This window comes from Ruegeria sp. BB10 (assembly GCF_056535725.1).
Genome location: NZ_JBQFIW010000002.1, coordinates 113601 through 171271, shown reverse-complemented (window position 1 = coordinate 171271; position 57671 = coordinate 113601). Strand labels below are relative to the sequence as shown.

General features: G+C 58.1%; 39 protein-coding genes and 2 pseudogenes (2 of these 41 cut by a window edge). 15 read left to right on the top strand and 26 right to left on the bottom strand.

The window, feature by feature from the left end; all coding sequences use genetic code 11:
* Window positions 1-537, top strand: partial view of an aminotransferase class I/II-fold pyridoxal phosphate-dependent enzyme gene (locus ACR3EP_RS19790; protein ID WP_480639151.1) — the final stretch only. The gene continues 771 nt to the left of window position 1, outside the view; the window shows 537 of its 1308 coding nt (coding positions 772-1308); its start codon lies beyond the left edge, outside the window; its stop codon occupies window positions 535-537.
* A 339-nt stretch (window positions 538-876) separates the two neighbouring features.
* Here ACR3EP_RS19790 and pcaF read toward each other — a convergent pair whose 3' ends face one another.
* Window positions 877-2079 (bottom strand): 3-oxoadipyl-CoA thiolase, encoded by a 1203-nt coding sequence (pcaF, locus tag ACR3EP_RS19785; RefSeq protein WP_480639150.1) that lies wholly within the window; start codon window positions 2077-2079, stop codon window positions 877-879.
* A 377-nt stretch (window positions 2080-2456) separates the two neighbouring features.
* Window positions 2457-3245, bottom strand: a complete 789-nt coding sequence (locus ACR3EP_RS19780; RefSeq protein WP_480639149.1) for a phage head spike fiber domain-containing protein — start codon at window positions 3243-3245, stop codon at window positions 2457-2459.
* A gap of 1181 nt (window positions 3246-4426) precedes the next feature.
* Between ACR3EP_RS19780 and ACR3EP_RS19775 the strand changes: the two genes are divergently transcribed.
* Window positions 4427-6562: a GumC family protein gene (locus ACR3EP_RS19775; RefSeq protein WP_480639148.1), complete on the top strand. Its 2136-nt coding sequence runs from the start codon at window positions 4427-4429 to the stop codon at window positions 6560-6562.
* A gap of 174 nt (window positions 6563-6736) precedes the next feature.
* Window positions 6737-7498, top strand: a complete 762-nt coding sequence (locus tag ACR3EP_RS19770; protein ID WP_170362751.1) for a glycosyltransferase family 2 protein — start codon at window positions 6737-6739, stop codon at window positions 7496-7498.
* Window positions 7499-7698: 200 nt separating this feature from the next.
* Here the strand turns inward: ACR3EP_RS19770 and ACR3EP_RS19765 are convergent, their stop codons facing one another.
* The 6 genes from ACR3EP_RS19765 to ACR3EP_RS19740 form a co-directional block, all read right to left on the bottom strand.
* Window positions 7699-9525: a BCCT family transporter gene (locus ACR3EP_RS19765; RefSeq protein WP_170362750.1), complete on the bottom strand. Its 1827-nt coding sequence runs from the start codon at window positions 9523-9525 to the stop codon at window positions 7699-7701.
* A 120-nt stretch (window positions 9526-9645) separates the two neighbouring features.
* Window positions 9646-10653: an Ldh family oxidoreductase gene (locus tag ACR3EP_RS19760; RefSeq protein ID WP_480639147.1), complete on the bottom strand. Its 1008-nt coding sequence runs from the start codon at window positions 10651-10653 to the stop codon at window positions 9646-9648.
* Window positions 10654-10704: 51 nt separating this feature from the next.
* Window positions 10705-11355, bottom strand: a complete 651-nt coding sequence (locus ACR3EP_RS19755) for a DUF3726 domain-containing protein (RefSeq protein ID WP_480639146.1) — start codon at window positions 11353-11355, stop codon at window positions 10705-10707.
* Window positions 11352-13043, bottom strand: coding sequence for a hypothetical protein (locus tag ACR3EP_RS19750; protein WP_480639145.1), 1692 nt, complete (start codon window positions 13041-13043; stop codon window positions 11352-11354). Before ACR3EP_RS19750 ends, ACR3EP_RS19755 begins: the two co-directional genes overlap by 4 nt.
* A gap of 14 nt (window positions 13044-13057) precedes the next feature.
* Window positions 13058-14035: a membrane dipeptidase gene (locus ACR3EP_RS19745; protein ID WP_480639144.1), complete on the bottom strand. Its 978-nt coding sequence runs from the start codon at window positions 14033-14035 to the stop codon at window positions 13058-13060.
* Complete coding sequence (locus tag ACR3EP_RS19740) at window positions 14035-15486, bottom strand: aldehyde dehydrogenase family protein (protein WP_480639143.1); 1452 nt, start codon at window positions 15484-15486, stop codon at window positions 14035-14037. The genes ACR3EP_RS19745 and ACR3EP_RS19740 overlap by 1 nt, the downstream gene beginning before the upstream one ends.
* Window positions 15487-15593: 107 nt before the next feature.
* On the opposite strand from ACR3EP_RS19740, the gene ACR3EP_RS19735 reads away from it, so the two are divergent.
* Both ACR3EP_RS19735 and ACR3EP_RS19730 read left to right on the top strand, forming a co-directional pair.
* Entirely contained in the window at window positions 15594-16496 is a 903-nt protein-coding gene (locus tag ACR3EP_RS19735; RefSeq protein ID WP_480639142.1) for a LysR family transcriptional regulator, read from the top strand.
* 55 nt (window positions 16497-16551) lie between these two features.
* Window positions 16552-16689 (top strand): hypothetical protein, encoded by a 138-nt coding sequence (locus tag ACR3EP_RS19730; RefSeq protein ID WP_480639141.1) that lies wholly within the window; start codon window positions 16552-16554, stop codon window positions 16687-16689.
* Between the two features lie 91 nt (window positions 16690-16780).
* On the opposite strand, the gene ACR3EP_RS19725 is transcribed toward ACR3EP_RS19730, so the two are convergent.
* From ACR3EP_RS19725 to ACR3EP_RS19685, 9 genes are all read right to left on the bottom strand, one after another.
* Window positions 16781-17773 (bottom strand): MBL fold metallo-hydrolase, encoded by a 993-nt coding sequence (locus ACR3EP_RS19725; RefSeq protein ID WP_170507851.1) that lies wholly within the window; start codon window positions 17771-17773, stop codon window positions 16781-16783.
* A gap of 121 nt (window positions 17774-17894) precedes the next feature.
* A complete protein-coding gene (locus ACR3EP_RS19720; protein ID WP_254428645.1) occupies window positions 17895-18848 on the bottom strand; it encodes a LuxR C-terminal-related transcriptional regulator in 954 nt (317 codons plus the stop codon).
* Between the two features lie 136 nt (window positions 18849-18984).
* Window positions 18985-20478, bottom strand: coding sequence for a mannitol dehydrogenase family protein (locus tag ACR3EP_RS19715; protein ID WP_480639140.1), 1494 nt, complete (start codon window positions 20476-20478; stop codon window positions 18985-18987).
* Entirely contained in the window at window positions 20478-21251 is a 774-nt protein-coding gene (locus tag ACR3EP_RS19710) for an L-iditol 2-dehydrogenase (RefSeq protein WP_480639139.1), read from the bottom strand. Before ACR3EP_RS19710 ends, ACR3EP_RS19715 begins: the two co-directional genes overlap by 1 nt.
* Window positions 21248-22252: an ABC transporter ATP-binding protein gene (locus ACR3EP_RS19705; protein ID WP_480639138.1), complete on the bottom strand. Its 1005-nt coding sequence runs from the start codon at window positions 22250-22252 to the stop codon at window positions 21248-21250. The genes ACR3EP_RS19710 and ACR3EP_RS19705 overlap by 4 nt, the downstream gene beginning before the upstream one ends.
* Before the next feature lie 12 nt (window positions 22253-22264).
* Window positions 22265-23095: a carbohydrate ABC transporter permease gene (locus ACR3EP_RS19700; RefSeq protein ID WP_170351960.1), complete on the bottom strand. Its 831-nt coding sequence runs from the start codon at window positions 23093-23095 to the stop codon at window positions 22265-22267.
* Window positions 23096-23108: 13 nt separating this feature from the next.
* Entirely contained in the window at window positions 23109-23975 is an 867-nt protein-coding gene (locus tag ACR3EP_RS19695) for a carbohydrate ABC transporter permease (protein ID WP_170351959.1), read from the bottom strand.
* Between the two features lie 106 nt (window positions 23976-24081).
* Window positions 24082-25386, bottom strand: a complete 1305-nt coding sequence (locus ACR3EP_RS19690; protein WP_170351958.1) for an ABC transporter substrate-binding protein — start codon at window positions 25384-25386, stop codon at window positions 24082-24084.
* Between the two features lie 94 nt (window positions 25387-25480).
* Window positions 25481-26506: a LacI family DNA-binding transcriptional regulator gene (locus ACR3EP_RS19685; protein ID WP_480639137.1), complete on the bottom strand. Its 1026-nt coding sequence runs from the start codon at window positions 26504-26506 to the stop codon at window positions 25481-25483.
* A gap of 122 nt (window positions 26507-26628) precedes the next feature.
* Here ACR3EP_RS19685 and xylB point away from each other — a divergent pair, with 122 nt between their 5' ends.
* A complete protein-coding gene (xylB, locus tag ACR3EP_RS19680) occupies window positions 26629-28065 on the top strand; it encodes a xylulokinase (protein WP_170400080.1) in 1437 nt (478 codons plus the stop codon).
* Here the strand turns inward: xylB and ACR3EP_RS19675 are convergent.
* A complete protein-coding gene (locus ACR3EP_RS19675; protein ID WP_170400082.1) occupies window positions 28062-29657 on the bottom strand; it encodes a GMC family oxidoreductase in 1596 nt (531 codons plus the stop codon). The genes xylB and ACR3EP_RS19675 overlap by 4 nt on opposite strands.
* Window positions 29658-29765: 108 nt before the next feature.
* On the opposite strand from ACR3EP_RS19675, the gene ACR3EP_RS19670 reads away from it, so the two are divergent.
* From ACR3EP_RS19670 to ACR3EP_RS19655, 4 genes are all read left to right on the top strand, one after another.
* A complete protein-coding gene (locus tag ACR3EP_RS19670; RefSeq protein WP_170400084.1) occupies window positions 29766-31004 on the top strand; it encodes a TRAP transporter substrate-binding protein in 1239 nt (412 codons plus the stop codon).
* Window positions 31005-31072: 68 nt separating this feature from the next.
* On the top strand, window positions 31073-31738 hold the full coding sequence (locus ACR3EP_RS19665) for a TRAP transporter small permease (RefSeq protein ID WP_170351953.1): 666 nt from the start codon (window positions 31073-31075) through the stop codon (window positions 31736-31738).
* Complete coding sequence (locus ACR3EP_RS19660) at window positions 31738-33096, top strand: TRAP transporter large permease (RefSeq protein WP_170351952.1); 1359 nt, start codon at window positions 31738-31740, stop codon at window positions 33094-33096. The genes ACR3EP_RS19665 and ACR3EP_RS19660 overlap by 1 nt, the downstream gene beginning before the upstream one ends.
* An 11-nt stretch (window positions 33097-33107) precedes the next feature.
* Window positions 33108-33887 (top strand): IclR family transcriptional regulator, encoded by a 780-nt coding sequence (locus ACR3EP_RS19655; protein WP_480639136.1) that lies wholly within the window; start codon window positions 33108-33110, stop codon window positions 33885-33887.
* 88 nt (window positions 33888-33975) lie between these two features.
* On the opposite strand, the gene ACR3EP_RS19650 is transcribed toward ACR3EP_RS19655, so the two are convergent.
* From ACR3EP_RS19650 to ACR3EP_RS19620, 7 genes and pseudogenes are all read right to left on the bottom strand, one after another.
* Entirely contained in the window at window positions 33976-34953 is a 978-nt protein-coding gene (locus ACR3EP_RS19650; RefSeq protein WP_480639135.1) for an HpcH/HpaI aldolase/citrate lyase family protein, read from the bottom strand.
* Window positions 34954-34971: 18 nt separating this feature from the next.
* Entirely contained in the window at window positions 34972-36267 is a 1296-nt protein-coding gene (gene glyA, locus ACR3EP_RS19645) for a serine hydroxymethyltransferase (RefSeq protein WP_480639134.1), read from the bottom strand.
* 79 nt (window positions 36268-36346) lie between these two features.
* Window positions 36347-36894: pseudogene (locus ACR3EP_RS19640) on the bottom strand (2-hydroxyacid dehydrogenase).
* Window positions 36798-37316: a Rossmann-fold NAD(P)-binding domain-containing protein gene (locus ACR3EP_RS19635; protein ID WP_480639133.1), complete on the bottom strand. Its 519-nt coding sequence runs from the start codon at window positions 37314-37316 to the stop codon at window positions 36798-36800. The pseudogene ACR3EP_RS19640 and the gene ACR3EP_RS19635 overlap by 97 nt, the downstream one beginning before the upstream one ends.
* Window positions 37316-38203, bottom strand: coding sequence for a succinate--CoA ligase subunit alpha (gene sucD, locus ACR3EP_RS19630; RefSeq protein WP_170352143.1), 888 nt, complete (start codon window positions 38201-38203; stop codon window positions 37316-37318). Before sucD ends, ACR3EP_RS19635 begins: the two co-directional genes overlap by 1 nt.
* Window positions 38203-39399, bottom strand: a complete 1197-nt coding sequence (locus ACR3EP_RS19625) for a malate--CoA ligase subunit beta (protein WP_170352142.1) — start codon at window positions 39397-39399, stop codon at window positions 38203-38205. The genes sucD and ACR3EP_RS19625 overlap by 1 nt, the downstream gene beginning before the upstream one ends.
* Window positions 39400-39427: 28 nt before the next feature.
* A pseudogene (locus ACR3EP_RS19620) lies at window positions 39428-40668 on the bottom strand (pyridoxal-phosphate-dependent aminotransferase family protein).
* A 220-nt stretch (window positions 40669-40888) separates the two neighbouring features.
* On the opposite strand from ACR3EP_RS19620, the gene ACR3EP_RS19615 reads away from it, so the two are divergent.
* The 5 genes from ACR3EP_RS19615 to ACR3EP_RS19595 all read left to right on the top strand — a co-directional run bounded on the left by ACR3EP_RS19615 (window position 40889) and on the right by ACR3EP_RS19595 (window position 56231).
* On the top strand, window positions 40889-41056 hold the full coding sequence (locus ACR3EP_RS19615; RefSeq protein WP_480639132.1) for a hypothetical protein: 168 nt from the start codon (window positions 40889-40891) through the stop codon (window positions 41054-41056).
* A 27-nt stretch (window positions 41057-41083) separates the two neighbouring features.
* On the top strand, window positions 41084-41461 hold the full coding sequence (locus tag ACR3EP_RS19610) for a response regulator transcription factor (RefSeq protein WP_480639131.1): 378 nt from the start codon (window positions 41084-41086) through the stop codon (window positions 41459-41461).
* Between the two features lie 179 nt (window positions 41462-41640).
* Window positions 41641-42174 (top strand): RNA 2',3'-cyclic phosphodiesterase, encoded by a 534-nt coding sequence (gene thpR / locus ACR3EP_RS19605; RefSeq protein WP_480639130.1) that lies wholly within the window; start codon window positions 41641-41643, stop codon window positions 42172-42174.
* Between the two features lie 239 nt (window positions 42175-42413).
* Window positions 42414-55733: a hypothetical protein gene (locus ACR3EP_RS19600; RefSeq protein WP_480639129.1), complete on the top strand. Its 13320-nt coding sequence runs from the start codon at window positions 42414-42416 to the stop codon at window positions 55731-55733.
* Window positions 55734-55751: 18 nt separating this feature from the next.
* Window positions 55752-56231, top strand: a complete 480-nt coding sequence (locus ACR3EP_RS19595) for an invasion associated locus B family protein (protein ID WP_170352065.1) — start codon at window positions 55752-55754, stop codon at window positions 56229-56231.
* Window positions 56232-56292: 61 nt separating this feature from the next.
* Here ACR3EP_RS19595 and thiC read toward each other — a convergent pair whose 3' ends face one another.
* A protein-coding gene (gene thiC, locus ACR3EP_RS19590; RefSeq protein ID WP_480639128.1) for a phosphomethylpyrimidine synthase ThiC crosses the window boundary here: on the bottom strand, window positions 56293-57671 show its 3' portion. It continues 412 nt past the right edge of the window; the window shows 1379 of its 1791 coding nt (coding positions 413-1791); its start codon lies off the right edge, out of view; its stop codon occupies window positions 56293-56295.

Genomic DNA, 57671 nt, shown 5'->3' with positions numbered 1-57671 from the left:
CCGGCCGGGGGACTGATCGTCACCAACGATGCCGAGATCGCAAAGGCGCTGGATGCCATCGCGTTCCCCGGGATGACTGCCAACTTCGATGCTGCGAAGACGGCCGCTCTTGCGGTGACCATGCTGGATTGGAGGGACTTTGGGAAAGCCTATGCCAGGGGGATGATCGCAATGTCGCAAGCATTGGCGACCGCATTGGACACAGAGGGCGTTCCGGTCTTTGCTGGGGCCGAAGGCTTTACGAACTCCCACCAGTTCGCCGTATTGGCCGAACCCTTTGGAGGCGGTCAGGCGGCGTCGAAAAAGCTGCGCCCGAATGGGTTTCTAGCTTGCGGCATCGGACTGCCATTGGCCGTGGTTGACGGCGATATGAACGGATTGCGCATTGGCACGCCAGAACTGGTCCGTTGGGGCATTACGACGGCCGATGCAGGTCAGCTTGCCGCGCTAATTAAACGCGGTCTCAACGGCGAAAATGTTGGAGAAGAGGTGGCGTCTTGGAGGCGAAACTTTGACACTCTCTGCTTTGTTCACTGAGACAGAAAGCGGACATTTGTGCATTCTTGGCGAACGTCAAGAAAGTTCGCGTCTCGTTGGTCCGATCGGCTTGCGGCGAATGCTTTTGGTTACATTCCTTCCGGAATTGTCACTGTTCCTCCCGAAGATGCTTATGGGCATCCAATAGTGACGCAATAATCTGGAAGCTGGTTGCGCCGGAGTCGAAAGGCTCCGGCGCTATTCTATTTTGAAACATCTATTTAGTGTTGGATCGCCCCAAGGTTGAGGCAAAGGAGTTACGCACCGGACACCTGCATTGAAATCTCTATCGGCCAGTTTTTTCTGCGTCCTCAGCTCTACCGAGCTTTCGTAAATCGATCAGACGGCTTCCAGCGCGATGGCGATACCCTGACCAACACCAACGCACATGGTGGCCAGCGCGCGTTTGTGGCCACCCAACGACAGCTCCAGTGCCGCCGTTCCAGCGATCCGGGCCCCGGTCATGCCCAGCGGGTGCCCCAGAGCAATGGCCCCGCCATTTGGATTCACATGCGCGCTATCCTCGGCCAGACCTAGGCCGCGCAGAACTGCGATACCTTGCGCGGCAAAAGCCTCATTCAGTTCAACCACGTCGAAGTCTTCGGGTTTCAGGCCCAAACGGGCGCACAGCTTTTGCGTGGCCGGGATCGGACCGATACCCATAATCCGAGGTGCCACACCCGCCGACGCCCCGCTAACAATGCGGGCCATCGGGGTCAGTCCGTATGTCCTGGCGGCATCAGCCGAGGCGATGATCAGCGCGGCAGCCCCGTCATTGACGCCCGAGGCATTGCCAGCCGTGACTGTTCCGCCATTACGGAAAGGCGCGGGCAGGTTGGTCAATTTTTCCAGCGTCGTGCTGCGGGGATGCTCATCGGTTGCAAACAGAACTGGATCGCCTTTTCGCTGCGGCAGTTCGACCGGAGTAATTTCCTGTGCCAGCCGACCCGACGCGATAGCTTTGGCCGCGCGCTCTTGACTGCGAAGCGCGAATGCGTCCTGCGCGTCACGCGTCACATTGAAATCCTCGGCGACGTTCTCAGCAGTTTCCGGCATGGAGTCGACACCGTACTGTGACTTGATCACCGGGTTGATAAAGCGCCAGCCAATGGTGGTGTCATAAACAGCATTCGCTCGTGAAAAGGCGCTTTCGGCCTTGGGCATAACAAAGGGTGCGCGCGACATGCTCTCAACCCCGCCAGCGACCACCAGGTCGGCATCACCACAGCGGATCGCCCGCGCGGCGTTGATCACAGCATCCATACCGGACCCACACAGGCGGTTAATGGTCGTACCGGGGACAGCCACAGGCATGCCCGCAAGCAGCAATGACATGCGCGCCACGTTGCGATTGTCTTCACCGGCCTGGTTGGCGCAACCGAATATCACGTCATCGACAGCATCCCAGTCAACGCGTGGATTGCGCGCCATCAAGGCACGTATAGGAACCGCGCCCAAATCGTCAGGGCGTACCGGGGCCAGAGTACCACCAAAACGGCCGATCGGCGTTCGTATGTAATCGCAGATATAGGCTTCAGTCATTGAGTTCACTTTCCTGCATGAGCCGTGGCGACATGGGAAAAGGGTCGTTCGAAACGTAGGCTCGAGAGTATTTAAAAACAGTTTGAAAAAAATGGGAAATCCGAAATTTAACTTGTCCAGAATTTTGGACTGGTCATTCGATTACATAGACCGTTGGCGCGGCCGTCTGACATTCGGCTGCACTTGTCTTGTTTCGGCCGGCAAACAAGAGCGCTGACCGATCCCAGACCTGGCCAATCAGCGGACAGCAATTCGCCCAACCATGGCCCGAGCTTAAACCCGCGCATTGGTTTCGGTTTGGCGGAATACCTCCTGCGGTCAACCGCAAGAGGCGATTTCTTAGCAAAACCACTCATCGAAGAGTACCAGTTTGGGCTTTAACTCCTGACCGCCGCCCTCAGCTCAAGAAATTTCCGCAATTGCTCGGTTTCCGGTCCTGACAACGCGCGCCCAATTGCGCCATAGGCATAAAGAGACGCACCACCCGGCACCACCCTGTTACCCGCCCCGATAAGCTGGCCGCCACGGATCGTGACCCCGTTCTCATCTGCCCAAAATTCAGTGACGTCCGATCCCAGGTCAGGGAACTCAACGACAAGTTCGTCGTCAATTTGATCATTCGAAAGATACCAGAAAGCGCGCTGTCCAGATTCAGTGACGTCATACTGATTGATACGGTTCTGGTACGGTGTCGGTGCGGACCCGATTTCAAGCTGAGCCTGTGCAAGCAGAATGCCCTTCACACCATTCCCCAGAACATCGACCCCCATTTCCTCTCGGGGTCGAAGATAAAGGTTTTTATTGCCCGTGCCGCTGTAGTCCAATTGTGTGGATACCCGGAAAAGGCCGCTGCCAAGGCGTTCAACATAAGCTGAACCGGACAGGATTGCGCCCGTCGTCAAATCGACTTCGAAGGCCCCGCGCGACGCAGCAAACCCGTCGCCACCGGTAAAGTGCAGGATTGGATATTCCGCCGCCGTGGCGACAACAGAGAATGTAACAGTCTGTGTGGCTAGGAGAGCCGAAGGCAGGGCAACAAATGTCAGACCACTTTGGCCGACCCTCGCCGCCAGTTTCACCATCTCTATTTCTGGCGTTCCCAGTGCAGTCGCAGTAAGAGATCCAGCACTATCGTTCCACCCTGCAAAACTCGCAGAGTTGTCCATCAAGTTCCTGATCCCACTCATCGGGTGCCGGGCAAGAAAAGGGCGCCGGTCGTCATTAAATTTCTGCGCGGCGTGGTATCCGGGAATGCTACGGGCCGCTATATCAGTAATGGTTATATCCGTCGGTCCCGATCGCCGTTTGATGCTAAGGTATTCTACCTTAGATTGTATAATAACGCTGTGCCGACCTATTGTGGTAGGCAAGGGCGGGTTTCCCGTCACACCGCTGATAGACAGGCCTCCAAAGCCATATGCGGTCACTGTATATTCTAGTCGGTACCATTCTCCGACCGTTAAAATATTAGTCTGCACGACGTTTGAATACGACCCATCGGGTGAGTGGATGCGTACTTGTCCGTTTGAAGTGGTTGCATCACCGTTCGTATTCCAATGAGCCTCACCATCGTTTAACCCCCCGTCCGTGACAGCGTCAGTGCCAGGTCTAAGATCGTTCGATTTATCCAGCATCAACCCCACCGGTTGACCCGGACCCAGTATGGGCATCGTCCCTGCCCAGTTCTGAAACAGTGAGCGCATATCGGCGGGGTCGAGCCAAAGCGACGGGTTCAAGTTTTTAATACCGCCAGGACCATTGCGCGTCGCCAATGATGTGATGGAAAGGCCAAGATTAATCATTATTAACAACCCCTTTCACTTCATCGGTTGTTTGATGCCTGGGTTGATTGACAAAGGCTGGTTCAGCCTTGCTGGCAATTACTGCGCGGGACATTCTGTTGATCTCCAACTTATTGGATTGGTGCGACTTCATTGGATGAGATGCCAATTTGCCCTCAGATTTCCGTAGCTGCGTGTTCAGAAACCCGGGCTTTGCGGGTACTCATTCTCACTTGGGCATGACGTTAGCATTCAGTCATGGGTTGAGATTTGATCGTTCTTCACCCGGAATAATTTTCTAAGATTATTGATTTTTAATTAGGCGACCGTACGGGTTGATCGGAAGTCATGCGCCCATAGTCAGATAAGGGGGAAGTGGCTGGAAGCCTGGTTTGAACCGACCCAAACAGCAGTCATGAAATGCAGGGGCAAGGTGGTTTTCACCGCGGCTTTTTGAACCGGCAGTTTGGCATACGGGCGGGCCTTTATTTATGCCCTGGAACCTTGTAGAGAGCGGCTTCAAACGCGTTTCGCGTGTATCCGGCATTTGGGATAAATTATTTGATATGAAGCAATCTCCAATACACGAAGCACAGTTCAATTCGAGCCGCTCACCAGTGGGTGACGCGCCAGAAGATGACGTGGTCGATTTAGGAGTTTTGATTGGCACATTATGGCGTGGAAAGTGGATCATTGCCCTGGCCACCGCCATAGCCATTTTGATCGGAGGGTATTACGCCTATGTCGTCGCCGTGCCACTATACAGGTCGACTGCGGTGGTCATGCTGGAAACCGATCAAGCCAGCGTGGTTGACCTTCAAAGCGTAGTGGGCGGTCTGGCCGGAGACACCGCTGAAGTCAATTCCGAATTGGAAGTGCTGCAGTCCCGCGGCCTGATGGGCAAGGTCGTGGACAAGCTGGACCTCGTTTCTGATCCCGAGTTCAATTCCGATCTTCTGCCGGACTCGGCATTCGATGGAGTCAAACAGTTTGTCAAATCAGTGTTTGGCGCCGGAAGCGACCCCGAGCAGGTGGCCGACGAATTGACCCAGCAGAAATCCCGGGACAGCGTGATTACGGCCCTGCTCAAGAAGCTCTCGGTCAAAATCGTGCCGCAAAGCTTGGTGTTCGAAATTACGGTCGAGACGGAATCGGCACGCAAGTCAGCTCTGATAGCCGACACGATCGTCGAACTATACGTACTGAACCAGATCGAGGTAAAGTTTGAGGCCACCGAACAGGCGACGGCGTGGCTGACCGACCGTGTGGCCGAGCTGCAAGTCGAATTGGAAACGGCTGAGGCAAAAGTCAGCGACTTCAATGGGACGACTGCGCTGATCTCACCCGAAGCTCTACAGTTGCAGGAAGTGCAATTGAAAGATCTTCGTGAACGTCGTGTATCTGCCGAGGCAACCCGTGTCACGGCACAGTCCCGGTTTGACGCACTGTCTTCCGCAGACAACCGCGCGGCTCAGGCTGAAGCCAGCCAGGACCCGCAGTTGCAACGCCTTTTAACGCAAATCGAGGATTCCGGTACGGGGGAGACAGTCTTTGACACCGCTTTTCAACGTCTTCTCGCGCGCACAGCGCTTGAGGTGCGACGGTCGACGCAGCAGGTTCAGGCCCTGACACAATCGGCAGAAGACCTTGGGCAAAAGATCGCGCAGCAGAATGCGGACCTGATTACGTTGCAGCAATTGGTGCGTGAGGCCGAAGCGGTTCGGCTGCTTTATGAATATTTCCTGGCGCGGCTGAAAGAGACATCGGCGCAGGAAGGGATTCAAAAGGCGGACAGTCGGCAATTGTCACGCGCCGTTATTCCCAGCATCCCGACTTCGCCCCGAAAATCCCGAATTCTAATGCTCTCGGCCATACTGGGCCTCATGCTGGGCGGCGGGTTCGTCTTGTTGTCTGAAGCCCGACGCAAAGGCTATCGCTCTGCGCAGGATTTGGAACGCAAGACCGGCTACAGCGTTTTGGGTCAGATCCCGATCTTTCCTGTACGCGGGCGCCGCAAGGTTTTGGAATATCTGGCCGACAAGCCGTCCTCTGCCACGGCCGAGGCGGTGCGCAATCTGAGAACTTCGCTGATGCTGTCCAACGTGGACCGCCCACCACAAGTTGTGGTTATGACCTCATCGCTGCCGGGCGAGGGGAAGACGACAAATTCACTGGCGTTGGCCCAGAACTTTGTCGGTATCGGTAAGAAGGTCTTGCTGGTCGAAGGCGATATCCGACGCCTGACCATGACAACGCAGCTCAAGGGCGCACCCAAAAAAGGGATCGTGTCGGTTCTGTCCGGGGACGCCACGCCACAAGAGGTCATCTTTCAGGACCCGTTGCTGAACTGCGATATTCTGGCTGGTGAAGAGACCTCGGTGAATGCGGCGGACCTATTTGCATCAGAACGGTTCAAGGTTTTTCTGGACGACATGCGCAAGCTCTATGACGTCATACTGATCGACACGCCGCCAACATTGCTGGTATCCGACGCACGCCTGATTGCACGCAATGCGGATGCGGTGCTGTTGACCATCAAGTGGAATGACACATCCGCGCAAGACATCACCGAGGCAATGCGCCTGTTCCACACCGATAATCAGCGCTTAACCGGTCTTATTCTGGGTCAGATCAATGTCCAAAGCGCCAAGCATTACGGATATTCCTACGGAAGATATGCGTCCAAATATTACAGCGATTAAGGCTGTCAAAACGTCTTGGTTTAACGTGCGATTGACGTTTCAGTCGTTGCTGGCAGGACGGATCATTGCGGGGATACAAAAAGGTAAACAGCCTCGCTTTCTGGTCGAGCCTCAGCAAGGCTAAGAACGTTGTAAAAGATTGATATTCACGTTTGTTTTTCTTTGGAACTATGCATGAAATTTTCTATCCTTACAGCAGTTTGGAACCGTGCTGCCACCCTTCCAGATGCCTTGCAAAGCCTAGATGCACAAACCTACGACGACTACGAACACGTGGTTCAGGACGGAGGCTCTAGTGATGGCACGCTAGAGCTGCTTAATGCCCGAAACGATCCCCGCATGCGGCTGGTCAGTGAAACAGATCGGGGGCTCTATGACGCACTGAACCGCGCCACTGATCGAGCAACCGGTGATGTGGTCGGGTTGCTGCATTCTGATGACTTTTTTGCACATGCTGAGGTTTTGACTCGTGTTGCACAGGTCTTTGAGGAAACCGGCGCAGACGCGGTCTATGGTGATCTGGAATATGTGTCCGCGCGGGATACCAACAAGGTGGTGCGCCATTGGGTTTCTGGACCCTATGGCCCGCACAATCTGAAACGTGGATGGATGCCACCACATCCGAGCTTATTTATCAAACGCGATGTCATCACGCGGTGGGGTGGCTATGATGACAGCTTCCAGATCTCAGCAGATTATGACAGCATACTGCGTTATTTCGGCCAGGGCTGCATTTCAGCAGCCTATCTTCCGGAAGTTTTGGCCAAGATGCGCCTTGGCGGGGCCAGCAACGGCAGCGTCCGTCGAATTCTCAGGAAATCGACGGAAGATTATAAGGCAATCCGGCGCAATCAGGTTGGCGGTGCGCCCACTCTGATCATGAAAAACGCGCGGAAGGTGCCGCAGCTGTTTATGAATAAGCTGAGATCAAACTAGGCTTGCACAGCTCATGCTTCGGGGCGGGCAAAGTGATTTGGTTGACCACGTCTAGGTCCACGCGGGCGACCTACGCAGCCCTGTCGATACTGAACCCACCGCAAATTTACGATAGTTTCCAGACCCATAATAAGAGCTGGACAGACGCAAAAAAACGCCGCCCTAGGGGGCGGCGCTGCTGATTGGATTATTGGCTTAGGTTATTCAGCTGCCTGTGTTCCGGCGTCTTCGTGCCTGTCCCGCTGCCCGTCGCGATAAAGCGCCTTGGCCAGAGAAACACACATCAAACCCATCACCATAGTGAACGGCAGCGCACCGATGATCATCGCATTGCGCAATGCGTCCATCGGGTTGTTCTCACCCGCTGCCAAGATCAGCGCACCGATTACGGCGGTCAGAATCACACCCCAAATGATGCGATGTTTGACGCCGGTCTCCTGACTGCCACCCGACATGATTGTGTTCATCACCAAAATCCCGGAGTCCGCAGAGGTAACCAGGAAGGTCATGATCAGGATCACGCACATGACGTTCAGCATTGACAACAACCCACCGTCGATCATGTAGGACAAAGTCACGAACAGCTTGTTGGTGTTCGACGCCCCAATGATCGCGCCCTCGGCCGCGCCTGCCAGTTCCAGATCGATCGCGGTGCCGCCCAGGACTGTCATCCAGGCAAAGCACACCAATGCCGGTGCGAACACGCAACCCAGGATGAACTCACGCACGGTACGACCCTTTGAGATGCGTGCTAGGAACAAGCCAACGAACGGCGAGAACGCGATCCACCAAGCCCAATAGAACGTGGTCCAGCCCGACTGCCAACCAAACTGACGGCCCTGTTCACCGGCGGCATAAGCTGCGGCCAGAGTTGCTTCGTCCAGTTCAGCTGCTGCACCTTCCAGACCGCTCTTGAAGCCGTCAAAGCTGCCCCAGGCGTTGGTAGCACCCCCCATCAGGTCTGCCGCATGGGCCTGTGCTTCTGCGGGCAGTGCTGCAGCAAAAGCTTCTGCCGACAGCGGCCCATAGGCGCCAAAGCTCAGCGAGAGGAAGTGGAAGATATAGTCGACCATCGCCGAACCATAGGTGGTCATTGCAAAGACAAACGAGCCGAACACCACAAAAGTTCCTAGCAGGATAATCGACAACACAAGGTTCAGGTTTGATAGATACTTAACCCCGCGGCCGACACCCGAAACCGCCGAAATGATCGAAAGTGCCATGATAACGACCAGACCCGCGATCAAGCCCACCTTGGATGGTGCCGGAACGTCTCCGCTCAGGTCCATTACCCATTGCATACCGGTGATCGCATAGACCCCGTCGATAAACTGGCTGACACCAAAACCAATGGTGACCGAAACACCCAGGATGGTCGCAACCACGCCTAAAACGTCAACCACATGACCAAGAAAACCGTTCATCAGCTTGCCGAACAGCGGCGTCAGCGCCGCGCGGATCGTCAGTGGCATGTTACGCGTATAGGCGTAGTAGGCCAAAGACAGGCCCGTCACCACATAGATCGCCCAGGCGTGAAAACCATAGTGCAGGAACGTATAGCGATAGGCCGATTGGATCGCCTCGGGTTCATTGCCCGGAACATCCCCGGCAACCACAACGGGGTTTGAACCCCACAACCCCAACGGCTCGGCCGTTGCAAACACCATCAGGCCCACGCCAAGACCGGCCCCGAACATCATCGAGAACCACGAAAAGTTCGAAAACTCGGGCTTTTCTCCGGGTGTGCCCATGACACGCTTACCGGTGCCCGGAAGGATGGCCACCACCGCCAGAAACAAAAAGAAAAAGCCCACGATGATGACGTAGAAGCCGTTGAAGCTCTCCAGCAATTTGCCGTTCCAGCTGCCTAGGGTGCCGTTGGCATTGGCCGGAAAGACCAAAGCCCAAAGCACCAGAGCAACCATGATCGCCTTGCTTATCAGCGCAATCGGGACGCTGTAGTTCTCATAAAAACCATCATCCGCGGTCTTTATTTCTAAGTCCGTAAACGGTTCCTTTATCGACATCTCTGTTCTCCCTTGTCGGTAAATGGCCTTTTTATTTTTTGAAGTGCGCCATTCCCGCCAAATCTATAGGGGGTGCGCATATCAGTTTGTTATTCTCCGTCCGTTTATTGCCCTTTCGCGTCACAAAAGCGCACGGATCTTTTCAAGAAGGGCAGCGTTCACTGCGACACCTTCCTTTGCAGCCCCTTCTCTGTATGTCTTGCGACCGTCGCCTGGCAGGCGGGCACCGTCTTGCGAGCGGACCGACTCGATAAGAGCGGCCAGCTTGTCCTGAAACAGCCCGCCCGAAGTCGCCTGCGGGTCAATGGCAATAAAGAATTGACCGGTTTTCGGCGGGCCACCAGCCGTACCCGAGAATGGGCTGGCCACGGAACCCAGTGTCGCTCCCGCCATCGCAGCGGCCATCAATTCGACGGTCAGTGCAATACCGACGCCCTTGTAGCCACCCGAGGGAACCATCGAGCCCTTAAGTCCGGCCTCGGGATCGGTGGTGGGTTGGCCGTCGGCGTCCAGCACCCAGCCTTCGGGTACGGATTTACCTTCACGGGCGTGTTTCATCACCTCGCTTTTGGCAATTGTGCTGGCGGATTGATCGATCAGCAGCGCCGCATTGCCATCGGCATCGGGGGCGGAAATCGAGAACGGATTGGTGCCAACGACTGGCTTTGCACCACCAGAGGGGGCAATCGACGCAGGGGCGTTTGTAAATCCGATCCCCAGCAGCCCGGCCTGTGCCAGACGTTGCGTATGCACGCCAAGAACTCCGCAATTATACGAGTTGTTGACAGCCAGAACCGCCACGCCCTGTTCGCGCGCCAGCGGGATCAGTTTTTCAAATCCCAAATCAATCGCGCTGTGGGCAAAGCCGGTTGCGGCGTCCACCGTCACGACGGCCGGTCGAGGCTGCGCCAACACTGGTTTCGCAGTGCCGTCCACTTTTCCGCATTCCACGTGCTGGGCGTAGATTGGAATATAAGCCAGCCCGTGTGAAGCCACCCCATCCGCTTCGGTCATTGCAGTGGCGACCGCCAGAGGGCGCGCGTTTTCTTCGGATGTTCCGACTTTGACGAGCGCGCGAAAGGCCAGATCTTCGATCTCGGACAGTGACAGGGTTTCAGTGGCGATCATTGTGTATTCCCGTTCGTATGTGTTGCGCGCCCTTCACGGCAGGGGCGCGTTTCAGTCATTGTCGCTTAGCCCGGCACCGGCACCGCGCAGGCGGCTTTCTTCGGTCGCCGGTGCGAAGGTACGGTGGGCAAAGGCGCTGAGCCTTTTCCAGTTTTGCTCGGACACATCGGCGCGCAGCACCGGTTCCAGGCGCCCGGTCATCTCGGCGGGTGCAGAAAAGATCAGCCTGTCCGCGTGGCGCGTTTCAAGCGCTTCAGGCGTAGCTTGAACGCAAACCTGCCGCCCGTCGGTTGCCAAGCGCGCGCCCGGCCATTCGGCCGCAACCGGCACGCCCAGACGCAACGCGGCGCCGCCCATGAACGGCACCGCCAATAGGGGCAAGCTGACGTTTTCCATGGTGATCGAGCCCCGATCCAACAGGCGTATGGCGCAATCACTCAGCGATGCCCCGGCGATCAGCGGGCTCATCCGGCGTGTGGGGGCGTGCCAGACTTCGGCACTAAGAGAGACGGGCGACACATCAATCGACGGGATGCGGTCGTTCATTTCCAGCAGATCGGCCAACATCCCAGCCCCCGAGAACCCGAAAGCCGACAGCCAGCGCGTGCCTTTGGCCGCCTCTTCGGCCAGCCCCCATGACAGGCCGGCACCGCGCGCGGCGCGTTTGCTCATGGCTTCGATTTCATTCAACGAATGGCTCATGCCACGGCCTCTTCAAGTTCGGGGAATACCCAGAAATCGGCGTTTTCAGAAGCCAATTCGTAGGGCAGGGGAGCATTCCCATACATGCAGATCCGAACCCAGCGGTCCGAGCGAGGATCAAACTTGGTCGCGCCAAAGAAGGACAGCTTGCAGCGCAACATATCGATGGGCAGCACCCGATCCGAAATCGTATTGTCCCGGATTTCCGCATAGGGCGCGCGACCAACAATTTGAACGCGGCGCAAGACGTGGCGATGTTCGGGATGGCGTAGCAGAAAATCCGCAACCTGTGCCTCATCCGACCAATGAGCCAGCGCCTGATACAACAGCGCGGCATCCCTTCCGGGGGCCAGAGGTTGTTCATACTCCTCAATAGGTTCCTCAAAGCGTTCGCCCAGACGCGGTTCCAGCTTTTCTTCGGAAACGTACCAGGCGCGGGCCTTGCTGGCCGGGGTCGTCCAGTCCGTCTCGATTGCCCAGCCATAGATATCCTTCAGCAACGCTCGCAGATCGCCAATCTTCATTGCGCCAGCAATTCGAAAGGTCGCGGTGTTGTCGGCTGCCATGCTTTCGGCGAACCCATCCACCAGATCGCCGTAGGGTTCCAGAATAAGCGAAGCAATCCATTCCTGCCCTTCCAGGGTCAGGTTCGTCTCGGCCCAGGTGTAGAGAGTGTCCCAGGGATAGTCTGCATCAAGATTGGCGCTGGTCAGATAGTCGGTGACCTTAGCGACATCCCCACTTAATGCCGCTAGTTTTTCAATCTGGATCGGGTGTTCCGAATGCCAAGTGTCGACAATCTGCGAATTGCGCGCCAGCATTTCCCTGAACAGGGTGATTTCAGCCTCGGTTGCCTTTCGAACCGCGCGCACAGCTTGAATGGCCTGTTCGCGTGCAGCCATCCAGTTGTTGAACAACACCGGGTGGTTCAGCAGGAACGGCGCCATGCCCAAACCCGTCGAATTGCCTATGCCGATTGAGCGGGCAATTCCGGGGTCCAACCGCGCCGCCTGAAAACCGTTCTTTGCCGCGCGAATGTCGGCCATGTATTGCACCAGATCGGTCACAAACCAGCGCGTCAGATAGACCGACAACATCTCAACCTGGAAAGGCGCACGAAACTCGGGGCGGTCGGCGATCATCTCACGATCCGCAGCACCCAGTTTGCCCGAGCCGTAAACAGCTGTCGTGCGCATCAGGTAACCGACGTCCTCGATTTTCGCGACGGACGGCTGGCGTCCGCCAGCCAGTTCGCTGACGACATGCTCCCACAGGCGCACCGACCGGTTCGCGCGCGAGACCGATAGTTCTGTGCCGGTCACGCGCCCGGCTTCCTGAACCGGGATATTATGCGACAGGCGTTCGATGTCATCCGCAGTCGGCACACCATCGAACAATGTAAATGTGGCGTCCCAGGCTTCGGCAATCACCCGATCAGACCGTTTTTCAGGCGGCAGGTCATGGGCATAGGCGATCAACGAATATGACGCATCAGGCCCGTGGGCTGTATAAACAGCATGGCCGACGCCGTTTTCATCAATCTCGAAAGCAGTCTGCTCGAACCGCCAGTTCTCTCGGGCCAGACGCCGTGTCAAAACACGCATGAAGGATAGGCGCGACTGGTGCATCGATCCAAGGCGCGCAAGGCGCATCACCAGCTTAGGGTCGCGTTGGGAAACGTCAGTCATTCGGCCATGCCTCCTCAGTTTTCCGGCGGCCCGAAGTTGTCATTAAAGAAGCGATACCAGTTGCCTCCCATTATTCCGGCGATTTCGTCGGCGTTCAGGCCGGTCTTGCCCAAGCCATTCCTGATATTTCCAAAGTCACGATTGTCCCGGAACCAATCTGGCATGGGCGGGAAACCGGGGGCTGAGGCAGAGCCCTCACCATAGTCAATCTCTTTGGTCCAGCGACCGACGCGCATCCATTCCACGATGCTGTCGGGTTGATCCTGGCACAGGTCGGTGCCGATCCCCAAATGCTGAGCGCCGTATTTGTCCGCAGTCCGCGCGATCATTTCGCAGAAACTCTCAAGCGTGCAGTCGGATTTGTCCTTGAGGTGATGAGGGTAGACCGAAAAGCCCAGCATCCCACCGTTTTCTGTTACGGCCCGAATAACCATGTCCCGCTTGTTGCGAAGGGCAGGCGACCACTCATGCGGATTGGCATGGGTGATGGCGATGGGACGTTCGGAAAACTCAGCCGCCTCGATGGTTGAACGATCTGCCGAATGGCTCATGTCCACCACAAGACCAACGCGGTTCATCTCTTTGATGACCTGCTTGCCCATGCGGGTGATGCCGGTGTCTTCGGCCTCGTAACAGCCCGTCGCCAGCAACGACTGGTTATTATAGGTCAGCTGCATGAACCGCGCGCCCAGATCGTGCAGGATTTCGACCAGACCGATATCGTCCTCGATGGGCGAGGGGTTCTGGAAGCCAAAGAACACCGCCGTCCGCCCCGTTTCGCGGGCCACGTCAATGTCGCTGGCCCAGCGGCCTTTCATGATGAGGTCGGGGTATTTCTCGAACCAACGGTTCCATTTCTCAAAATTCAGAACCGTTTCGCGGAAGTTTTCGTGATAGGCGATGGTGACGTGGATCGCGTCCACGCCCCCTTCGCGCAATTGACGGAATATTTTCTCCGACCAGTTGGCGTATTGCAAGCAATCGATCAGCATCAATCCGGCTTTCCGGCGCTGATATAGGCGGTCTTGACCGTTGTGTAGAACTCAGCCGCGGCTTTGCCTTGTTCGCGCGGGCCGTACGAACTGTCGCCGCGGCCACCGAACGGCACATGATAATCGGTGCCTGCGGTGGGCAGGTTTACCGTGACAACGCCGGTGCGCGCGTTGCGGCGGAAATGCGTGGCCCGAGCCAGCGATTTGGTCACGACGCCCGAGGTCAGGCCGAAATTAGTGTCATTGACGACGCTCAGCGCTTCATCATAGCTGCCAACCTTGATGACGCTGGTCAGTGGCGCGAACATTTCTTCGCGGTTGATGCGCATATCGTTGCGCGTGTTCAGGAACACGCCGGGCGACATGTAAAAGCCGTCATGCGGCATATCCAAACGCTGCCCGCCACAAGCCAGTTCCGCGCCTTCGGATTTGCCCAGATCGACATAGGCCAAATTTTCAGCCAACTGCTGCTGGCTGACGACCGGACCCATCTGAACCCCTTCCTCCAGCGCGTGGCCGACTTTCATCGCCTGCGCACCCGCAACCAGCTTTTCTACAAACGCGTCGTGAATGCCTGCGTGTACCACGAGGCGAGAGGAGGCCGTGCATTTTTGCCCTGTGCCACCGAACGCCCCGCCAAGGGCCAGCGTTACCGCCAGATCCAGATCGGCGTCGTCCATAACGGCCAGAGCGTTTTTCGACCCCATTTCCATCTGAACTTTGGTTAGGTTCTGGATGGCCGCCGTCGCGATACCCTTGCCGACCGGAACCGAGCCGGTGAAAGAAATCGCGTTGACCTTAGGGCTTTCGACAAGACGCTGACCGATTGATCGGCCCGATCCCATCACAAGACTGAACAGACCCTTAGGGATATCCTGACGATTGATGATCTCGGTTAGGGCCACCGCCGAGGCGGGCGTAATGTTGGCAGGTTTCCACACAACGGCGTTGCCATAACACAACGCCGGAGCGATTTTCCACGAAGCGGTTGCCGTGGGGAAGTTCCACGGGCTGATGATGGCGACAATGCCTACGGCCTCGCGACGCACATCAACCTCGATGTCGGGACGTACTGAATCAGCGTTCTCACCAATCTGGCGCAGACATTCAGCAGCGTAATAGGTAAAGAACTGACCGGCGCGATAGACTTCGCCCTTGCCTTCGGCCAGCGGTTTGCCCTCTTCGCGGCTGAGCAGGGTGCCCAGTTCCTCGGCACGTGACATCAGTTCATTGCCTATGGCGTCCAGAACTGCCTGTTTGCGCTCAAGCCCATAAGCCGCCCATTCGGCTTGTGCGACACGCGCCTGATCCAGCGTTGTCTCTAGCTGATCGGCGCTGGCCTGAGCAAACATACCAACCAAGTCGCTCAGATCAGATGGGTTGCGGTTTTCGATTTCGCTTTCACCTGCCAGCCACTCGCCAGCGATCAGGTTCTTTTGGATGTCAGCCATAGCTGTGTCGCCTCATTCAGAAAGTATCGATCAGGTATGGACCTCTTTGGGGTAATCAATCAAACTAAAATTATTGAACATTACTTCAGCTAAGTTGAAATGATCGGATGACACTCAAAATCGAATTGCTTCGTGGCTTTGTCGCCGTCGCGCGTTGCGGCAACCTGACGGACGCGGCTTTGGTCCTGAAACGAACACCTTCTGCGGTGTCGATGATGATGAAACAGCTGGAAACCCATCTTGGGGAACCGCTGTTCGAAACGGACCGGAAAAACAAGCTAACAGCACTAGGAGAATTTGTTCTCGAGCAATCAGAGCAGGAAGTTCAGCATTTCGACAATACTGTACGCGCCATCGAAAATTTCGCTGACGCCAGTTTGGGACATGTTCGAATTGCCACAGTACCGTCAGTGGCTGGCACAATCATTCCGCAGGTTTTTGCCCGTAAAATAGACACATATGACAAAGTCCGGATCGACCTGCGCGATATGGATTCAAAATCGGTTTTGCATGAATTGTCACGCGGTCGAATTGATATCGGTATCGCAACACTGGGCGTCAACGGGTCCAGTCTGCACAGCCAGCTTTTGCTGACCGACCGGTTCGGCGTTCTGGTTGCCCCAGATCATCCGTTGGCCACTGGCACCGGCCCCGTCAACTGGAAAGCGCTGGAAAATGAACGTCTGATCGCCAATAGCTTATCCGACGGCATTCCGGGTCCAGAATCCGAAAAGATACACGCCAGATCGCGTTTATCGGCCCATAACCTGACCTCCATTCTGGGGATGGTCAGGGCTGGTATTGGCGTGACCATCCTGCCCGAAATGGCCGCAATCTCTTCAGGGCCGAGCGACCTTGTGTTCCGTCCACTGGCCGATGAGACCTTAAAGCGCCACATTCATCTGTTGCGCAAAGCGGGATCGGCGCTGTCACCCGCCGCGCGCAAATTGGAGAAGGACATCATTGAAACGGTCGAAGCTCTGACAACAGAGCATCTTTGTTTTCGATAAGAAAACGCCCCTGGACAACGAAATTGGGTTTTCACCGCGCAACGTGTCGGCCCGGTTGCTCAGAAAAGCGACCAGTGCCGAGTCCGAGGAATTGGCGGTGATGCCGGAATTGGCGGATGGTTGGAAAAGGGCGTTCAAGCGGATGGTGGCGGGTGAATACGACGAAGATGTTCAGCGGCGGCTAAACGGCTGAAGGTGAATTCGCCCTGAGGCTACGTCAGCTTTACGTGAGTTTGTGGCAGGGCGGCCCGCGCGAAAGTAACCGCCCTACCGGCCTGCCTAGGTCAGGCTGTGTGTGCGTTGTGCCCAAAATACAGGAACTCGCGATCCATTCCGGCCACATCACCCGATTCGAGAGACAGGCTGGCCGAATCCAGCATCTTGTAGCTTTTCTGCGATTTCACCCATTCATCCGCATTCTGAAGCGTGGTCAGCGTATAGCTTGTGGTCTCGCTCAGGTAATGCGTTGGAATGATGATCTTGGGCTTCAGCTTTTCGACGATGTCGTTGCCTTGTTTATAGTCCAGAATGTGCTGCGACCCGTCGACGGGCAATGTCAGAACATCAACCTGGCCAATCGCATCCCAGAATTCCTGTGGCGGATCGTGCCGGTTGTCGCCCCAGATCAGTGTGCGGATGCCGCCGGTTTCAATCAGATAAACCACCATGTCCATGTGGCTGACATTGTCCGGCGGGCAGGCTTGCACTCCGAACTCGCCCAGTGCGTTGGTCCAGTCGTACCAGCCCGGCGCGCGACACACGTGTTTGTCCGCAAAACCGGTGATCTTGATGTCGGCAAATTCAAAGTTCCCGACCATCCGGTCCAGAACCATGGTCGAAACCGGGCGGTGAATGGCGTCATGGTCGAAATGCGTATGCGTGGACATGCAGATATCGACCGGCGTTTCCGGGAATTCATTCTTGAACCACAGACCCCACGCACCCGAAGGGTCGTCGCGCCAGGGGTCGAACAGAACGGTGGCACCACCGGGTGATGTGATCTTGATGGCGCAGTGACCGTAATAGTCGATCCCGACGGTCCCATCCACGGATTGTCCCGTGGTTTTCTGCAATTCGATCACGCCGTTATTGTTGCCGGGTTGTGTCCAGTCGGTGGATTGCGCCTTGGCAGATGTCGTGGTCAGCAGCGAGGCCGCCCCACCAACACCGGCAGCACCCGCCGCCATAAAAAAGGATCGCCGCGACAGGCCCGGCGTCAACTCATCCTTGTCACCACGCAATACCGTTGGCTTAAGGTCCAGGTCATCTCTTTCCATTTTTGGTGTTCCCTGTTGTCTCTCGTTCCGGTCTTTGCCGGAACAGAAACAGGGTACCAAGCCGGTTTATTAAACAGTGCATCGAAAATTTACGGGGGAAACATGGGGGGATTCCCCATGTTCACTGGATCGACAACAGCAGGCTGCGCAGGTTCTTACCGCTGCGTTTCAATCCAAGCTTTGCGCGTATGTTGTTGCGGTGAAACTCGATCGTGCTGGGTTCGCGTGACAGCGTTCTCGCAATATCCTTGGTCGTCTGCCCCCGCATGATCAACTGTGCGATTTCCTGTTCGGTTGGTGTCAGGGATTCAAAGATCGTGGTCAGTTGCCCACTCATCTCAGAGGTGATGGATTTCAAGCTTTCTTCAGCAAGGTCCAGATAAATCCGACCGGCAGGGTCGCTGTCCATTCGGCCACGCAGCTTTGCCAGATGCGGAACCACCAACCCCTTTATCTGACTTAGAATCTTGGCATCATATTCCTGCCGCGAAGTTTCGACACTGCTCAGCAATACCCGCAACGCGGCATTTGCCTCTTCCAGATCTGCGGTCCGGTTGGCCACGCGCTGTTCCAGTTGATCCAGCGTGGCTTGCAATTCGGCCTCAAGCGCGGTGCGGCGGTCAATCTCAACCAGCAACGAAAGATCGGATTCTATGACCCTCGCGAATTCCTGCAGGCCCTCGCGGAACAGCATTGCGCGTTGGTTACGGCGCGAATCCAAAACGCAAATTGTTCCAAAAATCGTACCGTCGGGCCATTTGAGCGGATAGCCGATATAGAAACTCATCCCGTGTTCTAGGTCGTCATTGTCACACCATTCCGGGTCTTGGGTTGCATTTTCGACCGTCAGTTCGCCATCGCGTTTCAGAACGCCATAGCAATAAAGTTTCTCACTCAGGGTAAAACCGCATCCTACCTCATAGGGGTTGTTGTTACTTCTGCTTGTGACAAAAACAGAATGATGAGGCGCATGTGTCCGCATCACGAGACTTGCAGGGACATCGGCAACCCGGGCAATCAGATCGACGATCCGCTGCCATTTGGCGATGGTTTCCTGCGAAATTGTGGGTTTCAAGCCAACCTCCGAGCGCAACATAGGTTACCCGATGAAACCTATTTGCAGACATTGTCAGTATTTTTGCCCGAATTTGCACGATGTTCAAAATTTATCGCGAATATTTGACCTCGAAAGCCGAAGGCCAGCCACCGGATTACCCGAGGTATTGCGCAATTGCCGCCCGGCTTCCCCGTTGCCAGATGGTCCTGAGCCATAGGGAAAACGCTGTTGCAAAACGTTCTTCCCGGCCGATATCTCCGTAGAACTTGCTTTGTGCGATCCAGATCAAGGGGTCCGCTTTCGCGGCTAGAGCAGCGTCATGCAATTCGGTCCAAAAGGGGTCATTATCCGCGATTTCGCTTCCGTCTTCGCGAAGGCCCGCGCACATCCGGCACCAGAACGCCTCGGCCAGGGCAAGCCCGTTCACTGGCGATCCTGACGCCAGTGCGTCACGCAGCGACGGCAGCAAAAATCCGGGGTGGCGGGACGAGCCGTCAAAGGCAACCCGGCGAGTTGTGTCGTGAATGGCAGTATTCGCAAAACGTCTCGCGACCAGTTCAAGATAGTCAGCAGGTGGTGTTCCAGGCACCGGCGCGACATGAGGTAATATACCCTCAGCCTGAACCTTTTTGGCAAAGGCTGTGATATCGTCATCCTGCATACAGTCGGCAATCGTCGGGACATTCAGTATTTCCCCAACATTCGCAAGCAGTTGATGGCCGCCATTCAGAACACGCAGCTTCATGGCCTCGTACGTATGTACATTGCGGGTCAGTGTCACACCAACCTTTTCAAGCGCGGGACGATCAGCGCAGAAATCATCCTCGATCACCCATTGGCGAAAATTCTCATGCGAAACCGGGGCGCGGTCTTCGATACCCAGGGCGCGGCATTGCGAGATCACCTGATGTGTTGTGGCCGGCACGATGCAATCCACCATCGAATTCGGAAATGCCCCGTTCTGTTCGATCCAGTCGGCCAGATCAGGGTCAGACAACCGCGCCAATCCGACGATACAGTTACGCAGGATCGTTCCGTTGCCTTGCAGATTATCGCAGCTGAGCGCGGTAAATGGTTTCAAGCCATGCGCTCGACGCTGCCCAAGCGCCGCAACGATGGCGCCGAAAGCCGTACTAGGTTGGTCTGGGTTTTGCGCATCGTGGCGGATATCTTGGTGGGTAGTGTCTAACGCCCCGGTATTGGCGTCCAGGAAATACCCCCCTTCGGTGATGGTCAGGGACACGATGCGGATCGCTGGATCGGACATTTGTTGGATCAACGGCGCGTTCCCGGGTTCGATCGGCAGATAGTCAATCATCGGGGCAACGATTTCAGCGGACATGCCGGACGGGTCAAGTTCGATCAGCGTTGTCAGACAATCCTGGCTGACCAGCTTTTCCCGCATTCCGGCATCATAGGCCCGAACCCCTGCGCCGATAATCGCCCAGTCCTTTGCCAGGCCCTGCTGCATCAAACGGTGGATGTACCAGGCCTGATGTGCGCGGTGGAAATTGCCAAGACCGATATGCACGATACCCGGTCGCAATTCAGCGTGGCGATACGATGGCCTTCTGACTGCTGCGGGCAAGTCCGCAAGGGCATCACGACCCAGCGGTACCGGAGGTTTTGCGTTCGCCAGAGGATCCATCAGCTCATCCAGTTTCCGCCATCGACATTATAGGTTTGCGCGACGATGTATTTGGCCTCGTCCGAAGCCAGAAAAACGGCCATTCCGGTCAAATCTTCGGCGCGGCCCATACGGCCATAGGGAACAGCCGCCGCCACTTCGCGCTTTTTCTGCCCGGGGGCTTTGCCTTCGTGTTTGGCAAAGAACGCATCAACACCGTCCCAGTGTTCGCCGTCAACAACGCCCGGTGCGATGGCGTTTACGTTAATCCCGTGTTGGATCAGGTTCAGCCCTGCCGATTGCGTCAGCGAGATAATCGCCGCTTTGCTGGCGCAATAGACCGCAACCAGAGGTTCACCACGCCGTCCGGCCTGAGAAGCCATGTTAATGATGCGGCCTTTGACCCCGTGCGCGATCATGTGTCGTGCAACCGCCTGCATGGTGAACAGGGTTCCGGCGACGTTGATGTCAAAAACGCGGTTGAAATCGGGGCGCTCGATCTCGGTGATCGGGGCGGCAGTGAATATCGCGGCGTTGTTGATCAGAATGTCGATGGGTCCGAAATGCGCGAGTGTTTGCGCGACTGCTTGGTCGATGCTGGACTGATTGGTTACGTCCGTCTCGATGGCTAGCGCAGGATCACCGATTTCGGCTGCGGCCTTTCGCGCACGGGTGATGTCGACATCGGCAATCGCAACACGCGCGCCCTCGGCAACATAGGCTTTGGCAAAGGCTAGGCCGATACCACGCGCGGCCCCCGTAATTAGAGTTGTTTTGCCGGCCAAACGCGTCATTCGATGCGCAATCCCTGTGCGTCAAACCGATGAATGACATCTGCACGTGGGGCCAGATGGACACGATCTCCATGACGGAATCCGACCTCTCCATCCGCGCGCACGGTGATGGTTTCGGCCAACCCGGTTTCGTGGATATGAAAGAAGGTGTCCGACCCCAGATGTTCGGATACGCCAACGACACCAGACCATGGCCCGTCGCTTTCGGATACCGTGATATGTTCAGGGCGCACACCAATGGTGTGGGCCCCGTGTTTCGCGGCCTCTTCACCCTCGATAAAATTCATTTTGGGCGAGCCGATGAAGCCTGCAACAAACAAATTGCGCGGAGTGCGGTACAGCTCTAGTGGGCTGCCGACCTGTTCGATGACACCGGCCTGAAGCACCACGATCTTATCGGCCATGGTCATCGCCTCGACCTGATCATGTGTCACGTAGATCATTGTTGTGGCCAGACGCTCGTGCAACTCGCTGATCTCAAGCCGCATGCCTACCCGTAACGCGGCATCGAGATTGGACAGCGGTTCGTCGAACAGAAACGCCGCAGGTTCGCGCACAATGGCGCGGCCAATGGCAACACGCTGGCGCTGCCCGCCCGACAATTGTCCGGGTCGACGATCCAGATAGTCTGCAAGGTTCAGTACACCTGCAGCGCCTTCGACGCGCTTGTCGATTTCCGCCTGATCCAGTTTGGCCATGAGCAGCGGGAATGCGATATTCTTGCGCACCGTCATATGCGGGTACAGAGCGTAAGATTGGAACACCATCGCCAGGCCACGTTTGGCGGGGGGCACGTCAGTGGCATCTGCCCCGTCAATATCGATAGAGCCCGAGGTGATATCCTCCAACCCCGCGATCAAGCGCAGCAAGGTGGACTTGCCACACCCCGAAGGGCCGACAAAGACCGTGAACTCGCCGTCCTCGATGGTCAGATCCAGAGGCGGAATGACCTGCACGTCGCCGAAGCTTTTGGTCACGGATTTAAGTTGAATACGTCCCATACGTCGTCTTCCTTATTTCACAGCGCCGAAGGTCAGGCCGCGGACAAGTTGTTTCTGGCTGAACCAGCCAAGGATGAGGATTGGTGCGATCGCCATGGTCGAGGCCGCGCTGAGCTTGGCAAAGAACAGGCCCTCGGGGCTGGAGTAGCTGGCAATGAAGGCAGTTAGCGGTGCCGCGTCGACGGCGGTCAGGTTGAGGGTCCAGAACGCTTCGTTCCACGCCAGAATGAAGTTCAGGAGAACTGTCGAGGCGATGCCGGGGATGGCCATGGGCGTCAATACGTAAAGGATTTCTTCTTTCAGTGTCGCCCCGTCCATCCGTGCGGCTTCCAGAATTTCACCGGGGATTTCGCGGAAATATGTGTAGAGCATCCAGACGATGATCGGCAGGTTGATCAGCATCAGCACCACGACCAGTCCACCGCGTGTGTCTAGCAGTCCCAGACGGATGAACAGCAGGTAGATCGGATACAATACGCCAACGGCAGGTAGCATTTTGGTGGAGAGCATCCACAACAGGATGTCCTTTGTGCGCTTGGACGGTACAAAGGCCATCGCCCATGCGGCGGGGACCGCGATGATTACGCCAAGAATGGTCGATCCGCCTGCGATGATGACGGAATTCCACAGGAACCGCATATAATCAGACCGTTCTTGCACGATGGCATAGTTCTCAAGTGTCCAGTCGAAATTCAGGAACAGGGGCGGGCTGGCAATCGCCTGTGCCTCGGTCTTGAAACTGGTCAGAATGGTCCAGAGGATCGGGAAAAAGATCAGCAGTCCAACGGCCCAGGCAAGGGCGGTGTTCAGCGATTTGCGGCGGGGTGTGACGGTGCGGGCCATGGGTCGTATCTCCTCACGCGTCCAGGTTTTTGCCGACGATGCGCATCAGGAAGATGGCAACGATATTGGCAAGGATGATGGCGTAGACACCTCCGGCTGATCCAAGGCCGACGTTTTGGCTTTCCAACACGCGCTGGAAGATCAGGTAGGTGAGTGTGCGGGTGCCGAATGCACCGCCGGTGGTCACGAAGATCTCGGCGAAGATCGACAATAGAAAGATCGTCTGGATCAGGATCACAATCGTGATTGCGCGGCTAAGATGCGGCAAGACGATATGGTAAAAGCGCTTCAGAACTGGCGCGCCGTCCATCTCAGCTGCTTCCAGCTGTTCGCTGTCCAGCGACTGGATGGCCGTCAGCAGGATCAGCGTGGCGAAGGGTAGCCACTGCCACGACACGATCATGATGATAGACGTCATCGAGGCCTCGGACAGCCATGAAATCGGCTCGGCCCCAAAAAAACGCCACAGATGCGCCAGAAGACCGTTCACCGGGTCCATGAACATGTTCTTCCAGACCAGCGCAGAGACCGTAGGCATCACAAAGAAAGGTGCAATCACAAGGATGCGGACAACACCCTGACCCCACATTGGTTGATCCAGTAGAATGGCCAGCAGGATGCCCAAAATCACGGTGATCACCAGTACACCACCAACGATCATCAGCGTCGCCTGCACGGCAGGCCAAAACGAGCTGGAGGACACAAACCGGACGTAGTTGTCAAAGCCGACCCAGCCCAGATCACCACCGCGTAGGGGCAGGTATTTCTTGAAGGAAAAATACAGCGTCATTGTCAGCGGCACGAGCATCCAGCCAAGCAGCAGGACCACGGCGGGTGCCATCATTAGGCGGGCCACTGATCGGGAATGTTGGGTTGCCATGGCGCAAGACCTCTCTGTTCAGGCGCATACCAGCCTGCGAGAAAAACGTGGATTGTGGAAGGGTAGGGCGGGGGGCAGACCTCTGCCCACCCGCAATTAGAAGACGTCAGTAACCTGCGGCTTCCATCTCTTCTGCGGTGAAGGCCTGCGCTTTTTCAAGCGCCTCTTCCACCGATTGCTGTCCGGCGTAAACGGCCGAGAATTCCTGGCTCACTTGCGTAGCAATGCCTGCAAATTCAGGGATCGCAGCAAACTGGATGCCGACATAGGGCACCGGTTTCACCGTCGGATCATTTGGATCAGCCGACAGGATCGAATCCAGTGTCATCTGGGCGAACGGAACCTTCTGATACTCGGGGTTCTCGTACAGTGATGTACGCGCACCCGGCGGGACGTTGGCCCAGCCTTCGTTTTCGGCCACCAGTTCAATGTAGTCTTTCGAGGTTGCCCATTCGATGAACTGCTTGGCAGCATCCGCCTGTTCGGTGCCTGCAGGGATGGCCAGCGCCCATGCCCAGAGCCAGTTGGAGCGCTTGTCAACGCCTTCCGAATTCGGAGCCAACGCGAAGCCGACTTTGTCGGCCACAGTCGAGTCGTCAGGATTGGTTACAAACGATGCCGCGACAGTGGCGTCGATCCACATGCCGCACTTGCCCTGCTGGAACAGCGACAGGTTTTCGTTGAACCCGTTAGTAGCGTAACCCGCGGGGCCGGATTCACTCATCATGTCGACGAAGAAAGTCAGCGCTTCGTTCCATTCCGGCTGATCAAACTGGGGCTTCCAGTCTTCGTCGAACCAGCGGGCACCAAAGGAATTTCCGGTCACGGTAATGAACGCGCCACCTTCACCCCAACCGGCTTTGCCACGCAGGCAAATACCGTTGATGTCGTTGTCTCGATCCGTCATCGCCGCAGCCGCCTCTCGGATGAACTGCCAGGTCGGCGCATCAGGCATTTCCAGACCGGCTTTTTCCATCAGATCAGTGCGATACATGATCATCGAGCTTTCGCCATAGAACGGAGCCGCGAACAGCGTACCCTCATGGCTCAACCCGTTGCGCATCGCGGGCAGGATGTCATCCACATCATATTCAGCGGACATTCCTTCCAGCGGCACCAGCCAACCATTGGCGCCCCAGATCGGGGTTTCGTACATACCGATGGTCATGATGTCGAACTGGCCACCTTTGGTGGTGATGTCGGTGGTCACGCGCTGGCGCAACACGTTTTCTTCTAGCGTCACCCATTCGACATCGATGCCGGTCGCCTCGGTGAACTTGTCGGTATAGCCCTGCATCCGGATCATGTCGCCGTTGTTCACGGTCGCTATGGTGATGGATTGCGCGTGGGCCGCTGCCGTGGCGACGAATGTCAACGCCGTCGCCGCACGAAGTGCGTTTTTCAGATACATCCTTGTCCTCCCTGAGCTTGGATGCTGTGCAGGAAGCCTAGTTCATAAATTGTCGCGGCGTCAATAAAAACTTTACGCGCGTTAAATTTAATGTTCAGGCGGACTCGCGTAAAACAAGCCTTGCGGGAAACAAAGTTTCTGTTCGTTTTTCAAATTTCCCACCGCTTTCAATAAGTTCGAACAGTGTTTCGACACTGCGGGCAGCCACATTGTCATAGTCATGCGCGGCCGTTGTCAGGGACGGGCATGTGAATTTTGCGAAGGGATGATCGTCATTTGAGGCCAATCGTAATGTACAATCTTCCTTGCGCCCAACCCGAATCCCCTGTTCGTAGCAGGCCGCCAGAAATCCGATGGCGAGACGGTCATTGCTGCACAGCACCGAGTCGGTCCGCAGGCTGCGTTCTTCCAGCACTTTTCGCGCACCTTGCCGACCGATCTCTTCAAAGGCCCATCCTGTGCCGTCAATCTTGATGATATGCGGCTCAAACCCCAGACGCTCCATGACATCGACATAGGCTTTGCGCCGCTTATTGGCATTTGGGTTGGCTGGGGTACGCATTTCAAAGAACGATGGTGGTTCTCCGGTGCGAGTCATGTATTCCACGGTTTGAGATACAAAACTGAAATTGTCCGAACCGATGAAAGCAGCCCCCATACCATCAAGGTTACTGTCGAACAGAACCGTTGGAACATCGGCGCAGAATTTTTCAATCGCTGACTGATCCGACGCGCGGCCCAGCGGTGCTAACAGAACACCTGCTGGTTTCAGCGACCGTAAGCTGTCGAGTATCTCACTCTCCAGTTTTTGCTCGCCATGTGAGCTGAACAGAGACGGGCGATACCCCGCCGCGATACAGGATTGCTCCAGGTACCGCGCGATCTCGGCAAAAAAGGGATCAGCCAGATAGGGCACGACGATACCAATATTCTTGGTCAGCTTCCGGTTCTGATTTATGGCGTAAATATTAGGGCGATAGTCAAAACGCTCTAACGCCTCTTCGATGCGCGCCCGCGTTGTGGGCCGCACGCTGTCCGGGTCGTGGAAATATTTCGAAACCGTCGGCCGGGATATCCCGCTGAGGGCCGCGAACTCTTCCATGTTTTTAATCTTGGTCATGCCAATCTACCTGCGGATCTTTGCCGCTTTGATCTTATCATAGCTTTACATATTCTTTGCGCGCGCTAAAAAATCAATAGCCGGACATGTGCCGCACCTCGGACGCAGGGCAAGGGATGTAAATGTATCTCGGGATCGACATCGGCACATCAGCGGTCAAGGTTGTCTGCGCCGGCACGGCGCGGATAATGGCGACGGCATCGGTTGAAATGCAAACCTCTTCGCCACAGCCTGGATGGTCGGAACAGCATCCTGACCTGTGGTGGCGCGCCACCTGCGATGCGCTGCGCAAGCTGGGGGAACAGATCGCGTTGGCGGAAGTTCGGGCCGTCGGTCTGTCGGGTCAAATGCATGGAGCCGTACTGCTTGACCAGGACTTGTACCCAATCCGTCCGGCCATTTTGTGGAATGACAGCCGTTCGGCGCAGGAATGCGGTGAACTTCGCGATGCGTTGCCGCAGATCGGTCAGATCGCGGGCGTTCTGCCCCTGCCGGGATTCACTGCGCCCAAGATTACATGGCTGAAGCGGCATGAGCCTGAAAACTATGACCGCATCGCTCATATCCTGTTGCCGAAGGATTATATCGGGCTGCGCCTGCACGGGGTCCTCGCGACGGATCCCTGTGATGCGGCGGGCACCCTTTGGCTGGATCAAGCCGCGCGGCAGTGGCACAGCGGGATCGCCGAGGCGACCCATGCTGCGACCCACTGGCTGCCGCAAATTTCCGATGGGCACGAAGTTGTGGGCACAATTTCGGCAGATGCGGCCAACCAGACCGGACTGAAGCCCGGCGTACCTGTTGTAGCAGGAGGTGGGGATGCGGCCACCGGCGCAGTGTCGCTGGGAGCAACTGAACCGGGGCGAGGGTTTATTTCGCTGGGCACCTCCGGTCAGTTATTCGTTGCGGATAGCGTATATAAGCCAAACCCTGAACGATATGTGCATGCGTTTGCGCATACACTCCCTGATCGCTGGTTCCAGATGGCGGCAATGCTAAACGGCGCCAGGCCAATCGCGTGGATCGGCGGGCAGCTTGGATTGTCCGCGGCGGAAGTCATCGCAATGGCAGAAACAGCACCGCAAGACCGTGTGCCGATTTTCTTGCCTTATCTGACAGGCGAACGCAGCCCCCACGGCGATCCGCATATACGCGCCTGTTTCTTTGGACTGGAAGACGCGACAACGCGTGCAGAAATTTGTCGCTCGGTGGTTGAGGCCATCGCGTTTTGTTTCGCCGACGCCGCCCAGAGTTTTGGCGACTCGATAGACGGCCTGTCGGATTTGGCCGCTATCGGCGGCGGCAGCCGGTCCGACCTGCTGCTTGGGTTGATTGCAACGGTGACAGGCAAACCCATCCTTCGATCTGAGGGGGCGGATTCCGGGCCCGCCTATGGCGCGGCACGTTTGGCGGCTTGCGGTGACAAAGCGCTGACTATTGAGGACCTTGCCATCCAGCCCGCAGGATCTGTCAGGTTCGATCCTGCGGAAATGGGCGCATTGTCGGACCGGCTTGGCCGGTTTCGCTCGCTTTACAAAGCAGTTCGCGCTGCCGTCTAGGCATCCGCTGCCAACAAATCGCTGGCCTTTTCTCCAATCATGATCGCAGGAGCGTTCGTATTACCGCTGACGATCTCGGGCATAATCGAACAATCCGCCACCCGCAGATTGGCAATTCCGTGGACTCTTAGCTTTGCGTCGACAACCGATGCCTCAGAGTTGCCCATCGCGCAGGTGCCGGTCGGGTGATAGATCGAGGTCGAATTTGACCGGGCCCAATCCAGCGTGCCTTCGTAATCGTCACAGCTCAGATCCGCCGAGGGCCTGAATTCCTCGGATATCTTCGAATGCAACGGGTTCTGCTTAGCAATCCCGCGGGCGATGTTCACGCCGTCGACGATGGTTCGACAATCCGTTTCGGTCGACAGGTAATTCGGGATTATTTTGACGTATTTTGAAGGGTCTGGCCCGTTCAGGCGCAGCTCACCCCGGCTTTCCGGGCGCAGCTGACAGACCGACATGGTAAAGGCCGAAAACGGATGCACACCCTCGCCGGGGCTGTCGGCGGACCATGGTTGGACGTGGAACTGAATGTCCGGAGTTTCAACGTCGGGGCGGGTCTTCATGAACCCCGTCGCCAGGCTGGCCGCCATGGTCATCGGACCGGCACGGAACAGGGCGTACTTCAGAGCGATACGCGCCTGATTGAACAAGCTGCGGACCTCATCGTTCAACGTGGGTTCATTGCATTTGAACACCAGTCTTGCCTGCAAATGGTCCTGCAATCCCTTGCCGACACCGGGAAGGGCGTGCAGCGGTTCGATGCCGTTTTCCTTCAGGTGGTCCGGGTCGCCGATCCCCGACAGCATCAAGATTTGGGGCGAGTTAATCGCACCACCGGACAGGATGATTTCGCGCCGAACTTTCAGGGTTTGCTCGGCGCCCGAACGATCCCGATAGACCAATCCGGTCGCCTTTTTGCCCTCCAGCGTGATCCGTGTCACCAGGGCCTTTGTGATGATGTTTAGGTTCTGTCGATCGCGGATGGGTTTCAGATACGCCACGGCAGCGCTACAGCGGCGGCCATTGCGCGTGGTTAGCTGGAAATACCCCACACCTTCTTGCTCAGCCCCATTGTAGTCTGGATTAAACGGATACCCTGCGGCCTGCGCGGCTGCGACCCAGGCGTCACAGATTGGCCGTTGGATGCGCATGTTTGACACCGACAATGGCCCACCGACGCCGTGGAATTCATCCTCGCCACGCTCCTGATCCTCGCAGCGCTTGAACAAGGGTAGTACGTCGTCCCACCCCCAACCTTCGTTGCCCATCTGACGCCAGCGGTCGTAATCCTCTTTCTGGCCGCGCACGTACAGCAACCCATTCAGCGACGAAGACCCGCCCAGCACCTTGCCACGCGGCCAGTCGATAGAGCGCCCATTCAGCCCTGGATCAGGTTCGGTACGATAACACCAATCGACCGAAGGGTTATGCATGGTTTTGAAATAGCCCACCGGGATGTGAATCCACGGATTGGTGTCGCGACCGCCGGCCTCGAGCAAAGCAACGGTCACGTTGGGGTCAGCGCTCAGGCGATTGGCGATGACACAGCCCGAAGACCCGGCCCCGACAACTGCATAGTCTACTTCCATGATCACCTCCCTGAAACTGGTTTCAAAAAGTTCTAGCCAAACGATGAGAAATATACTAGCCTTTTTTGATACAAAACGTCTCATTATTTGCGATCAGGGAGGTAAGCAATGGAGATCGGACGGAAACTAAGTGGTATTTCACGGCGGGATTTTTTCCGCGTGGCAGGCCGTTACGGTATGAGCTCGACTCTGCTGGCTGCAGGTGGGTTCGGTGGGGCGATGAGCCTTGCGAATCTGGCGCAGGCTGCCGAATCAACCTACGAAAAGCGCTTTTCGAAAGAACCCAAACACACGCTGAAATTCGGAGCTTCGGGCTTTAATACCCGCAACCTGCTGATCGAACGTGCGGGCGCAATCGAATTTGCGCGTGATCTGGAAGAGCGCACCGATGGTGAGATTCGCATCGAGTTCATCGGCGACAACCAGATCTGCGGTCAGTTGAGCTGCGTCGAGAAAACCCAGCAGGGGATCGTCGACATCTATGCCGCCTCGACTCAGAACTCGGCTGGTGGTGCGCCCTATCTGAACGTGCTGGATTATGCCTATATGTTCCCCAGCCGCGCAGCGCAGTACCACTTCTTCTACAGCCCGGCGAGCCAGCGCATTCTGCGCGATCCGCTGGAAAAACGGCACGGTCTGAAATTCCTGTTCACCCATTGTGAACTGCGCGGTCTGCAGATGGGCGCGAACTTTGCCGACAAGCCAACCGTCACAAAGCTGGAAGAACTATTTGGCACCAAGAACCGTGTGACGGGTACGCAACTTGGCCGTATCGCCATGCAACTGCTGAACCTGAATCCGGTACCTGTCGCGTGGGAGGAAACGCTGGACGCGCTGAAAACCGGCCTGATCGACGGCGCCGAAACTTGGGCATCGGCTGTGGCCTACGCCAACATGGCGCCTGTGGTGTCACAATCGGTGAACCTGAAATTCTTCTGCGGTACTGAACATACCTCGATGTCGGCTAAAGTCTTTGATGGTCTGGGCGGTGAGTTGCAGGATGCGGTGATGGAATCGTCCTACTTCACTCAGGCGCTGATCCAAGGCGCGAACGAAGCCGCGCTGTTGAACACCGTTGGTTTCTCGGAACCGCAACTGCCGCACACGATCTTCGCCGAAAACGGCGTACGCCCGGCCTTCCTGGCGGACGACCAAATTAAACTGGCCGAAGAAATGTGTGCCCCCAATTACAACCCCGAGCCTTGGGCACAATGGCGCGAGCGCATTAACAAATGGGCCGGTGGCATCGACACATATCAGGAGATCTACGACATCGCGCGTGAGATTCCCGCTGATACAATTGCGGAAAACGTCGAGCCACGCCGTTGGTGGAGAGGCGAAGCCTAACCTAAGCTTAATACGAACCGGCCCGGGTGGGCCGGTTCCACTAAACACCGACTGGGAGGACGGGGTTCATGTCATTTTGGGCAGATGTCGGCGCGATATTCAGTGCTTTACTCACCTTCGATTCATTCGAGATTCAATCCGCGCTGGAATCCGACGCAACATGGGTCGTAGGCGCAATCGTCTCGGCCTTGGGTGGGCTCCTCATCATGTGGATTTACCAAAAAGTGCCGTTTGTCGAACGCCACTTTGAACGTGCCGTGATGGTTTATTCCTACCTTGCGATTGCCTTCATCATCTTTTGGGGCGTGATTGACCGGTTCGTGTTCAACGATCAGGAGCCTTGGTCAACAACGATCCCGCCACTGCTGTTCATGGTGATGGCGTGGTTCGGCGCGTCTTATAACGTGCGGCTACGCACGCATCTAAGCTTTAGCGAATTTCGCACCTCTATGCCGCGCGGCGGGCAACTGGCTTGCCTGTTCCTAGATGCTGTCCTTTGGTTCATCTTCGCAGTGATCGTCATTGTGACCACCACACGGTTGGTGGCGCTGTCGGCATCGAATTTTCAGATCGTTCTGGGTACTGACAACATCATGCAGTGGTGGTTCCTGTTGGCCGCGCCGCTGTCGTTCTTTTTGATGGTCGGGCGGGTGTTTCAGAACCTCGCCGACGATCTGCACAACTGGAAAACAGGTGAGCCGCTGATCAAGCAGGCCGTGATTGGAGCAGACTGATGACAGACGGAACCATGGTCACACTGATCTCGCTTGGGGTCACCTTTCTGTTCATGCTGGGCGTGCCAGTGCTTCTGGTCATCGGCTACTGGGTTATTGGCTGCTCGTTTGTGCTGGGCCTGACGCTGGACAATATGGGGGCCGAACTGCTGAATGTGTTCAACAAAGGCTTCGCCCTGCTGGCGATGCCGCTGTTCATCCTGACTGGCGACCTGATCAACAAATCCGGCATCGCACGGCGGCTTAGCGATTTTGCATATGCCTGTCTGGGCTGGATACGCGGCGGGCTGGCAATGGCATCGCTGGGGGCTTGCGGGCTTTTCGCAGCGATTTCGGGGTCAAACTCGGCAACAACCGCGACCATCGGGTCGATGCTGCACCCTGAGATGGTCAAGGGCGGTTATGATGAACGCTTCAGCGCCGCAACAGCGGCGGCGGGTGGTACAGTTGGGATCATCATCCCACCGTCGATCATCTTCATCGTTTACGGGTTCCTGATGAACCTGCCGATTTCCGAGCTGTTTGTGGCGGGTATCCTGCCCGGCGCGTTGATGGTGTTTGGCATGCAATTTGCCTGCTGGATCATCTGCCGGATCAACGGCTGGGGATATTTGATCCCGTTGCAACTAAACCGGGTGTTGAAAACCGCGTTTGGTGCATGGCTGGGCTTTTTCGCCATCGGTTTGGTGTTGTGGGGCATCTACACGGGCAAGTTCTCACCGACCGAGGCGGCCGGTGTGACCGTAGGCTTCTGCGTCATCGCAGGGCTGGTCAGCTATCCGATCAACCGTGTCATGGGCGCACGCAATGACATTCCGCCGACCGAAAAAAGCTATGCTGAGATGTTCGTGGTCGAAGGCTTCACGATCCCCGAGATCCCCTCGATCGTGATCCGCTCGGCCCAGATCACTGGTATCCTTGCACCGCTGATCGCAATTTCGGTTGTGATGCAGCAAATCTTGTCGCTGCTCGGCGCGCAAGAGACCATCGGGAATTTCGTAACCTCGATGGGGGGTTATCATGCGGTGCTGTTCACCTCGATGGTGATCGTCTTCTTCTCGGGCATGGTACTGGAAAGCCTTCCGGTCACGATTATTCTCGCCCCGATCTTGGCGCCGATTGCCGCCTCGGTTGGCATTGATCCGATCCACTTCTCGGTGATTTTCCTCGTGGGTGCTTCTATCGGGTTCATCACGCCACCTTACGGGCTGAACCTGTATGTGGCGTCGGGTGTGACGGGCGTGCCTTATTTCCGGCTGCTGCGGTATACGGTGCCTTATCTGGTGGCTCTGTTGTCGGTCTGGATTTTGGTGTCGCTGGTGCCGGATCTGGCCTTGATCCTGCTGCCAAATAACTAGAATGTTGCGGGATGGCCGAGACGGAAACACAAGAAAAAGAAACTCAGATCCCAACGAACCTGCGCCTGTTGCTGATCCTTGAAGAGGTAGCTCGGCGCGGGGTAGCTGTTAAACCGTCAGACCTGATCGATGCATTGGGTCTGGCAAAACCCACCGTTCACCGATTGCTGCAAACGGCCGAGGCCGAGGGGTTTTTGCAACGCGATCTGGACGGTCGATCTTATGGCCCTGGCCGTCGTTTGCGGCTGCTGTCCGTCAACACCATGTCTGCCGAACATTTGCGGACTGCACGCCTGGCCATATTGCGCAGCGTGGCCGAGGAGGTGGGAGAGACCTGCAACCTCGCCATTCCCGACCGCGAGGGGATGATCTATCTGGACCGGGTCGAAACCAAATGGCCCCTGCGCATTCAGTTGCCAGTGGGCACGCAGGTTCCGTTTCACTGTACGGCCAGTGGCAAAATGTACCTGTCCACGCTGCGTCAGAAAATGCTGGACGGGTTTCTTTCGGCCGGAAAATTGCAACCGCAGACCGAGCGTTCGCTGACGGACCCCAATGAAGTAAAGGCCGAAGTCCAACGCATTTCCGACAATCAGTATTCTACCGATGATGAGGAATTCATGACCGGAATGTCCGCACTTGCGGTGCCTGTTCAGGACGGGCAGGGCAGGTTGGTAGGGACGCTATCGGTTCACGCCCCGACCCAACGCCATGATGTCGGCAGCCTGATGTCGTTTCTGGAAACACTGCGACAGGGCGCGGACAAACTTTCAAGTCTTCTCGCTGAGTGACCAGATAAACGCAGCGCCAAACTGTAACAGTGGTCGATCCACAAAACCGTTTGGCGCTGTACTATCTAGGTAGCCTAAGCCCTTCGGGTCAAGCCGCTGCGATCTGGCCTGCTTTTTCGACCAGCACTTCGGCCTGACGGATTGAGGCATAGTCGATCAGACGGCCATCCAGAGACACAGCGCCTTTGCCCGCCGATTCAGCCTCGGCCATGGCGACAAGAATGCGCTGTGCCTTGGTGACTTCGGCCTCGGATGGCGACATGACCTCATTGGCCAGGGCAATCTGGCTGGGGTGGATGGCCCATTTGCCTTCACATCCCAGAACCGCCGCGCGTTTTGCTGCTGCACGGTATCCGTCGGGATCCTGAAAGTCGCCAAATGGCCCATCGATTGGACGCAGTCCGTTGGCGCGTGCCGCAACCACCATGCGCGCCAGCGCATAGTGCCACATGTCACCCCAATGGGTCAGACGGCCACCATCGGCATCTGCGTCGGTCAACACGGAATAATCGGGGTTCACGCCGCCGATGATCGTGGTTCGTGCGCGGGTCGAGGCCGCATAGTCAGCCACTCCGAAATGCAGGCTTTCATTGCGTTTGGAAGCTGCCGCAATCTCGCTGACATTCTGCATCCCAAGCGCGGTTTCAATGATGTGTTCGAACCCGAGCCGTTTCTTGTAGCCTTTGGCGTCCTCAATCTGCGTTACCAGCATATCGACCGCATAGACGTCCGCAGCGGTGCCAACCTTGGGGATCATGATCAGGTCCAGCCGTTCGCCAGCCTGTTCGACCACATCCACCACGTCGCGATACATATAATGCGTATCCAGCCCGTTGATCCGCACCGACATGGTTTTGTTGCCCCAGTCGATATCGTTCAGCGCCTCGATGATGTTCTTGCGGGCCTGTTCCTTTTCATCAGGCGCGACCGCGTCTTCCAGATCGAGGAAGATCACATCTACATCTGATTGTGCGGCCTTTTCGAACATTCCGGGTTGGCTGCCCGGAACGGCCAGTTCGCTGCGGTTCAGGCGAGCAGGGGCTTGGTCGATGTTATGAAAGCTCATGGGTAAGGGTCCTTCGTCTTACAGGTTCGGATAGAGAGGGAATTTGGCGCAGAGGTCTGCGACCTCGGCTTTGACCTTGGCTTCGACGGCGCTGTTGCCGTCTTCGCCATTGGCGGCCAGCCCGTCGACCACTTCGATGATCCAGTCGGCGATCTGGCGGAATTCGACCTCGCCAAAGCCGCGGGTGGTGCCGGCGGGCGAGCCCAGGCGGATGCCGCTGGTGACGGTCGGTTTTTCCGGGTCAAACGGCACGCCGTTCTTGTTGCAGGTGATATGCGCGCGGCCCAGGGCCTTTTCGGTCGCGTTGCCTTTGACGCCTTTGGGGCGCAGGTCGACCAGCACCACATGGGTGTCGGTGCCGTGGGTCACCGTGTCCAGACCGCCCTTGATCAACTGGTCCGACAATGCCTGCGAATTGACGACGACCTGCTTGATATAGTCCTTGAACGCAGGCTGCAGAGCCTCGCCGAAGGCCACGGCCTTGGCCGCGATCACATGCATCAGCGGGCCGCCCTGAATGCCGGGGAAGATCGCCGAATTCACTTTCTTAGCGATATCTTCATCATTGGTCAGGATCATGCCACCACGCGGACCGCGCAGGGTCTTGTGCGTGGTCGTCGTCGCCACATGCGCGTGCGGGAAGGGGCTGGGGTGTTCGCCTGCCGCAACCAGACCGGCGAAATGCGCCATGTCCACGTGCAGATAGGCACCGACCATGTCGGCGATCTCGCGCATGCGGGCAAAGTCGATCACGCGCGGGATGGCCGAGCCTCCGGCGATGATCAGCTTGGGCTGGTGCTCTTTCGCCAGCGCCTCGACCTGATCATAATCCAGCATGTTGTCTTCCTTGCGGACGCCGTACTGCACCGCGTTGAACCACTTGCCCGACTGGTTGGGGCGCGCGCCGTGGGTCAGGTGACCGCCGGCATCCAGGCTCATGCCCAGAATGGTGTCGCCGGGTTGGATCAGCGCCTGGAACACGCCCTGGTTGGCCTGGCTGCCCGAGTTCGGCTGCACGTTGGCAAACTCGCAGCCAAACAGCTGCCTGGCGCGGTCGATGGCCAGGTTTTCAGCGATATCAACGAATTGGCAGCCGCCATAGTAGCGCCGCCCGGGATAGCCTTCGGCGTATTTGTTGGTCATCACCGAGCCCTGCGCCTCCATCACGGCGGCAGAGACGATGTTCTCGGACGCGATCAGCTCGATCTCGTCGCGCTGGCGGCCCAGCTCAGATGTGATCGAGCCAAAAAGCTCAGGGTCACGATCAGATAGGGATTGGGTGAAAAAACCGTCTAGACGATGCGGGACATTCACGGGGCATATCTCCTGTGGAAGAGGGTCGAAGCAACGGTTAAGGCCGCATCAGCAGTCATTGTTCGGGGTGAACAGGGTGTCAGATCACCCGGTCACGTGGTTCACGGCCTTGGAAGAAGTCACTCAGATTATCGAGAACGCGGAAGCCCATCGCTTCGCGGGCCTCGCGCGTTGCGCTGCCCAGATGCGGCAGCATCACGAGGTTGTCACATTGCAGCAGATCCGGGCTGATGCGGGGCTCGCCGTCGAAGACGTCCAAGGCCGCACCACCGATCATGTCGAACATCAGTGCCTGAATCAGAGCCCATTCATCAATCACCTCGCCGCGCGCAGTGTTGATCAGGAATGCGTCAGGCTTCATCAGGCTCAGTCGGCGCGAGTTGATCAGGTGCCGGTTCGCGGAGCCGCCGGGGCAGTGCAGTGACACAAAATCGCACTGGGGCAGAGATCATCGATCGTGTCCACCTGTGTTGCGTCGCACTGGCCCAATACATCCGCGGCCACCTCGCTGCGGTTGTAGACGAGGACGTTCATACCGAACCCGTGATGGGCACGGCGAGCCATTTCCTGGCCGATCCGGCCATAACCGATGATGCCCAGCGTCTTGCCGCTGACCTTTGTGCCCACAAGATGCGTCGGCCGCCAGCCGGTCCACTTGCCAGGCGCAATTCGCGTTCGCCCTCACCTGCCCGGCGCGCAACCATCAGTAGCAACGTCATGGCCAGATCGGCCGTACACTCGGACAGGACATCCGGTGTATTTGTTACCGTCATGCCTAGCTCACGCGCCGAAGGTTCGCAGATATGGCTATAGCCGACCCCATAGTTGGCAATGATCTTGGTCTGCGCGCCAGGCACATCCAATGCCTCGGCGCTGAGCGTGTCGGTGACCGTGGGTAGGACAGCATCATAGGTTTTCAACGCCCGCCGGATGTCTGCCGGGGACATTGGCTTGTCCCCGGTATTCAGCACGGCGTTGTAGTTTTCGGCCAGTTGCGCCTCGACGGCGGCAGGCCAGCGACGGGTGACTAAGACCGAAGGTTTAACCATCACGCAGCCTCCATCACTCGTGCGATTGTCTCACCAATCACGGCGGGGTTTTCGGCCACGGTCACACCAGCAGCGGACAGGATTTCAACCTTTTCGCTGGCGCTTTCGCCAAAAGCCGAGATGATCGCACCGGCGTGCCCCATGGTTCGACCTTTGGGGGCGGTCAATCCGGCAACATAAGCAATAACCGGTTTTGTAATGTGATTGCGGATGTATTCCGCGGCTTCGGCTTCCTGCGGACCGCCGATTTCGCCGATCATCGCAATGATGTGGGTATCCTCGTCCTCTTCAAACCGTTGCAGGATATCTTTGAACGAGGACCCGTTGATCGGATCGCCACCGATGCCGACGCTGGTCGAAACGCCAATGCCACGTTCTTTGAGCTGTGCTGCCGCCTCGTACCCCAGTGTGCCCGAGCGGCCAATGATGCCGACATTGCCAGGCAGGTAGATATGGCCCGGCATGATACCCAGCAGAGCCTTACCGGGGCTGATTGTACCGGCGCAGTTCGGTCCAGTCAGAACCATACGTTTTTCTCTGGGATAACGGTACATGTACCGCTTGACCCGGATCATATCCTGCGCCGGGATACCGTCGGTGATACAGACACAGTAGCGAATGCCCGCATCAGCAGCTTCCATGATGGAGTCTGCAGCAAACGGAGGCGGAACAAAGACCAGACTGGCATCCGCTCCGGTTGCCTCAACGGCCTGTTTCACGGTGTCAAACACCGGTACACCTTCAACGGTTTCACCACCCTTGCCGGGAACAACTCCGCCGACAACATTGGTGCCGTAGGCCAGCATATCCTTTGTGTGAAAGCGCGCCATGCGTCCGGTGATGCCTTGAACGATGACGCGGGTGTCGCGGTCGAGAAGTATGCTCATTACACGGCCCTCATCTTGGTGTTTTGGGACAGATCGTTCTGCCATGCGCCCACCGCCCGTTCAGCGGCTTCCATCAAAGTGGTGGCGCGGATGATCGGTAGGCCGGATTTGGCGAGAATCTTTTGACCTTCTTCGACATTCGTACCGGCAAGTCGCACGATGACCGGGATGTCGATATCCAACTCACGCAGCGCCTGCACAACGCCCTCGGCGACCCAGTCGCAGCGGTTAATGCCAGCAAAGATATTGACCAAAACCGCCTGAACGTTCTTGTCGGACAGAACCAGTCGAAAGGCCTTGGCCACGCGCTCGGGTGAGGCACCACCACCGATATCGAGGAAGTTCGCGGGCTCGCCCCCGGCCAGTTTGATCGTGTCCATCGTGGCCATGGCCAGACCAGCGCCGTTCACGATGCAGCCGATATTGCCGTCCAGCCCGACATAAGACAGGCCACGGTCCGCCGCGCGGCTTTCACGGGGATCTTCCTGGCTTTTATCCCGAAGTTCAGCGATCTGCGGATGACGGAACAGGGCATTGTCGTCAAAGCTCATCTTCGCGTCCAATGCCAGCACACGGTCGTCGCCAGTGATAACCAATGGATTGATTTCAACCATCGTGGCGTCCAGATCGCTGAAGGCGGCATAGCAGCCCTGCAACGTCCGTACCATTTGCTGAACCAGACGAGCCTCAAGGCCCAGATTGAAGGCTATCTCGCGGGCCTGGAACTCCTGGAGGCCAACTGCGGGTTCCACGATGGACCGCACGATGCTGTCCGGGCGTTCCGCCGAGATCTCCTCGATCTCCATTCCGCCTTCAGACGAGGCGACGATCATGACCCGCTGGCTGGAGCGGTCCAGAACAAAACCAAGATAGATCTCGCGATCAATCGGCACAGCGGACTCGACATAGACACGATAGATGCCTTTGCCTTCCGGTCCGGTCTGATGGGTCACCAACTTGCGGCCGAACATCTCGTCACAGGCCTCGTGGATCTCGTTTTCACTGTTACACAGTTTGACGCCACCCGCTTTGCCGCGGCCACCCGCATGGACCTGGGCTTTGACAATCCACTTGTCTCCGCCCAGTTCGCGGGCGCGATAGGCCGCCTGTTCCGGGCTATAGGCCAAGGCACCTGACGGTACGGCGACGCCAAAATTCGAAAGAACCTCTTTCGCCTGGTATTCATGGATATCCATCTGCATTCCTCCCGTTCATGCAGTGCGTTCAAGCAGCGATCGATGTGCCGTAACGGCTTTCGAGCAATGCCTCGATCTCTTCGAAATCGACATTGCCGCCCAGTTCCCGCATGGCTTCGGCAAACAGGCGGACGATCCGGCTGACGGCCTGGCGGTTGAGCTGATTGAGGATGCCGATGCGTACCTGAACCGGCGCGCTGAGCGTCGGCCAGATCCCAAAACCCCTTGCCCGACAGTTCTGCACCAGCTCCATCTCTCGCCCGGCCAGTTCCGGCGGCAGATTCAGCACGACCAGGCTGGGCATGTCCGAAGTCACCTCGCATCCCATGGCCGTAACAGCATCGCGCAGCACGCGTTCATGGGTCTTGTACGAGGCTGACCGTCTGGCCAGACCTTCCTGAAGTGTCAGACGCGGGACTCATGGAACGCTGCAACGGCATACCCGGAATGGGTTCTGTGATAGGTTCCCTTTTCGACGTCCTGACCGTCGACAATACCCCAGTGACGCGCCTCGAATAGGGGATTGTGGACATAACTGTAGGCACCCGTCGCTCTGAGGGATTCAATAAAGGCATCTGTAAAACTGACCGGCGCATAGGTCAGTGGCAGGCAGCACAGGCCCTTCTGCGGACAGGATGCCCAACCGGCGATCCCCGGATAGTCATCAATCGAAAAATCGTCGACGCCCAACGACGAGACCGCATCAACCAGACCCATCACCCCATGACGCTCGCATGCGTCCGAGAACCCGCGCAGATCATTGATGCGGCCCGATCCGGTTTCCCAATGCGCCATGAAGGCCCATTTTGGTTTGTGCTGTTCCAGCGCGGCTTCAACCAGTTCACCAGTGACCGGCTGTCCGTGCGGAACATCAACGACCGTTACGCTGGCGGCCTGTGGATCAAGCGGGCTGGCGGCATGCTCCTCGGGCGTGGCCGCCTTGATGCGTAGGGTCAGCGCATCAATGCCGGAAAAGGTGCCGTTGGCAAAGGCCACGACTTTATCACCGGGCATCACAGCCGAGAACATGGTGTCCAATGCGCTCCAGCCGGTACCGGCCACAGCAAAGGTATAGGTGTTATCGGTTCCCCAGATATTGCGCAGCATGTGCTTGCATTCGACCATCCCACGCAAAACGTCGCCCTGCATGTGATCCGCAACCCCGGCATTGGCGAAGGCCTGCAAAACACGAGCATCGGTATTGCCCGGCCCCGGACCAGCAGCCAGTGTCTCGGGGATCTCAAGCGGGGGATAAATCTGAAAAGTCATCGTCTGACACTCTCGGCTGTTGACCGGGCGCTGCGGCCCGTCGTGTTTCATTGCCGAATAGAAAACGCGGCCTTGTCTTACGACACAACGTAACTTACTACTGCTTTAGGATGGCTAAAGGTATGGGAAGAAACCCACTCATATTGGTAAAACTACCGCAGTATACCAAATTTCTACCTACCCAATCAGGTAGTATTTAGCAAAAATAAGGTAGAAACAGATGGTTGATGCCCTAGGAGTACCGCTTGATGTCATGCTGGCGGATAGCAATCCGCTGGTCCTGCCCGCCATGTCCAAAATTTCCGAAAGCGACCCCCGATTCTCGCTGGTGGCGACATCTGCCACGGCAGAAGGGTTTCTTGGGACTGTTATGCGAATTCCCGTTTAGGTCGGCGTGATCGACTAGAATCTGCCTGTGCTGGGGGCAGCCAAACTGATCGAAGTGCTGCGCGAACAGGCCAACGCCCCGCGGCTTGTGGTCTATAGCGATGCGACGGGTGATAGACCGCGTCTGACGATGCAGGCCAGGGCCGCAGGGTTTGCCGCCCGGTCCGGCGCGGTCGAAGGCCTGCTGGAAACCTGTGCCAATGTGGCGGCGGGTAAGATGGTTTTTCCGTTTATCGACGTACGAAAAATGCAGCAGGACCCGATTCAAAGCTTGTCCCGCAATGAGCGCGCCATTCTCGAAGCATTGGCACAAGGAATGTCGAACCGGGATTTGTCAAAAGAGCTGCAGATTTCGACCAACACCGTCAAGTTTCACCTGTCGATCGTCTATGAAAACTTGACGTGAAAAACAGAACACAAGCCATTGCCCAGTTCTATTCATCCCGGATCGCCCGAGAATAAGTTGGCTCGGGCCAGTCATTCATCAATTCCGGGCTTACATGCAGATCGCGCAAAGACCTGACATCGCGGGCATGAACGGTTAACTTTACCTGCGTTCAACAATAGACACAGCAAGAGGGTCAATTGCGTTCCTTCGTCGCCATATCACTCAACCATGAGGCGAAGGTGGCTCTTGCCCCGCTACAACGCGCGTTACCTGCGGGCAGACCGGTGCCACCTGAGAACCTGCATTTGACGCTGGCATTTCTGGATGATCAGCCCGAACAGGTATTGGAGGCTTTGCATGACGAGCTTTTAGCGCTTTCCTCTGCACCTTTTCACATCACGTTTTTGGGCATCGAGTGTTTCGGGCGTGCATTGGCAATTGGGGTTAAGGACAGCGCGCCACTTGTTGCGCTGCATCGCAAGATACAGATCGCAACACGGCGTGCCGGAATTGTGTTGCCCCGCCGACGTTTTCGCCCACATGTAACGATCGCGCGGCTTAAACACGAACGTCATCAGGCGGCTCACATTCCCCACGATTGCACGGTGAATACGTTGCCAGAGATGCTTGTGACCGGCTTTACCCTATACGAATCCACTCTTCGTCCGGAAGGCGCCCGTCATGTCGCCTTGGCACATTTCACGTTTAATAGGGCTGCTGTCTCACCTTAGGTGGTTTGCCTGTTCAAACCATGTGACAGCCTATTGGCGCATTAAAAATGTTGCATTTAGGCAATACGGTTCACGAAACTGTTAATAGGTGAATTTTAGGAAATTAATCTCCTTTAGCTTGCGCGTATTCTGCCCGAAATGGTGATGGGGAAATGCCGAATTGCAGGTAACTGTTTTTCGGAATTGTACCCGATTGCCATGTGTTCTGACTATGTCGGTTGCGAGGTTCGAGGGTGACAATGAAATCAAATCTACTGCTCGCGATTTCATTTTTTGTTTTTATTTCAAACCCATTGCTTGCTGCGCCAACAGCCGCTTCCAAAGTTGGCGACACAGTCACCAACCCTGTGACTGGTCTGGATACGACCGTAAGCGCGCTAATTGTGGATCCGGCCTCGACGCCAACAGCGGGTACAACCGCTTTTGTGGAAACGGCTGACGGATATGTTTTTCTCGTTAAAAGTGCGGGCGACACAATCTATAATTCGGACAATCCACCGCTTGCATTTGATGTTGTCTCCATTAGTGGAACAACGGCGCAGATCAGCAATTCCGGGGCGACCGGTACATCCAGCCTGTCGACGCAATTGACGCTGTCCCAGTACAACAGCAACTTCAACAGCTCGGGCACTCCGGGTACCGTAACACCGCCAGTGAATGTCTCTGGGCCCAACGGAGTTAATCAGGTTGTATACGGACAGAATGGCAGCAACGGACGGGACGGCGCCTTGGTCGTTCCGCCAAGATCGGGCGGAGATGGTGATGATGGCCCAACGCAGACAAAATCTCTGTCCAGCGATGTCAACGCCACCAGCAACGTCGGCTGGGAGATCGGCAGCGTTGGGGGCGATGGTGGCAACGGGGGCGACTCGTATCTGAGTTTCTGGGATGGCCGCGACGGCGGTGATGGCGGCAAAGGTGGCACAGTCACCGCAACGCAAAACTCCAACAGCACAATCCAAACATCAGGCTCCGATAACGACGGCATATTTGCATTTAGCCGTAGCGGTGAAGCGGGTAATGGTGGCAGCGGTTTCGCGGCACCGGGCGGTGGTACCGGCGGGCATTCAGCCGATGGGGGCAATGTCACAGTCAACCAGAGCGGGTCGATTTCAACGACCGGAGACTCGGCCGATGGCATCTATGCTCTGAGTGTATCGAACAATGGTGGCAATGGTGGCTCGCAATGGGGGTTGGTCGGCGCATCAGGTGACGGCGGCTATGGTGGCAGTGGTGGCACGGTAACCGTCAACACAACATCAAGCGGCAGCATTTTGACGACAGGAGATTACGCCAACGGGATTTATGCCCAGTCCATCGGCGGGTCCGGTGGCTCGGCCGGTACCAGTGGCAACTTGCTGGTTTCATTGATTGGTGGCGCAGATAATGGCGGCAATGGCGGCGCTGTTTCGGTCTCGCATGCCGGGGCGATTGAGACGCAAGGGGATTTCGGGCGCGGAATCGTCGCCCAATCCATTGGCGGCGGTGGCGGTTCGGGGGGCACTGCAGGGGGGCTGGTTGCATTGTCTCTGGGCGGGGTCGGATCAAACGGCGGTAGCGGAGACACTGTGAGCGTCACAGTCCAGGGCAGCGGCAGCATTCTGACGTCAGGCGAAGGCTCTGACGGGGTTATGGCTCAGTCCATCGGTGGCAGCGGTGGCACGGGCGCGAATTCCTATGGTTTGGTAGCCATTGGTGGCACCGGGTCGCGGGGTGGCACGGGCGCAGCAGTCAGCGTCAGCAATTACGGGAGCATCGTAACGGGCGGCGACGGCGCGCGCGGCATCATCGCGCAATCCATCGGCGGTGGCGGCGGGGACGGCGGATCGTCTGGCGGCATGGTTTCGGTCGGCGGCAATGGTAATGGCGGTGGCAGCGGTTCGACCGTGACGATCGTGAACGACGGCATCATTACCACGACCGGAGACGACGCGACGGGCATTCTGGCCCAATCCATCGGCGGCGGTGGCGGTAATGGTGGCTCGTCCGGGTCTGTTGGTGCATTTGTCGGCGTGGCCATCGGTGGGGATGGCGGTGCCGGTGGCACCGGCGGGGACGTTGATGTGACCCTGTCCAACACCGACGGCAGCCAGCCTTCGGCGATCCAAACCTCTGGCGACCGCTCGTCAGGTGTGTTTGCCCAATCCGTAGGTGGCGGTGGCGGTAATGGCGGCGGTGCTGTTTCGGTGGCCGTCGGGGCCTTCGGTGCGGCATCAGTTTCGGTCGGCGGATCGGCAGGTAATGGTGGTGACGGTGGCGACGTCACGCTAAGCGGCAGCGGCTCAGCTTCGGTGCAAACCGGAGGAGAGGATTCCGTCGGTGTCATGCTGCAATCGGTTGGCGGTGGCGGCGGCAACGGTGGCTATGCTGTCTCGGTTGCGGTGTCCGGCGGCCCGGTTTCTGGATCTTTGGCAGTTGGTGTCGGCGGTAATGGCGGCACGGGTGGCAAGGGCGGAGACGTAACGGTCGGCCAGTTCAATGGCAGCGGGGTTGCGACGATCGCAGGGTTCGAGGGCACAGTTGTCACCACAGGAAATCGTTCTACCGGGATGCTTTTCCAATCCGTTGGTGGCGGTGGCGGCAATGGTGGTCTGGCGGTTGCAGCAACCGGCGGTGCTTCGGCACTGTTTTCCGGCAATGTTTCCGTCGGGATCGGCGGGCAGGCGGGCAGCGCTGGCAATGGTGGGACCGTTCAAGTCTATACCAATGCGGACGTTACCACGACGGGCACGAACTCCAGCGCGATCATCGCGCAATCCGTCGGCGGCGGCGGTGGCAATGGCGGCGGCAGCATCGCCGCCGGGGTCAGTGCCAGTGGTGTTGCTGCAATTGGCATCAATGTCGGCGTCGGCGGTGATGGTGGCGGTGCCGGAACCGGAGGCGATGTGACTCTGGTTGCAGGCGGCACGTCGATTGAGACCAGCGGCGCGTTTTCCAGCGGCGTTGTGGCGCAATCCGTCGGTGGCGGTGGCGGCAATGGCGGCTATGCTATCGGTGCGAGCGCCGATATCGGCGGCGCTGCGGCGGGGTCGGTCAGCGTTGGTCTTGGTGGTAAATCCGGCGGTGGCGGGGCAGGGGGGAACGTAACGGCCACTGTCGACGCAAATGTCACCACACGCGGAGACGATTCCGGTGCAGTAGTCGTGCAATCCATCGGTGGCGGCGGCGGCAATGGTGGTTTCAGCGTCGCGGCGGGTCTGGCCGCCGGGGGTGCCGGTGCCGGAACCATCGGTGTGGGCCTTGGCGGTGACGGCGGCAGTGGTGGCGGTGGAGGAACGGTCACGGGCGTTCGCGTCAATGGGGACGTTCGAACCGAAGGCTTGCGGTCCACAGGTGTAGTGGTTCAATCCATTGGTGGTGGCGGTGGCAATGGTGGCTTTAACGTCACCGCAGGAGTCGCCGCTGCGGGTGCTGGTGCCGGGTCAATTGGCGTCGGGCTGGGCGGAAACGGTGCGACCGGCGGCGACGGCGGCGTGGTCGAGGCTCAGGTTGCTGGGAACGTCACAACTCTGTCCGACAATTCAAGTGGTGTTGTGTTCCAATCCATTGGCGGCGGCGGCGGTAATGGCGGGTTCAACGTCACGGCCGGGATCGCGGGGGCTGGCGCGGGTGGCGGTGCTGTCACAGTTGGCCTTGGCGGCGGTGGCTCGGGCGGCGGGATTGGAAAATCGGTCACTGGCACAGTCTCCGGCACAGTCAGCACAGGCGGCGCGGATTCGACTGCGGTTCTGGCGCAATCCGTTGGCGGTGGCGGAGGTAACGGCGGGTTCAACGTCAGCGCCTCGCTCGCAGGTGCAGGGGTTGGCAGCGGCGCTGTCAGCGTCGGCCTGGGCGGCGATGGCGGCAGTGGCGCAGTGGGTGGAACGGTCAACCTGACCACGACGAATTCCATTGTGACCGCCGGAGACCGGTCGTCTGGCGTTGTTGCACAATCCATTGGCGGCGGTGGCGGCAATGGGGGCTTCAATGTCTCCGGTACTGGCGCGGGCGCGGGTGTCGGCTCTGGCGCGGTTAGCGTTGGGCTGGGTGGCACGGGCGATGGTGGCGGTGATGGTGGAGCAGTCACGTTGACCTCAAACGGAACGATCCTGACGCAGGGCGATTCAGCCACAGCCTTTCTGGCGCAATCGATTGGCGGCGGCGGCGGCAACGGCGGCTTTAACGTCAGTGCGGCGGTTCAGGGATCGGGCACAGCGGGGGGCGGAGTATCCGTTGGCCTGGGCGGCGACGGCGCAGGTGGCGGAGATGGCAACACCGTCATCGCCACATCCAACAATGCAGTGGAAACACGCGGTGACCAGTCCTCGGGCGTTGTGGCGCAATCGATTGGCGGTGGCGGCGGCAATGGCGGGTTCAATGTTGCTCCGGTCCTGTCGGGCGCGGGCACGGCCAGCGGCGCGGTCAGCGTCGGGCTTGGCGGGTCGGGTGATACCGGCGGGCGGGGCGGCGACGTCATCTTGACCTCGAACGGAACCATTCTGACAGACGGGTTTGCCTCAAGTGGATTCGTCGCGCAGTCCATCGGCGGTGGCGGCGGCAATGGTGGGTTCAATGTGTCCCCCACTGTTTCGGGTGCAGGCACGGGCGCGGGCTCAGTCTCGGTTGGGCTGGGCGGTTCGGGTGCGGGTGGGGGTGACGGTAGCCAGGTTACCGCCAGCACAACGGCAAATGTGGTCACCAAGGGCGACGCCTCGGTTGGTATTCTGGCACAATCTGTCGGCGGCGGCGGTGGCAATGGTGGTTTTAACGTATCGCCAGCTTTGGCGGGCGCAGGCACCGGGTCAGGAGCGATCAGCGTTGGTCTGGGCGGATCGGGTGGCAGCGGTGGCACGGGCGGCATCGTGGGTCTGACCGTCGCTAACGATGTACAGACGGAAGGCGCGCAGTCCAGCGCAGTTGTTGCGCAATCCATTGGCGGCGGCGGTGGCAATGGCGGGTTCAATGTCTCGGCATCCGTGGGCGGTGCAGGTACAGGCTCCGGCGCGGCGGCTGTAGGTTTGGGTGGCCGCGGGACAGGTGGCGGTGATGCCTCGGCTGTTACGGCAAATGTCACGGGCAATCTGATTACGTTGGGTGACACTTCGACAGGATTGCTAGCGCAGTCCGTCGGCGGCGGCGGCGGTAATGGGGGCCTGAACGTCTCGGTCGCGGTTGCTGCGGCAGGCACGGGATCGGGCGGTGCCTCGGTGGGTCTCGGCGGCGCGTCCGGTACGGGCGGTGACGGCGGCACCGCCGAAGCCTCGCTAACCGGTGATGTATCGACCCAAGGGAGCGAGTCCGGCGGCGTCATCGTCCAAAGCCTTGGCGGCGGCGGTGGCAATGGCGGTATGAATGTCTCCGCCACAGTCACGGTTGCCGGAACCGGCAGCGGTGGTGCCTCGGTCGGGCTTGGCGGCAGCGGTGGCGATGGTGGCAACGCCAACACGGCGAGCGGGACGGTTGTTGGAAACGTCACCACGGCTGGCGATAATTCAGGCGGCGTTCTGGTGCAATCCGCGGCAGGCGGCGGCGGTAACGGAGGGCTGAATGTCTCGGCCGCCGTGAACTTTTCGGGTACTGGCGGTGGTGCTGTTGGCGTTGGCATTGGCGGGTCCGGCGGGGATGGTGGCAATGCAAGTTCAGCCACCGGCTCGGTCACCGGTGATGTCACCACGGGCGGCGAAAACGCAACCGGTGTTCTGGTGCAATCCGTCGGTGGCGGCGGTGGCAATGGCGGCGTCAACATCTCGGGGGCGCTTAGCATTGCGCGGACAGGTTCCGGCGCGGCGGGGATCGGTGTTGGTGGTTTTGGCGGCAGCGGAGGCACCAGCGGCGTGGTCGACAACACCTTTGTGGGCAATGTCAGCACCTCGGGCGCGCGCTCGGCTGGCGTCATGGCGCAAAGCCTGGGCGGTGGCGGTGGTAATGGGGCCACGAATATTTCCGGCGCGATTTCTCTGGCCAGCAATTTCTCGGGCGGTCTTGGGATCGGCGTTGGCGGATTCGGCGGAGACGGCGGCACAGCGGACAACGTCACCCAGCAAGTCACCGGCAATGTCACCACGGCTGGCGATGACTCAGTCGGTATTCTGACACAAAGCCTTGGCGGGGGCGGTGGTAACGGCGGCACCAACATCTCGGCGGCCTTGTCCTTGTCCCGCTCGACCAATGCGGCCGTAGGCATTGGCGTCGGCGGGTTCGGCGGTGGCGGCGCATATGCCGGTGCGCTGGTTCAATCGACCGTTACAGGAGGGGTTCTGACTGCTGGCGATCGCAGCACGGCCATTCTGACACAAAGCCTTGGCGGCGGTGGTGGCAATGGCGGCACGAACATCTCGGCCACGCTGGGTATCACCCAGCAAAACGGCGGTTCGGTCAGCCTGGGCGTGGGCGGCTTTGGCGGCGGGGCTGGCAATGCTGGCGACGTTATCAGCACCCTGCGTTCCAGTACGGACAGTAGTGGCACAACTTCGGTGGTCACGACGGGCGTCGACAGCATCGGTGTGATGGCGCAATCCGTTGGTGGCGGCGGCGGTAATGGCGGTCTGAATGTTTCGGGCGCGGTGAACCTGACGGGCAAATCCGGTGCAGCGGTCGCATTGGGCCTTGGTGGCTTTGGTGGCGGTGGCGGTGATGCCGGTACGGTAACGCTGGACGTTCAAAGCGACGTAGTGACCGCAGGCGACGGGGCGCATGGTATCTTCGCCCAAAGCCTTGGCGGCGGTGGCGGTACCGGCGGTGTGAATATCTCGGGCTCATTGGCGCTGACCAAACCGTCGGGGTCTGACACGATCTTTTCCGTTGCAGCGGGCGTGGGTGGATTTGGTGGATCAGGCGGCGACGCAAGTGATGTCGACCTGGATTACACCGGCAACGTGCAGGCGGTGCCGATGGTGCTGCAATCCGACGGAACTTTCGCCGTCGATGAAAGCAAAGGCGCCAGCGGAATTATCGCGCAATCGCTGGGCGGCGGCGGTGGTCATGGCGGCACCAATGTCTCTGGCGGAATCGCGATCAGCGGCAAACCAGGGGCGGGGCAAACGGATAGCAGCAAATCCTATGCAGTCGTTGTCGGGGTCGGCGGCTTTGGCGGGGGTGGCGGCAATGCCGGGAACGTAGACGTAAACATTGGCTCCGGCAGCACGATCATGGCGCATGGCACCGGCCAATCCGGTCTGCTGGCGCAATCCGTTGGCGGTGGCGGTGGCAATGGCGGTTTGAACGTGTCGGGCGGGATCGTGTCCGACAGCTCGCTGATCGTGGGTGTTGGGGGGTTCGCAGGAAACGGTGGCAAGGCGGGCGATGTCACAGTCACGTCGCAGGCGGATATCACGGTCACGACGGACCCGGACGATATTTCGATCCCTGACACCACAACTTTTGAAGACAAGTTGCGCGATTTCCTGGGCGATACCATCGTGGATCAGACCGAAGAGCTGGCCTCGACCTATGGGTTGGAGCGTCTGTTCATCGACATGGGGGTCTTCAACGAAGAAAAGCCGGATACCGATGGCTCGGCCGGTTTGATGGCGCAATCCATCGGCGGCGGCGGTGGCAATGGTGGCCTGAACGTGTCGGGCGGGATTGCGCTGAGCAAGGATGGCAAGATCCCCTCGGTCACATTTGGTGTCGGTGGTTTCGGCGGCAATGGCAATGTCTCGGGCGATGTGAGCGTGGATCATGCCGGATCGGTTGCCGTTGCGGGCAATTGGAAGCACGGCGTTCTGGCCCAGTCCATCGCGGGCGGCGGCGGTAACGGCGCGCTGAATGTGACCGGGCAGCTGAACTATGGCGATTCCAACAATTCCGACGGCAAAACCGACCTGAGCATCGTTGGTGGTCTGGGCGGTCATGGCGGCACCGGCGCAGATGCGGGCAACGTCGTTGTTACGCAAACCGGCAATATATCGACCAATGGCTATCACGCGCGTGGCATCTTTGCCCAAAGCATCGGCGGCGGTGGCGGTACTGGCGGGATCAACGCGACCTTTGTCGGCACCAAGGACAGTTCACCCATTGCCATGGGCATCGGCGGCTTTGGTGGCGGCGGTGGTGACGCTGGCGACGTGACCGTCATGAGTGGAACCGCCCTAGCGGCAGCAGGCACTATCACGACAGACGGTGTCGGCGCGCACGGGATCGAGGCGTCCAGCATTGGCGGGGGTGGCGGTGACGCCGGGGTCAACGCGGTTGTGGGTATCAGCAAAACAACGGGCAACCAGAGTAACGGCGGCACGGGCGATTCAACCGACCGAAAGACACCGACCAATACGGGCGTGGATGACTCGGTAATTGCCAATTACAACAACGTGCTGGATGAGCTTGAAGGCAAAGTGAATCCAGCGGATTCTTCTGGCAACAAAACCGGCATGTCGGCTGTGGTTGCCATTGGCGGCGATGCCGGAACCGCTGGGGATGGTGGGACGGTCGATATTGACCATTACGGCGATATTCTTACGAAACAAGACAGTAGCCACGGGGTATTCGGCCAATCGATTGGTGGCGGCGGCGGTAACGCAGCCCTGAACCTGGCCTTTGCCTATGAACTTGCCTCGGATCAAACCAACAAGGGTTTTGGCCTGGCTGTTGGCGGCGGGACAGGTCAGGGCGGCATCGGTGGGACAGTCGATGTGCGCAATACCGGCGACATCACAACGCTCGGTGCGGATTCCCATGGGCTGTTCGCGCAATCCGTTGGTGGCGGTGGTGGCAATGCGGGCTATAACTCGGCCTCGACCTCGGTGGATGGTGGCAACGTCAACATTCAGATCGGCCGAACCGGTGGCACCGGCGGCAGTGGCGGCGATGTTTTTGCCAGCTCGGACGGTATCATCAGCACTGCGGGCGACCGCTCTTACGGGTTCTTTGCCCAATCTATTGGCAACGGCGGCGGCAATTCTTCGTCTACCTCGGTCAGCATTGGCACGCCAAAGACCGGCGACAGCAAGGGCAACAAGGCCAGTGTGTCGGTCGGTTTGGCGGGTGGCACTGGTGGCGCGGCCGGTAACGTGACTTCTGTGGTCGCGGGCACCGTGGTCACCCAGGGCGACGATGCCCATGCGGTGTTCGCGCAATCCGTGGGCGGCGGTGGCGGCAATGGCGGCAAGGCCAGCAACTCGGCCGGTGGCGGCATTTCGGCATCACTGTCCATCGGTGGCACCGGAGGCTCTGGCGGCGTAGGTGGCACGGTCGATGTGACCAGTACCGCACGGATCGCAACGCTGGGGGAACGCTCGATCGGGTTGCTGGCGCAATCGGTGGGCGGTGCAGGTGGCACTGGCGGTATGGTGCAGGCGGGTCAGGGAAACCTGGATACGATCAAATCCTTCGTTAACCCATCAACCGTGGGGACGGCAGCCTCGATCAACATCGGAGGCACTGGCGGGGACGGCATGACGTCGGACATTGTGACCGTTGTGAATGACGGCATGATCACCACGGCGGGCACGATGGCGCACGGCATCTATGCGCAATCCGTCGGCGGCGGTGGCGGCATGGGTGGCCTGGTGGAAAACCGCATCATCAACCTGCGCAAAGAGATCGGCAACACAGCGACCATTTCGATTGGCGGCAATGGCGGCACCGGTGCGATGTCTGCGGCAGTGTCGGTTACTAACCGCGATGTCATCGCAACAACAGGTGACAAGTCGATCGGTATTTATGCGCAATCCGTTGGCGGTGGCGGAGGCGACGCGCAACAGGTGCGCAACATCATCTTGGGCCGATCCTCGGAAGGATCAACGACAAACGCCATTCTGATCGGCGGAACTGGTGGCACTGGCGGCGCGGGCAGCACGGTAACCGTAGTAAACGAAACCGATGCCACGATCCTGACCGATGGTACGGAAAGTCACGGGATCTTTGCCCAGTCCATCGGTGGAGGTGGCGGTAATGGCGGCTCGACCATCTCGGTTGACGGGCGCTATGGCGGGGCCGAGGCCACTACGCGGCGGGCGCTGCAATTTGGTCTGGGCGGATCAGGCGGTACGGGTGGCACGGGCGGCAATGTCGCGGTGACCAATGCCGGTACGATCGTGACAACGGGTGCGGGTGCGCATGGTATCTTTGCCCAATCCGTCGGCGGCGGCGGTGGCAATGGCGGCAGCTCAATCACGGGGACATTGCGGTTAAAGACCGGGGACAGCAGCTCTCCGACCGCGCAGCTGAATATCGGCGGATCGGGCGGCAGCGGCAATGTTGCCGGCAACGTGGTCGTCACCAACACCGGAGACGTTCAAGTGGATGGCACAGGCGCCTACGGCATCTTTGCACAATCTGTCGGTGGCGGCGGCGGCAATGGCGGTCTGGCCGTTGCGATGGACGTGAACGACCTTAAGAACACAATGACGGGCAAATCCTATTCGAAGATCGCCATTGGCGGATCAGGCGGATCGGGTTCTGATGGAGGAGACGTCACGGTCAACCACACTGGCACAATTGTTGTGAATGCCGAAAACGGGTTTGGCATCTATGCCCAATCCGTTGGCGGCGGCGGCGGCAACGCGGGTTATTCGGTGTCATCCCCGCTGGTCTCGGTGCTGGATTACACAATCTCGCAGGCGCTGGGGGCTCGGGAGGGATCCACCGGTTCGGTGGGCACTGTAACTGTCAATTCGACCGGAGATATTCTGGTCAATGGCGTGGGCAGCGAAGCGGTCTTTGTCCAATCGGTGAATGGCGGCGGTGGCAATACTGATGCCTCTGTCGATTTCACCACCACGACCGCTGGCGCGACCGGCTCGGTCGTCAGCAGCGATATCGCCCTTGGTGGCGACGACGTGTCGGGTATGGCGGGCAACCAGATCACGCAGGCCCATAACGGCAACATTGCCACCACAAGCGATCGCTCGACCGGCCTGATGCTTCAGAGTGTCGGTGGCGGCGGCGGTACATCCGCGACCACGGTGGATGTTCAAGACGGTGACGCTATCGACATCACCGCACGTCTGGGTGCGATTGACACGGACGACGCTGGTGGCGGAGACGTGGACGGAAGCCGGACTGGTGATGTTGGCACCGATGGCGCGTTCTCGTCCGCCGGAGCGGCGCAATCCATCGGCGGCGGCGGCGGTAAGCTTGTGCTGAACAGCAACACGGATGGCGAAGCCGGGATCCAAAAGGCCGCGTCTGTGATCCTGGGTTCTGATCCCAGCTTCAACAACGATGGCGGCGATATCGACCTTTTGCTGGACGGCAACGTGTTCACAAGTGGTGACCGATCCTTTGGCCAAAGCGTTCAGAGTATCGGTGCCGGTGGGGGCGAAGTTGTCATCTCGGGTCTTGGGCGTGCGGATGTAACGCTGGGCGCGCAAGACGACTCAACCGGTGACGGTGGTGATGTCGGCTTTGCAAATATCGGGGACATGACTACCAGTGGAACTGGATCGCACGGGTTCGTCATCCAAAGTATCGGTGGCGGCGGCGGTCTCGTTTCAACCGATATGGAGGCCAGCCGGATCACGGTAAACCTGTCTGCTGCAAATGGCGGTGATGGCGGCGATATCGGATTCTCGCAATCCGGCAACATCGTCACGACGGGCGAAAATGCGATTGGTGTTGTGGCGCAGTCGCTTGGCGGCGGCGGTGGCATGGTGGACTCGGTCTATCGCGGGGCTGCCGGTGGTGCGGGCTCTGGTGGCGCCATCGACATGACGCTTGATGGTAACATCCTGTCGGTGGGCGAGGGCGGCATCGGCGTCTTGGCACAATCCGAGGGGCGTGATGGCGCAGACGCGATCACACTTGGCTTTGACGGCGTCGTCATGGGCGGCACTGGTGAGGCGGGGTCAGTCGCATCAATCGTTGTGGACGGCGGCACCGACAATGTGCTGACCCTGTCTAAAGATACCCTGTTGATCGCCGGCAACGATCAATTGGTGAATGGGGGCGACGGCAACGAACAAATCTCGCTTGCGGGTACGGCCCTTGGCAACATGGATCTTGGCGCAGGCACTAACGGCTTTACCGTCGAAGACGGCGCGGACTTCTATGCGTTGGATACGGTCAATCTGGGTGCTGACGGCTTCATGCAGGTGAACGGTGATTTTGTACTAGGGGCCAATCTGGGTCTGGACGGAGATTTGACGGCGACGGTTGCGGCCAGTGACTTTACCTTCAGCGGAAATGTCAGCCAGACATTGAACCTAACCGGAAGCCTGGCCTTTGGAGCAACGGCAACGTCAACCTTCGACGTGTATTTCCTGACCTCTGGGGCATCGGGTGGCAACAGCGACCTGGTTAATGCCACCGGCAATGCCACCATGGGCGGTACGCTGGTGCCACTGCTGAATACGCTGGAAAGGGCCTTGCCGCTTGTCATCATCAATCCTGATGGAACCGCCGCAGACGCGGGCACGCTGATCGAAGACACTGTGGTGCTGGATTATTCCATCGGCCTGAACGGCTCCACCTCTGACGGCAGTTCGGTCGACCTGGTGATCACGCCGGATTATTCGACCCCCGGCATGAACGCCAATCAGGCGGCCATCGGGGATTACATCAACCAAGTTCTGAACGGGCAGGGATCGGCTGCCCAAGGCCAACTGTTCGCCTTGATCGGCAACATGCAGTCCGAGGCCGATGTCATCGCCGCAATCGAAAGCCTGTCGACTGCCGACTATGCCGCCGATGCCGTGGATGCGCTTTATGGCACCCGGGTATTTGCGGACACGCTGCACAATTGCGAACGGTTTACCGATTACCAGTTCGGGGATGACCCGCGCAATTGTGTTTGGTTCTCAGGCGGGCGGTCTTTTTATGACCGCGATCAGACCGGCATGTACGAAGAGCTGGACATCAACGACACCAACCTGTCGGCTGGTGTCCGTCTGCCGGTTGGGGATGAGCTATTCGCCGGGTTCGCGGTAGGCTATGACGAGATGAGCCTCCGGAACGGATCGAATTACAATGCAACGGGTGATCGGTTCAATCTGGGTGCCTCGCTGACCAAATACACCGGCGCTTGGGAGTTTGCAGCCCAGCTGTCGGCCGGTTGGTCAGACTATGATACGCTCAGCGCGGGCGGGATCAGTGGTGTGTTGCCCAACGGTCAAATCGTAAGCACCGTTGGTGTCAGCGAGATCAAGCACAAGATGAACCATCAGAACCTGCGTCTCAGCCTTGCTTATGACCACAGGTTCGCGGGCGGCAGTTCCTATCTGCGCCCTGAGGTAGCCGTTGATGCCACACGTCTGGCAACCGAAAGCAATGGCGATGCAACCCTGGCGGGGGTCGTTCTGCAAGACGATAGCGAGATGATCTATTCGTTCACGCCTTCGCTGGAAATCGGAACCGAGCAAACCCTGAGTGCCTCGCAGAAGCTCCGCGTAAGTTTTCAGGTTGGTGCCATTCTCTCGTCGGATGATACCGTATCGGTCACCGCCGGGTTCAACGGAGCGAGCACCGCTGACGGTGGGTTTTCAAACACCAGCTTTGTCGGCGACGCGCATGGCTTGGTCTCGGCCCGGTTGGGGCTGTTTGCGCTGGATGACAGCAGCTTTGTCAATCTGAGCCTCGATCATTTGTTCGGAGACTCAACCAGGGCCCTGCAGGTAGGTCTTGGCCTTGGACTACAATTCTAATCGATGAGGGACAGCAGGATGAAAACTTGGATAAGCGCTTTGGGAGTCACATTGGGATTGGCAACTCCCCTTGCTGCGCAGGAAGGCGCAGCGCCGCCATGGTCGGTCAATTGCAGCAATCGGGCCGTTGGGTCCGAGTTGATCTGCGAAATGACCCAAAGCATCGTTTTGACCGAAAACAACCAAAGGCTTACGTCCATCGCATTTATCAAGGCTGCAGGTAAGGACGAGACTGAGACCGTGCTGACCCTGCCATTCGGTCTCTTGTTCTCGGAAGGGCTGGTTGCAAAGGTGGATGATGCCGAGGTCGCCCGTCTGGAGTTCCTGACATGCGAGGCACAAGGTTGTTTTGCCCGTTCGCCAGTTTCCCAGGAATGGATGTCTGCGATGCGGGCAGGTAATCAATTGCAGATCGACGCTAAAAACAGGGTCGGAGAGCCAATTTCATTTGGCTTCGATTTGACTGGGTTCAGCAAAGTATCCGATCTATTGCCCTGAGAGTAGTTTCCCTTCAATGCAAGAGCGTGCGGAGCCGAAAGGATCGGCTCCGCCGCGGTGTTTAGTCTTTCACGGGCATGTAAAGGTCGCCGCCTTCACGGAATTTGGCGGCCATGGCCTCCATCCCCTCTTTCTGCGCTTCAGTTCGAATGTCGTGGCTGATCCGCATCGAGCAGAATTTCGGCCCGCACATGGAACAGAAATGCGCCACCTTATGCGCTTGTTTGGGCAGGGTTTGGTCGTGGAATTCCCGCGCCGTTTCCGGGTCCAGCGACAGGTTGAACTGATCTTCCCAGCGGAACTCGAACCGGGCGCGGGACAGCGCATCGTCACGACGTTGCGCGCCCGGCAGACCTTTAGCCAAATCAGCGGCGTGAGCGGCGATCTTATAAGTAATAACCCCAGTTTTCACATCATCCCGGTCCGGCAGCCCCAGATGTTCTTTAGGCGTGACATAGCAGAGCATCGCACAACCAAACCAGCCAATCATCGCAGCACCAATGCCGCTGGTGATGTGGTCATAGCCCGGCGCGATATCGGTGGTCAGGGGGCCAAGCGTGTAAAAGGGCGCCTCGTGGCAACACTCCAATTGCTTGTCCATGTTTTCTTTGATCTTGTGCATGGCTACGTGTCCGGGGCCTTCGATCATCACCTGACAATCCTTGGCCCACGCGATTTTGGTCAGCTCACCCAGCGTCTCAAGCTCGGCAAATTGTGCCTCGTCATTAGCGTCGGCGATAGAGCCGGGACGCAGACCGTCGCCTAGGCTGAACGACACATCATAGGCCCGGCAGATGTCGCAGATTTCGTCGAAATGCTCATAGAGGAAGCTTTCCTTGTGGTGATGCAAGCACCACTTGGCCATGATCGACCCACCGCGCGACACAATACCGGTAACCCGTTTTACCGTCATCGGCACCATATGCAGGCGCACGCCTGAGTGGATGGTGAAATAGTCGACGCCTTGTTCGGCCTGTTCGATCAGCGTGTCACGGAACACTTCCCATGTCAGGTCTTCGGCAATGCCGTTGACCTTTTCCAGCGCTTGATACAACGGCACGGTGCCAATCGGCACCGGGCTGTTGCGGATGATCCATTCACGGGTGTTGTGGATGTTGCGGCCGGTCGACAGGTCCATGACGGTATCAGCACCCCAACGGATCGACCAGACCATTTTATCGACCTCTTCTTCCATCGAAGAGGTCACAGCCGAGGTACCCATATTGGCGTTGATCTTGACCAGGAAATTACGCCCGATGATCATCGGTTCGCTTTCAGGGTGGTTGATATTCGCAGGGATAATGGCGCGACCAGCGGCGACCTCGTCCCGCACGAATTCCGGGGTCACATAATCAGGGATGTTTGCACCCCAATCATTGCCTTCGCGCTGTTCAACGACAGCCTCGCGCAGTTGGTTTTCACGGATGGCGATGAATTCCA

Coding starts and splice junctions, on each gene's coding strand:
- ACR3EP_RS19710 (WP_480639139.1), bottom strand. CDS start 21,251: ATGACGCGTTTGGCCGGCAAAACAACTCTAATTACGGGGGCCGCGCGT.
- ACR3EP_RS19600 (WP_480639129.1), top strand. CDS start 42,414: ATGAAATCAAATCTACTGCTCGCGATTTCATTTTTTGTTTTTATTTCA.
- ACR3EP_RS19745 (WP_480639144.1), bottom strand. CDS start 14,035: ATGCTGATCGATTGCTTGCAATACGCCAACTGGTCGGAGAAAATATTC.
- ACR3EP_RS19635 (WP_480639133.1), bottom strand. CDS start 37,316: ATGGTTAAACCTTCGGTCTTAGTCACCCGTCGCTGGCCTGCCGCCGTC.
- pcaF (WP_480639150.1), bottom strand. CDS start 2,079: ATGACTGAAGCCTATATCTGCGATTACATACGAACGCCGATCGGCCGT.
- ACR3EP_RS19765 (WP_170362750.1), bottom strand. CDS start 9,525: ATGTCGATAAAGGAACCGTTTACGGACTTAGAAATAAAGACCGCGGAT.
- ACR3EP_RS19690 (WP_170351958.1), bottom strand. CDS start 25,386: ATGTATCTGAAAAACGCACTTCGTGCGGCGACGGCGTTGACATTCGTC.
- ACR3EP_RS19675 (WP_170400082.1), bottom strand. CDS start 29,657: ATGGAAGTAGACTATGCAGTTGTCGGGGCCGGGTCTTCGGGCTGTGTC.
- ACR3EP_RS19780 (WP_480639149.1), bottom strand. CDS start 3,245: ATGGACAACTCTGCGAGTTTTGCAGGGTGGAACGATAGTGCTGGATCT.
- ACR3EP_RS19650 (WP_480639135.1), bottom strand. CDS start 34,953: ATGAGCTTTCATAACATCGACCAAGCCCCTGCTCGCCTGAACCGCAGC.
- ACR3EP_RS19725 (WP_170507851.1), bottom strand. CDS start 17,773: ATGGAAAGAGATGACCTGGACCTTAAGCCAACGGTATTGCGTGGTGAC.
- ACR3EP_RS19695 (WP_170351959.1), bottom strand. CDS start 23,975: ATGGCAACCCAACATTCCCGATCAGTGGCCCGCCTAATGATGGCACCC.
- ACR3EP_RS19740 (WP_480639143.1), bottom strand. CDS start 15,486: ATGGCTGACATCCAAAAGAACCTGATCGCTGGCGAGTGGCTGGCAGGT.
- ACR3EP_RS19760 (WP_480639147.1), bottom strand. CDS start 10,653: ATGATCGCCACTGAAACCCTGTCACTGTCCGAGATCGAAGATCTGGCC.
- ACR3EP_RS19735 (WP_480639142.1), top strand. CDS start 15,594: ATGACACTCAAAATCGAATTGCTTCGTGGCTTTGTCGCCGTCGCGCGT.
- ACR3EP_RS19670 (WP_170400084.1), top strand. CDS start 29,766: ATGGAGATCGGACGGAAACTAAGTGGTATTTCACGGCGGGATTTTTTC.
- ACR3EP_RS19685 (WP_480639137.1), bottom strand. CDS start 26,506: ATGACCAAGATTAAAAACATGGAAGAGTTCGCGGCCCTCAGCGGGATA.
- ACR3EP_RS19775 (WP_480639148.1), top strand. CDS start 4,427: ATGAAGCAATCTCCAATACACGAAGCACAGTTCAATTCGAGCCGCTCA.
- ACR3EP_RS19715 (WP_480639140.1), bottom strand. CDS start 20,478: ATGGATCCTCTGGCGAACGCAAAACCTCCGGTACCGCTGGGTCGTGAT.
- ACR3EP_RS19660 (WP_170351952.1), top strand. CDS start 31,738: ATGACAGACGGAACCATGGTCACACTGATCTCGCTTGGGGTCACCTTT.
- ACR3EP_RS19755 (WP_480639146.1), bottom strand. CDS start 11,355: ATGAGCCATTCGTTGAATGAAATCGAAGCCATGAGCAAACGCGCCGCG.
- ACR3EP_RS19700 (WP_170351960.1), bottom strand. CDS start 23,095: ATGGCCCGCACCGTCACACCCCGCCGCAAATCGCTGAACACCGCCCTT.
- xylB (WP_170400080.1), top strand. CDS start 26,629: ATGTATCTCGGGATCGACATCGGCACATCAGCGGTCAAGGTTGTCTGC.
- ACR3EP_RS19615 (WP_480639132.1), top strand. CDS start 40,889: ATGGTTGATGCCCTAGGAGTACCGCTTGATGTCATGCTGGCGGATAGC.
- ACR3EP_RS19665 (WP_170351953.1), top strand. CDS start 31,073: ATGTCATTTTGGGCAGATGTCGGCGCGATATTCAGTGCTTTACTCACC.
- ACR3EP_RS19770 (WP_170362751.1), top strand. CDS start 6,737: ATGAAATTTTCTATCCTTACAGCAGTTTGGAACCGTGCTGCCACCCTT.
- sucD (WP_170352143.1), bottom strand. CDS start 38,203: ATGAGCATACTTCTCGACCGCGACACCCGCGTCATCGTTCAAGGCATC.
- ACR3EP_RS19750 (WP_480639145.1), bottom strand. CDS start 13,043: ATGACTGACGTTTCCCAACGCGACCCTAAGCTGGTGATGCGCCTTGCG.
- ACR3EP_RS19625 (WP_170352142.1), bottom strand. CDS start 39,399: ATGGATATCCATGAATACCAGGCGAAAGAGGTTCTTTCGAATTTTGGC.
- ACR3EP_RS19655 (WP_480639136.1), top strand. CDS start 33,108: ATGGCCGAGACGGAAACACAAGAAAAAGAAACTCAGATCCCAACGAAC.
- ACR3EP_RS19595 (WP_170352065.1), top strand. CDS start 55,752: ATGAAAACTTGGATAAGCGCTTTGGGAGTCACATTGGGATTGGCAACT.
- ACR3EP_RS19705 (WP_480639138.1), bottom strand. CDS start 22,252: ATGGGACGTATTCAACTTAAATCCGTGACCAAAAGCTTCGGCGACGTG.